The 57,671-nt window shown below is 36.7% G+C and carries 57 protein-coding genes and 1 tRNA gene (1 of these 58 running past the window's edge); 30 read left to right on the top strand and 28 right to left on the bottom strand.

Going from position 1 to position 57,671, the window contains the following annotated elements:
• On the top strand, window positions 1–984 hold the 3' portion of the coding sequence (locus tag IKS50_RS04385; RefSeq protein WP_292845947.1) for an acetylornithine transaminase. It extends 177 nt beyond the left edge of the window; the window shows 984 of its 1,161 coding nt (coding positions 178–1,161); the start codon falls outside the window, past its left edge; its stop codon occupies window positions 982–984.
• Here the strand turns inward: IKS50_RS04385 and IKS50_RS04380 are convergent.
• Entirely contained in the window at window positions 981–1,385 is a 405-nt protein-coding gene (locus tag IKS50_RS04380; RefSeq protein WP_366664923.1) for an NUDIX domain-containing protein, read from the bottom strand. The genes IKS50_RS04385 and IKS50_RS04380 overlap by 4 nt on opposite strands.
• A 118-nt stretch (window positions 1,386–1,503) precedes the next feature.
• Between IKS50_RS04380 and lysA the strand changes: the two genes are divergently transcribed.
• Together lysA and dapF are read left to right on the top strand one after the other, a co-directional pair.
• On the top strand, window positions 1,504–2,787 hold the full coding sequence (gene lysA / locus IKS50_RS04375) for a diaminopimelate decarboxylase (protein WP_292845941.1): 1,284 nt from the start codon (window positions 1,504–1,506) through the stop codon (window positions 2,785–2,787).
• A gap of 9 nt (window positions 2,788–2,796) precedes the next feature.
• A complete protein-coding gene (gene dapF, locus IKS50_RS04370; RefSeq protein WP_292845938.1) occupies window positions 2,797–3,657 on the top strand; it encodes a diaminopimelate epimerase in 861 nt (286 codons plus the stop codon).
• Between the two features lie 5 nt (window positions 3,658–3,662).
• Here dapF and IKS50_RS04365 read toward each other — a convergent pair whose 3' ends face one another.
• The 8 genes from IKS50_RS04365 to polC all read right to left on the bottom strand — a co-directional run bounded on the left by IKS50_RS04365 (window position 3,663) and on the right by polC (window position 12,841).
• Window positions 3,663–3,830, bottom strand: a complete 168-nt coding sequence (locus IKS50_RS04365; protein WP_292845935.1) for a hypothetical protein — start codon at window positions 3,828–3,830, stop codon at window positions 3,663–3,665.
• Between the two features lie 10 nt (window positions 3,831–3,840).
• Window positions 3,841–4,425: a HemK2/MTQ2 family protein methyltransferase gene (locus tag IKS50_RS04360; protein ID WP_292845932.1), complete on the bottom strand. Its 585-nt coding sequence runs from the start codon at window positions 4,423–4,425 to the stop codon at window positions 3,841–3,843.
• 4 nt (window positions 4,426–4,429) lie between these two features.
• Window positions 4,430–5,302, bottom strand: coding sequence for a 16S rRNA (adenine(1518)-N(6)/adenine(1519)-N(6))-dimethyltransferase RsmA (gene rsmA, locus IKS50_RS04355; RefSeq protein ID WP_292845929.1), 873 nt, complete (start codon window positions 5,300–5,302; stop codon window positions 4,430–4,432).
• 8 nt (window positions 5,303–5,310) lie between these two features.
• Window positions 5,311–5,937, bottom strand: coding sequence for a DUF655 domain-containing protein (locus IKS50_RS04350; protein ID WP_292845926.1), 627 nt, complete (start codon window positions 5,935–5,937; stop codon window positions 5,311–5,313).
• A 158-nt stretch (window positions 5,938–6,095) separates the two neighbouring features.
• Complete coding sequence (locus IKS50_RS04345) at window positions 6,096–6,440, bottom strand: RNA polymerase Rpb4 family protein (protein ID WP_292845923.1); 345 nt, start codon at window positions 6,438–6,440, stop codon at window positions 6,096–6,098.
• A gap of 5 nt (window positions 6,441–6,445) precedes the next feature.
• Window positions 6,446–6,736 (bottom strand): 50S ribosomal protein L21e, encoded by a 291-nt coding sequence (locus IKS50_RS04340; RefSeq protein WP_292790924.1) that lies wholly within the window; start codon window positions 6,734–6,736, stop codon window positions 6,446–6,448.
• Window positions 6,737–6,973: 237 nt separating this feature from the next.
• A complete protein-coding gene (gene nrdD, locus IKS50_RS04335) occupies window positions 6,974–9,292 on the bottom strand; it encodes an anaerobic ribonucleoside-triphosphate reductase (RefSeq protein ID WP_292845920.1) in 2,319 nt (772 codons plus the stop codon).
• A gap of 252 nt (window positions 9,293–9,544) precedes the next feature.
• Window positions 9,545–12,841: a DNA polymerase II large subunit gene (polC, locus tag IKS50_RS04330; protein WP_292845917.1), complete on the bottom strand. Its 3,297-nt coding sequence runs from the start codon at window positions 12,839–12,841 to the stop codon at window positions 9,545–9,547.
• Between the two features lie 158 nt (window positions 12,842–12,999).
• On the opposite strand from polC, the gene IKS50_RS04325 reads away from it, so the two are divergent.
• The 4 genes from IKS50_RS04325 (at window position 13,000) to IKS50_RS04310 (ending at window position 15,939) form a co-directional block, all read left to right on the top strand.
• Window positions 13,000–14,100 (top strand): hypothetical protein, encoded by a 1,101-nt coding sequence (locus IKS50_RS04325; RefSeq protein ID WP_292845914.1) that lies wholly within the window; start codon window positions 13,000–13,002, stop codon window positions 14,098–14,100.
• Between the two features lie 31 nt (window positions 14,101–14,131).
• On the top strand, window positions 14,132–14,602 hold the full coding sequence (locus IKS50_RS04320; RefSeq protein ID WP_292845911.1) for a nucleoside deaminase: 471 nt from the start codon (window positions 14,132–14,134) through the stop codon (window positions 14,600–14,602).
• Complete coding sequence (locus IKS50_RS04315) at window positions 14,603–14,980, top strand: hypothetical protein (protein ID WP_292845908.1); 378 nt, start codon at window positions 14,603–14,605, stop codon at window positions 14,978–14,980.
• 344 nt (window positions 14,981–15,324) lie between these two features.
• Window positions 15,325–15,939: a TetR/AcrR family transcriptional regulator gene (locus IKS50_RS04310; protein WP_292845905.1), complete on the top strand. Its 615-nt coding sequence runs from the start codon at window positions 15,325–15,327 to the stop codon at window positions 15,937–15,939.
• Between the two features lie 13 nt (window positions 15,940–15,952).
• Here IKS50_RS04310 and IKS50_RS04305 read toward each other — a convergent pair whose 3' ends face one another.
• Entirely contained in the window at window positions 15,953–16,102 is a 150-nt protein-coding gene (locus IKS50_RS04305) for a hypothetical protein (RefSeq protein WP_292845902.1), read from the bottom strand.
• A 1-nt stretch (window position 16,103) separates the two neighbouring features.
• Here IKS50_RS04305 and IKS50_RS04300 point away from each other — a divergent pair, with 1 nt between their 5' ends.
• Window positions 16,104–16,775, top strand: a complete 672-nt coding sequence (locus IKS50_RS04300; RefSeq protein WP_292845899.1) for a CPBP family intramembrane glutamic endopeptidase — start codon at window positions 16,104–16,106, stop codon at window positions 16,773–16,775.
• A 67-nt stretch (window positions 16,776–16,842) separates the two neighbouring features.
• On the opposite strand, the gene lysS is transcribed toward IKS50_RS04300, so the two are convergent.
• From lysS to IKS50_RS04280, 4 genes are all read right to left on the bottom strand, one after another.
• Window positions 16,843–18,426, bottom strand: a complete 1,584-nt coding sequence (gene lysS / locus IKS50_RS04295; protein ID WP_292845896.1) for a lysine--tRNA ligase — start codon at window positions 18,424–18,426, stop codon at window positions 16,843–16,845.
• A 218-nt stretch (window positions 18,427–18,644) separates the two neighbouring features.
• Complete coding sequence (gene thiC / locus IKS50_RS04290) at window positions 18,645–19,943, bottom strand: phosphomethylpyrimidine synthase (RefSeq protein WP_292845893.1); 1,299 nt, start codon at window positions 19,941–19,943, stop codon at window positions 18,645–18,647.
• Window positions 19,944–20,174: 231 nt separating this feature from the next.
• Window positions 20,175–21,089: a carbohydrate kinase family protein gene (locus IKS50_RS04285; RefSeq protein WP_292845890.1), complete on the bottom strand. Its 915-nt coding sequence runs from the start codon at window positions 21,087–21,089 to the stop codon at window positions 20,175–20,177.
• 171 nt (window positions 21,090–21,260) lie between these two features.
• Entirely contained in the window at window positions 21,261–22,130 is an 870-nt protein-coding gene (locus IKS50_RS04280; protein WP_292845887.1) for a LysR family transcriptional regulator, read from the bottom strand.
• 57 nt (window positions 22,131–22,187) lie between these two features.
• Between IKS50_RS04280 and hxlB the strand changes: the two genes are divergently transcribed.
• Window positions 22,188–22,778, top strand: coding sequence for a 6-phospho-3-hexuloisomerase (gene hxlB, locus IKS50_RS04275; RefSeq protein WP_292845884.1), 591 nt, complete (start codon window positions 22,188–22,190; stop codon window positions 22,776–22,778).
• Here hxlB and fdhD read toward each other — a convergent pair.
• Window positions 22,770–23,516, bottom strand: coding sequence for a formate dehydrogenase accessory sulfurtransferase FdhD (fdhD, locus tag IKS50_RS04270; RefSeq protein WP_292845881.1), 747 nt, complete (start codon window positions 23,514–23,516; stop codon window positions 22,770–22,772). The genes hxlB and fdhD overlap by 9 nt on opposite strands.
• Window positions 23,517–24,154: 638 nt before the next feature.
• Between fdhD and IKS50_RS04265 the strand changes: the two genes are divergently transcribed.
• The 3 genes from IKS50_RS04265 to IKS50_RS04255 all read left to right on the top strand — a co-directional run bounded on the left by IKS50_RS04265 (window position 24,155) and on the right by IKS50_RS04255 (window position 28,431).
• Window positions 24,155–24,961, top strand: coding sequence for a formate/nitrite transporter family protein (locus IKS50_RS04265; RefSeq protein WP_292845878.1), 807 nt, complete (start codon window positions 24,155–24,157; stop codon window positions 24,959–24,961).
• A gap of 81 nt (window positions 24,962–25,042) precedes the next feature.
• Window positions 25,043–27,208 (top strand): formate dehydrogenase subunit alpha, encoded by a 2,166-nt coding sequence (gene fdhF / locus IKS50_RS04260; RefSeq protein ID WP_394357520.1) that lies wholly within the window; start codon window positions 25,043–25,045, stop codon window positions 27,206–27,208.
• A gap of 17 nt (window positions 27,209–27,225) precedes the next feature.
• Window positions 27,226–28,431, top strand: coding sequence for a Coenzyme F420 hydrogenase/dehydrogenase, beta subunit C-terminal domain (locus tag IKS50_RS04255; protein ID WP_292845875.1), 1,206 nt, complete (start codon window positions 27,226–27,228; stop codon window positions 28,429–28,431).
• Between the two features lie 78 nt (window positions 28,432–28,509).
• Here IKS50_RS04255 and moaA read toward each other — a convergent pair whose 3' ends face one another.
• Entirely contained in the window at window positions 28,510–29,442 is a 933-nt protein-coding gene (gene moaA, locus IKS50_RS04250; protein ID WP_292845872.1) for a GTP 3',8-cyclase MoaA, read from the bottom strand.
• A gap of 4 nt (window positions 29,443–29,446) precedes the next feature.
• Entirely contained in the window at window positions 29,447–30,481 is a 1,035-nt protein-coding gene (gene mobB, locus IKS50_RS04245) for a molybdopterin-guanine dinucleotide biosynthesis protein B (RefSeq protein WP_292845869.1), read from the bottom strand.
• 469 nt (window positions 30,482–30,950) lie between these two features.
• On the opposite strand from mobB, the gene IKS50_RS04240 reads away from it, so the two are divergent.
• From IKS50_RS04240 to IKS50_RS04190, 11 genes are all read left to right on the top strand, one after another.
• Entirely contained in the window at window positions 30,951–31,142 is a 192-nt protein-coding gene (locus IKS50_RS04240) for a 4Fe-4S binding protein (RefSeq protein WP_067040033.1), read from the top strand.
• Between the two features lie 15 nt (window positions 31,143–31,157).
• On the top strand, window positions 31,158–32,171 hold the full coding sequence (gene fwdF / locus IKS50_RS04235; RefSeq protein ID WP_292845865.1) for a tungsten-dependent formylmethanofuran dehydrogenase subunit FwdF: 1,014 nt from the start codon (window positions 31,158–31,160) through the stop codon (window positions 32,169–32,171).
• A 432-nt stretch (window positions 32,172–32,603) separates the two neighbouring features.
• Window positions 32,604–33,062, top strand: a complete 459-nt coding sequence (locus IKS50_RS04230; RefSeq protein ID WP_292845862.1) for a 4Fe-4S dicluster-binding protein — start codon at window positions 32,604–32,606, stop codon at window positions 33,060–33,062.
• A complete protein-coding gene (gene fwdF / locus IKS50_RS04225; RefSeq protein WP_292845859.1) occupies window positions 33,055–34,152 on the top strand; it encodes a tungsten-dependent formylmethanofuran dehydrogenase subunit FwdF in 1,098 nt (365 codons plus the stop codon). The genes IKS50_RS04230 and fwdF (IKS50_RS04225) overlap by 8 nt, the downstream gene beginning before the upstream one ends.
• Before the next feature lie 8 nt (window positions 34,153–34,160).
• Window positions 34,161–34,391, top strand: coding sequence for a 4Fe-4S binding protein (locus IKS50_RS04220; RefSeq protein WP_067040044.1), 231 nt, complete (start codon window positions 34,161–34,163; stop codon window positions 34,389–34,391).
• Between the two features lie 12 nt (window positions 34,392–34,403).
• Window positions 34,404–34,973, top strand: coding sequence for a molybdopterin dinucleotide binding domain-containing protein (locus IKS50_RS04215; protein WP_292845856.1), 570 nt, complete (start codon window positions 34,404–34,406; stop codon window positions 34,971–34,973).
• On the top strand, window positions 34,963–36,339 hold the full coding sequence (locus IKS50_RS04210) for a formylmethanofuran dehydrogenase subunit B (protein ID WP_292845853.1): 1,377 nt from the start codon (window positions 34,963–34,965) through the stop codon (window positions 36,337–36,339). Before IKS50_RS04215 ends, IKS50_RS04210 begins: the two co-directional genes overlap by 11 nt.
• Before the next feature lie 7 nt (window positions 36,340–36,346).
• Complete coding sequence (locus tag IKS50_RS04205; protein WP_292846300.1) at window positions 36,347–38,065, top strand: formylmethanofuran dehydrogenase subunit A; 1,719 nt, start codon at window positions 36,347–36,349, stop codon at window positions 38,063–38,065.
• Window positions 38,066–38,067: 2 nt separating this feature from the next.
• Entirely contained in the window at window positions 38,068–38,943 is an 876-nt protein-coding gene (locus tag IKS50_RS04200) for a formylmethanofuran dehydrogenase subunit C (protein WP_292845850.1), read from the top strand.
• A gap of 44 nt (window positions 38,944–38,987) precedes the next feature.
• Window positions 38,988–39,278, top strand: a complete 291-nt coding sequence (locus IKS50_RS04195) for a DUF2097 domain-containing protein (protein ID WP_292845847.1) — start codon at window positions 38,988–38,990, stop codon at window positions 39,276–39,278.
• 92 nt (window positions 39,279–39,370) lie between these two features.
• Window positions 39,371–39,661 carry a DUF2097 domain-containing protein gene (locus tag IKS50_RS04190; protein ID WP_292845844.1) on the top strand — a complete coding sequence of 97 codons (291 nt, stop codon included), beginning with the start codon at window positions 39,371–39,373 and terminating at the stop codon, window positions 39,659–39,661.
• Here the strand turns inward: IKS50_RS04190 and IKS50_RS04185 are convergent, their stop codons facing one another.
• The 6 genes from IKS50_RS04185 to IKS50_RS04160 all read right to left on the bottom strand — a co-directional run bounded on the left by IKS50_RS04185 (window position 39,662) and on the right by IKS50_RS04160 (window position 46,369).
• Window positions 39,662–41,344 carry a DUF128 domain-containing protein gene (locus tag IKS50_RS04185; protein ID WP_292845841.1) on the bottom strand — a complete coding sequence of 561 codons (1,683 nt, stop codon included), beginning with the start codon at window positions 41,342–41,344 and terminating at the stop codon, window positions 39,662–39,664. It lies immediately after the preceding gene.
• Between the two features lie 35 nt (window positions 41,345–41,379).
• Window positions 41,380–42,750 carry a type I glutamate--ammonia ligase gene (glnA, locus tag IKS50_RS04180; RefSeq protein WP_394357519.1) on the bottom strand — a complete coding sequence of 457 codons (1,371 nt, stop codon included), beginning with the start codon at window positions 42,748–42,750 and terminating at the stop codon, window positions 41,380–41,382.
• A gap of 207 nt (window positions 42,751–42,957) precedes the next feature.
• A complete protein-coding gene (locus IKS50_RS04175) occupies window positions 42,958–43,692 on the bottom strand; it encodes a HesA/MoeB/ThiF family protein (RefSeq protein WP_292845836.1) in 735 nt (244 codons plus the stop codon).
• 8 nt (window positions 43,693–43,700) lie between these two features.
• Window positions 43,701–44,867 (bottom strand): aldo/keto reductase, encoded by a 1,167-nt coding sequence (locus tag IKS50_RS04170; RefSeq protein ID WP_292845833.1) that lies wholly within the window; start codon window positions 44,865–44,867, stop codon window positions 43,701–43,703.
• Between the two features lie 107 nt (window positions 44,868–44,974).
• Window positions 44,975–45,084, bottom strand: a tRNA-Met gene (locus tag IKS50_RS04165).
• Between the two features lie 166 nt (window positions 45,085–45,250).
• The gene (locus IKS50_RS04160) at window positions 45,251–46,369 is read right to left on the bottom strand and encodes a hypothetical protein (RefSeq protein ID WP_292845830.1); all 1,119 of its coding nucleotides are present in this window, start codon (window positions 46,367–46,369) and stop codon (window positions 45,251–45,253) included.
• A gap of 252 nt (window positions 46,370–46,621) precedes the next feature.
• Between IKS50_RS04160 and IKS50_RS04155 the strand changes: the two genes are divergently transcribed.
• Entirely contained in the window at window positions 46,622–47,872 is a 1,251-nt protein-coding gene (locus IKS50_RS04155) for an adenosylhomocysteinase (protein WP_292845827.1), read from the top strand.
• A gap of 22 nt (window positions 47,873–47,894) precedes the next feature.
• Window positions 47,895–48,545, top strand: coding sequence for a DUF2119 family protein (locus IKS50_RS04150; RefSeq protein ID WP_292845824.1), 651 nt, complete (start codon window positions 47,895–47,897; stop codon window positions 48,543–48,545).
• Window positions 48,546–48,794: 249 nt separating this feature from the next.
• On the opposite strand, the gene fen is transcribed toward IKS50_RS04150, so the two are convergent.
• From fen to cyaB, 5 genes are read right to left on the bottom strand one after another with little or no spacing between them, the layout of a single operon-like run.
• Window positions 48,795–49,778, bottom strand: a complete 984-nt coding sequence (gene fen / locus IKS50_RS04145) for a flap endonuclease-1 (RefSeq protein ID WP_292845821.1) — start codon at window positions 49,776–49,778, stop codon at window positions 48,795–48,797.
• 5 nt (window positions 49,779–49,783) lie between these two features.
• Window positions 49,784–50,341, bottom strand: coding sequence for a chorismate lyase (locus IKS50_RS04140; RefSeq protein WP_292845818.1), 558 nt, complete (start codon window positions 50,339–50,341; stop codon window positions 49,784–49,786).
• Window positions 50,342–50,350: 9 nt separating this feature from the next.
• Window positions 50,351–51,604 carry a homoaconitase large subunit gene (gene hacA / locus IKS50_RS04135; RefSeq protein ID WP_292845815.1) on the bottom strand — a complete coding sequence of 418 codons (1,254 nt, stop codon included), beginning with the start codon at window positions 51,602–51,604 and terminating at the stop codon, window positions 50,351–50,353.
• A gap of 9 nt (window positions 51,605–51,613) precedes the next feature.
• Window positions 51,614–52,777 carry a homocitrate synthase family protein gene (locus tag IKS50_RS04130; protein WP_292845812.1) on the bottom strand — a complete coding sequence of 388 codons (1,164 nt, stop codon included), beginning with the start codon at window positions 52,775–52,777 and terminating at the stop codon, window positions 51,614–51,616.
• A gap of 38 nt (window positions 52,778–52,815) precedes the next feature.
• Window positions 52,816–53,352 carry a class IV adenylate cyclase gene (gene cyaB / locus IKS50_RS04125; RefSeq protein WP_292845809.1) on the bottom strand — a complete coding sequence of 179 codons (537 nt, stop codon included), beginning with the start codon at window positions 53,350–53,352 and terminating at the stop codon, window positions 52,816–52,818.
• 325 nt (window positions 53,353–53,677) lie between these two features.
• Between cyaB and IKS50_RS04120 the strand changes: the two genes are divergently transcribed.
• From IKS50_RS04120 to IKS50_RS04100, 5 genes are all read left to right on the top strand, one after another.
• Window positions 53,678–54,223, top strand: a complete 546-nt coding sequence (locus tag IKS50_RS04120) for a TATA-box-binding protein (RefSeq protein WP_292845806.1) — start codon at window positions 53,678–53,680, stop codon at window positions 54,221–54,223.
• A 12-nt stretch (window positions 54,224–54,235) separates the two neighbouring features.
• Window positions 54,236–56,032, top strand: coding sequence for a phosphoserine phosphatase SerB (gene serB, locus IKS50_RS04115; RefSeq protein WP_292845803.1), 1,797 nt, complete (start codon window positions 54,236–54,238; stop codon window positions 56,030–56,032).
• Between the two features lie 44 nt (window positions 56,033–56,076).
• On the top strand, window positions 56,077–56,238 hold the full coding sequence (locus IKS50_RS04110) for a hypothetical protein (protein ID WP_292845800.1): 162 nt from the start codon (window positions 56,077–56,079) through the stop codon (window positions 56,236–56,238).
• A gap of 207 nt (window positions 56,239–56,445) precedes the next feature.
• The gene (locus tag IKS50_RS04105; protein ID WP_292845797.1) at window positions 56,446–56,739 is read left to right on the top strand and encodes a hypothetical protein; all 294 of its coding nucleotides are present in this window, start codon (window positions 56,446–56,448) and stop codon (window positions 56,737–56,739) included.
• A 4-nt stretch (window positions 56,740–56,743) separates the two neighbouring features.
• The gene (locus IKS50_RS04100) at window positions 56,744–57,160 is read left to right on the top strand and encodes a HEPN domain-containing protein (protein WP_292845794.1); all 417 of its coding nucleotides are present in this window, start codon (window positions 56,744–56,746) and stop codon (window positions 57,158–57,160) included.
• Window positions 57,161–57,671: the final 511 nt, after the last annotated feature.

The following is a 57,671-nucleotide window of genomic DNA, read 5'->3' as shown; positions in this document are numbered from 1 at the left end:
CTTGTAAAAGCTATTCAAGATCAAGCGGAAAAATTGATACACATTTCAAGCATTTATTACAATGAACCTGCATTAATCTATGCCAAAAGATTAGTTGAAAAAACCAGTTTTGATAGAATATTCTATGCAAACAGCGGTGCTGAGGCAAATGAAGGTGCTATCAAACTAGCCATTAAATACACAGGAAAAAGTGAAGTTATCTCAACTGTCGAATCTTTCCATGGAAGAACAATAATGACTCTTGCAGCAACCGGTCATGAACATTATCATGAACCATTCAAATGTATTTTACCAAAGGGTTTCATTAATGTGCCATACAATGATATTGACGCAATTAAAGAAGCTATCACTGAAAATACTGCAGCCATTATTGTAGAACCTATCCAAGGTGAAGGTGGAGTAAATGTTCCAGATAGCGACTACTTAAAGCAAATCGAAGAAATCTGTCATGAAAAAGACATTGTCTTCATTGTCGATGAAGTACAAACAGGATTTGGAAGATGCGGAACATTGTTTGCGCATGAATTGTTTGATGTAAAGCCTGACATCATGACAATGGCTAAAGGAATCGGTGGAGGAGTGCCTATGGGAGCAATTCTTGCAACCGAAAAAGTGGCCAGCGCATTCGTGCCTGGAGATCATGGAACCACCTTCGGTGGAGGACCATTAGTTGCGGCAGCCGCAAATGCTGTTTTGGACGCTTTTGAAGAGGAAAACATCTTGGATAATGTTAATGAGGTTGGCGATTATTTCATCGCAGAGTTGAAAAAATTGGATAAGGACGTTATCGCTGATGTAAGAGGTAAAGGTTTGATGGTTGGTATAGAGTTGACCAAGCCTGGTGCGGAATATGTCGATAAACTTCGCGAAGCAGGATTTTTAATTAACTGTACTGCTGATAAGGTTTTAAGATTCGTTCCACCATTGATAATTACCAAAGCGGACATTGACGAATTTGTAAAAGCTTTAGATGAAATACTCTAAAGCACCCAATTCTTTTTTTCCAACACTTTTTTAAGGGATGTTGAAATCTCCAACGTTTTGATTTTTTCCAAGGAAGCCCACATCCAATCTGTATGCTCATCACTTATTTTGACTTCACCTTCAACGTCAGTTAGATACATCATTATTTGGACTGTTCTTTTGTGGGAATAATCGTTTTGGATTGCTTCTGCAAAGTCCCCCACATCAACATCCAGATTTGTTTCTTCTTTAATTTCACGTATAAGGGCATCGGCAAAAAATTCACCCTTTTCCACTTTGCCGCCGGGCAATTCCCACATTTCAGGGTCGGTTCTACTTTTAGGATGCCTTTTCACGATTAAAATTTCACCGGAATCGTTTTTAATGATTCCTCTAACAGTAAGTCCATAAGGTTTCATAATATTATTTTCAACCTTCTATTAAATAATCTGAACGGAAAAACGCTTTCCTTCAATACGATTAAATAGTTTGAATAATATAACTAAATACATAATGTAACTTTTTTAAGGAGTTTTAATTATGGATTTAAATATTAAAGTAAACGATAAAAACCACTTGGATATTGGTGGAGCAGATGCAATAGACATTGCTGAAGAATTCGGAACTCCAACCTATGTAATTGATGAAAATAGGATAAGAGAAAATTATAACAGATTTTATTCAGCATTTTCAAAATACTACCCAGATTTCAAAGTATTTTATGCATGTAAAGCTAATACCAACCTTGCAGTAATGAAAATATTGGAAAGCGAAGGTTGTTGTATTGATGCAGTTTCACCTGGAGAAGTACACATTTCAAAAATGGTAGGTTTTTCAGGGGACAGAATATTATTCACAGGTAACAACATTACCAATGACGAATTGAAATATGTCCACGATGAAGGCGTAGTCTTAAACATCGATTCAGTATCCGCACTTAAAAGATTAGCTAAAGTCGTTGATCCTGAAGGATTAAAAATATCATTCAGAGTAAACCCGATGGTTGGTGCAGGACACCATGACCACTGTATTACCGGTGGAGTGATGAGTAAATTCGGTATCATGGACAACGAAGCTAGTGAAGTATATGAAATGGCAAAAGAATTAGGATTCAATCCAATCGGTATGCACTCTCACATTGGATCAGGAATCCTAGACCCTGAACCATTCAAATTAGCCATCGAATCAACAATGGATATTGCAGGTAAAGTCCATCAGGATACTGGAATTGATTTCGAATTCGTTGACTTCGGTGGAGGAGTCGGAATTCCTTACACTCCTGAAGAAAACATCGTAGACTTAGACAAATTTGCAGAAGTCAATGTCGGATTATTCAAAGAGAAAATTGAAGAATACGATATGGGAAATCCTACAATGTATCTTGAACCGGGCAGATACATAGTCGGTGATGCAAGCGTACTCCTGGTAACCGTTAACAGCGTCAAACAAAGTTACAGAAAATTCATAGGAGTGGATGCTGGTTTCCACACCCTTTTAAGACCCGCAATGTATGATTCATACCACCACATTGTCGATGCAGGCAAGATGGATGCTCCAATGACCCAGGAAGTGGACATCGCAGGTAACGTATGTGAATCAGGAGACTTATTCGCACGCGACAGGCCAATGCCTGATGTGGAAGAGGGGGATGTCTTAGGTATCTTGAACGCAGGAGCATATGGATTTACAATGTCATCCAACTACAACTCAAGACCATTGACTTCAGAAGTATTGGTAACCGATGGCAAATGCTCACTCGTAAGAGAAAGAGAAACATTTGAAGACTTATATGCAAAACAAAGCATTCCACCACATTTAAAATAAGTTGATACTATGGTAGATTTAAAAGGATTAAAATTTTCAAAAATGCACGGAATAGGCAATGACTTTCCAATAATCGACGAATCAAAAGGGGAAGTCATTCCGGAAGCTGACAAACCTGAAGCATGCAGGATATTATGCCACAGAAACTTCGGTGTCGGCGGAGACGGAGTATTGTTCGTAGAGCCATCTGAAGTTGCCGACATTGGATACAGAATGTTCAATCCTGATGGAAGCGAAGCTGAAATGTGCGGAAACGGTATCAGATGCTTTGGAGATTTTGTCTACAGAAAAGGTATTTTGAAACAGGAAAAAATGACTGTTGAAACAAGGGCAGGAATCAAAACAATTGAAATCTCCTTGGAAGATGATGAACCGGTATTGTTTAAAGTGGATATGGGTTTGTCAACATTTAAAACTCCTGAAATCCCAATGACATCTGATAAGGAAGAATTTTTGGATGGCGAGTTGGAAGTCTTGGACACCACTTTTAACCTGACCGCCATCAGTGTCGGAAATCCTCACGCAATAATCTTCGTTGATGATGTTGATGAAATCGACATTAACAAATACGGTCCGGCCATTGAAGCCCATGAAGTGTTCCCCGAAAAGATCAATGTACACTTCGTTGAAGTAATCAGTAAAAACGAGGGTAAGATGATTACCTGGGAACGTGGTGCTGGCCTAACACTTGCATGCGGAACAGGTGCAACTTCTACTGCAATTTCAGGCTTTAAACTAGGTCTGTTTGATGAAAACATTTTGCTCCACTTGCCGGGTGGAGACTTAAAATTCCAAGTTTATGAAAAGGATGATGCACTTGGAGCTTTCATGGAAGGCCCTGCGGTGCTAGTTTTTGATGGAGAATTCTAAATTCTCTATTTTTTTTCATTTTTCTTTCTGTATAAACCGAAGATGATATCAACCACACCGAGTATGATTACAAATACCATCAAAATGCTCATTTCATTTCTTGCGGCTGAAAACGCCAGTGCAAGAATTATAAGAAATACGCCTACAAGTATTGATTGTTTCCATTGTTCCATTTTTTCACCATTATATCTTATATGCATTAATTAATGTTATGTCTTCAAAAAAGAAATGTTCTGAGGCTTTTATTTCTGCAATAAAACCTAACTCATCAAGTCTTGTCAATGTTTCATCATTGCCTGAAAGTGAAGACTGAATTAGTTGGACAGTTCCGCCATCATTTAAATGATTTCCCACTTCATTTAAGAACATGTCAATAACTTTCCTTCCATTTATTCCACCATCGAATGCATAATTTATAGTGTCTTCTAAAACTTCACCTTCTTCAGTCGGCAGATATGGAGTATTGAATAGAATTACATCAAACTTTCTATTTTTGACAGGTTCAAATAAGTTTCCAAATAAAATTTCAATGTTTTCAATGTTGTTTTCTTCAAAGTTTTTTCGCGCAAGTCCACATGCATCAAAATTAATGTCGGTAACGGTAATCCTGTCAGTCAATCTTGAAGCATACATTGCAACAACGCCTGATCCAGTTCCAATTTCTAAAACGCTTTGGCCTTTTTCAATTTCTAAATTATCGGCTAGAAGGTAGCTGTCTTCAGCAGGAATATAAACATTGTCATCAGTATTGATTATAAAATCAGCCATAAAATCACTCTTTAAAAATAGGGTTTAACTTTTGTGATACAAATAAAATTTCTTCAGGAGTAAGCACAACAACTCTTTTTTTAAGATATTCCTCTATTTTTTCATCATCAATTTCATTCAATCTCTTTTTAAGGACTTTCTTATCAATATTGCTGATAATGTGCCTGGAATCAATCAGTGCATTCCTGATTTTTTTGTTTCTGTGCTGGAATAGTGCCTTTGTAAACTTTGAGTATACTTTAAAGTCTTCATGAGAGATGATGTTCTCTTTTGGCGTTAACTTAATGACAGTTGAGTCAATTTGCGGTTTGGGAATAAAGCTTTCGTTGCTAACTTCAGTTAATCTTTCCACATCACATTTAAAATAAAGCATTGCTGAAAGTCTGGAATAATCTTTTGTTCCCACTTCACCGTTCATTCGGTTGGCAAACTCTTTTTGATACATTAAAATAGCTAGGTCAAAATCATAGTTTAAAAATTTGAAGGTTATTGGTGATGAGATTTGATAAGGTAGATTGGAGATGATTTTGTTGAATTTTGGAAATTCAACCTTCAAAGCATCTTCATTAATCAGTTCTACATTATCTATTTTTTCGTCTTTAAGTCGTTTGGCCAATATTTTACAGATCTTTTCATCCTGTTCGATTGCTATTACTTTTTTAGCTTTTTTGGCTAGTTCAATTGTTAATGTTCCAATTCCAGTTCCAATTTCTAAAACAACATCTTTTTTTGTGATATTTCCAAAGTTAATGATTTGGTCTCTTTTATTTTTATCAATTAAATAATTCTGACCTAGATTTTTATTTAACTTTATTCCGTTTTCATTTAAAATATCTTTAGTTATTTTAGATAAGGAGGGGGAATTTTCACTAGTCAATTTATCACTTATCTTCTTCTTGAGCCTCTAGGAGTTTGAGTAAATAGATAATATTTATTTTTACCCTTTCTTGGTGTTGTAGTGTCAAGCTCTTGTTTAACTCTGTTAACAATCATACCAGCAGGATCCGCTAATGTTGGCAATCTTTTGGAAATGTCTTCAAAGCTTTCAAATGGTTTTTCTTCCCTAGCTTTGATAATCTCTCCCATGTATTTTTTACCAATTCCTGGAATTAATTCAAGTGAATGAAGCCTTAAACTTAATGCTTCAGTTTCATTGAAAAATTTTACATATTTTTCTTCATTTGCTTCAACAATATCACGAATAGCGTAATCTAGTTCTATTCTACTAGTTGCGGTTAAATTTTCATAATCCAATTTTCCAAGAACCCTGTATATTTTATCTCTTTTTCCTTTTCCAATATATACAGTGTCTTGAATTTCTAAATCAACACCATTTTTAGGAGCTAATTCAAGTAAAGTGAATTGTTCTGTACCAATAGCTTGAGCAATAGGTTTACCACCGAATTTGGACATATCAGATTTGACATAGCCACGACTTAGATAATCAAGTACAACAGCGTATTCTTCTTTTTTTACTGTTGGTTTTTTTCCATTTCTCTTTTTATTATCCATGTTATCACTCACTATTGTTTTTTTATTATAACATAGTTGCCATAATATTAAACTTATTTATAGGTTTGACTGTTAAGTATAATAAATATATCTAAAAAAAGTAGGATTTGTAAAAATTAATTTTAAAAATAAATAAAAAAAGGGGAATAGTAAAAATACTATTCGATAAAATCATATTGTTCTAACATTTCGAGGATTTTTTCCATGTCCTCTTTGGTTGTTTTTGTTGGTTCTTTAGCAAAAATTAATCTCATGTCTGCTAAGTCTACTGGAACAAAATCAACAATATGCACTGCGACTTTATCTCTTAAACCAAATTCTTCTTTGAGTTTTTGATAAATTTCTTCTGCATCTTCTGGTGAGTATCTTTTAAATCTTGCAAGATGATTTACTGTAAGATTTTGTTGATAATTTAATTCATTGTCTTCAGAGAAATTTTCAATAATTTCTTTTACTTCAGAACTTGGTATTGGTTCGCTTTTAATAACTTCTTTTCCAATCATAGAAATCATTGTTGTAATTTTAAGTGATCAGGTCTTACTATTAACTCTTTTGGTTTGTTACCATCTTTTAAAGAGACAATGTATGCTTTTCCTTTTTGACCGGTGACTTTACCGGTTTTTCCGTGGAATCTAGGAGCAGGTTGTCCTTTTTGGATGGATGGATTAATAGTAATGTGAACTAAGTCTCCTTCTTCAAATCTTTGGAGCCTGTTAGTAATTGGGTTAGTTCTACCCGGTCTTTGTACTTTAGTCATTTTTTTTCTTGATCTACTTTTTAATCCTCTTGATCTTTGCATTATATAACCTCTAATCAGTTCAGTCTGGGTATAAATCTATGTTATCAGCGACCTAGTATTAAAAAAGCCCATAAATACTAGTAACATAGAATGTGAAAATAACTATTACCATCAGTGATATGATAATATTATAATTTTAGTTCAATGGTATTAATATACTTTTAGTTTTTGGGTGATTTTTGAAAATTAGTTTAAAAAAATTTAAAAATAAAAAATGGTGTGAAAGAAGATAACTGTTTAGTTATCTTCGAATCTTCTTCTGTCAATTAATTCTTGACGTTTTCCTGGGTTCCAACCACCGGATGCAGATTTTGCACGTCCAACTTGTTGTACGTAACCGGTAATCCTATCATACCATTCTACATCTTCTTTTTCACCACAGGTAGGACAAACATTGTTTAGTCCTTTCATTAAAGTTTTACATTTTAAACAGAAGCTTAATGCTGAGCTGTAAGCCCAGAATCCGATATCGGATTTTCTTGCAATTTTGTTAGTTAAACTCATTAATGAGTCTGGATCTGAGTATGATTCTCCCATGAATGCATGGAAGATGTGTCCACCAGGAGTTAAACTGTGATATTGTTCTTCAATTTTGATTTTTTCGATTAAGGATAATCCGGTGTCTACTGGCACATGTGAGGAGTTGGTGTAGTAGTTAGCGTTTCCGTCACCTTGTACAATAGCTTGGTCTCCGAATTGTTTTTTATCGAGAGTTGCGAATCTGTAAGCAGTAGATTCTGCAGGAGTTTGTAAAACAGACCATCTAAGTCCAGTTTCTTCCTGTAATTTTTTGGCTCTGTCATTTACATATTCGAGACATTTGAGACCGAATTTGTTAGCATCAGCGTTTTCAATTCCTTCACCGAATAATGATAATAACATTTCATTAAGTCCAACAAAACCGAAGGATAAAGTTGAGTTTTGGATTCTGTAGTATGAATCTTCAGCTACTTGCTGTTTTAAGAATGGTAAAATGCGGAATTCATTTAAACATTTTAATCCTTGTTCTCTTCTAAGCATTAAAGTTTCAACTGCTAAATCCATGTATTCATCTAAATATTCGAATACTTGAGATTCATCTTTGGATTGGTATCCGATTCTTGGGAAGTTTAAGGTTACGTAAGCGAGGTTACCTGTTCTTAAACAGTCTTGGTCCCAGTCACCAGTCCAGGTATCTTGTAAACAGGTTCTGCATCCCATGTAGTTTGCCATTTTTCCTCTGTATTTAGGGAACATGTTTACAAAGTATGATGAACCATATTTTGCAGATAATTCATGTACTAATCTGATATCATCTTCGTATTCACTTGTCATTGTTTCTTTACGGAGTGTGTAAATAGTATTTGGGAATAAATGTGGTTTTCCTTCATTATCTCCTTCGAGTAATGTTTCAGTGAATGCTCTTTGGATTAATCTAGTTTCTTCTTCAAAGTCAGCGTAAGTTCCGACTACTGCACCTTTTGGTCCGTATGCGGTTTCATCTTTTAAGAAATCAGGAACACCAAATTCCAATGCCATACTTGTGAATGGCACTTGGGATCCTCTTGCTGCGTATGCCATGTTTAGGTTGTAAATAAGCATCTGTACAGATTGTTTGATTTCATCGTAAGTTCTGCCTCTTGCAAATGGTGCAACAAATACGTTCCAGAGGGACATTCCTTGTCCTCCAGACATGTTTTGTTGTGCTGCAAGCATAATTTCACCAGTGTGGTTCATTAAAGTTTCCATGTGGTTTGGTGCGCCCGCAATAGAGGTGTGATCACCAGTACCGTCCACTTTAAGTCCGTATTTGATGAAAGTTCTTATATCATGTTGCATACAGTTTAAAGGCCTTCCAGCGAAGAATTCTAAATCGTGAATGTGAATGTCCCCGGACATGTGTGCATCTGCTAAGTGTGCAGGCAACATTTTTAAGAGCGCATATTGTTTTAACGCTTCGTCTGCTACATGTTTGTGAATACTTTCCGGGTTGTGGATCATGTTTGCGTTATCTCTGTTACCGTTTTCAATTAAGGAAGTAATGTTGTAAACAGGGATACCTAAACGAGTGTAACGGCTTCTTAAATCTTCTAAACCGTATTCAATCAATTTTGTGTTGACCATTTCCCTAATCATTGGAGCAGTTAAGTATTCTACATTTAACTTTTTGAGTTCTTTCCAGGTTTCAGTAGCGATTTCAAAAGCAGTTTCTTGGCTAGCACCGGTCTCTTCAATTAAAGTGTTAGCAATTTTTGATAAATCAAATGCTTCGATGGTATCTCTTGAAGTACGTACTCTTAATTGGGTACTTGCTAAGTATTTGTTTGCGATTTCAGGGTCAATATCTTCTAAACATTCGTAAACAATCTTTTTAATCTCTTTGGTTTTTATTCCATCGTATAATTGAGATACTACGGTTGCAATGATTTTATCTGACTCAAAAAATGGGGTCTCAACCATTATCAATGATTTCATTAATTTTTCATAACTGAATCTTTCTTTTATTCCGTTATTTTTTTCCACGTTGATTTTAACGGATTCTTGTAAATTATTTCCTAATTCTGATATTCTTTCCATTTATTTCACACCATTTTCCTAGTTTTTAAAAAAGTTTATTATCCGATTGGAGAGAGTATGCTCTCACATGCTATTACTATTTGTAAACACATGTATAATTATTGTTCGTATTGATACGAACATCTATTTAATACATAGTTTCTCATGGTATATAAATTGTTCGTCTCTAATCGAACAGAGTTGGTCTACTCTGATATTTCCTATATTTTAAATATTAAAAATTAATAGTCCAAGAGAGCATTTGATGAGTATTTAGAAAAATACGTCCAATGAACTCTGCTTGGATTTATCACTTTCAAACAACGAATTGATACCGAATTCCTGAATCTCCAAACGTTGCTCAAGGTAATGTGATACGGGGTATCTGTTAACCAAATCTCTTGAAATTTCAAGATACTTAGTAACTGATCCCTTTGAAACAGATAAAATTAAATTACCGCCACATGCACATTTTCCGGTAAGGGGCATTCTTCTATATTTTGCACCGCACTTGGTACATCTAACCTTCTGCTTTGAAAATGCTCTGGAATTGCCCATAATGTCCGGCAGGAAGTGAGATGACAGTACTTTTTCCACAACTCCACGTTGATCAACAGCCCTAATACTTTCTGCAAGAGCGATTTGAGCTTCTACCTTTTCTCTCATGGAAGGCAATCTTTTGTAAAGACAAACTGTTGGTCCTGCATGGATATTTGAAGTGTTGTGGGAAAACATCAAGCCTTCATACTGCTCAGGAGTACCCAAATGCTTTTCAACATTGTCAATGTATTCGAGCACATCAGCAGGCTTGTGAGGAGTATATGTCTCTTCATAAAACTCAACAGGGAATCTTTCAAAGATATCTAAGTTGTGAGATTCGTCATCTATCTCTTCAGGGTCAATTCTTGAAGATAAAACTAAAGGAGCATCCATACTTCCTCCTCTAGTGTTAGGCAAGTATGATTTTGAAAAGTTAATTAAAGCATCTAAAAGCAACATTATCGCATCTTCATCACTGTCACAGTTTCTACGCTTTGCAGAATGGAAATAAGGATGAGCATAACAACCTAAAGCTTTAGTAAATCCAATAATTCTACCTAAAACTCCGGCTGAAGTGTGGGGTGCAAGGCCAGCTACCAAATGACCAATCAAATCACTTTTCTCTTTCACATTATAGAACGGTTCCATATCATAGAATCTTGTAAGCTCATCATCAATAAATTGTGCAGTTCTAAGCAAGTAATCTCCGCAATTATCTGAAATTACAATGTCTTGAACTTTAAGTTCAATTATCTGGTCAATATTTTCAATTGGATTTCCATAGCAGTCTTTTTCATAACCCATTTCTTTAAGCTTTTCGACGCTAACTCCGATTTCCCTTGGGATAAAATGGGTTAATGGCAAATCAGTAGAGTCGTGACGTATTGTTCCGTCCTTGAAAGTAAATACTTCATGCTTTGCTCTAAGTATTCCTTTTTCTATAGGTTCAGGTAGTTTGGATTCGGAAATCATACCGATAACACCTTTAACCTCATCAACACGCCTTACTTTAACGTTATCAGATGCTTTTTTAAGCATGCTGGCAAGAGGGATGTTTTTCTGTGAAGGTTTTCCCATTACAGTCGGATGGCCGCATTTCGGACAAAGAGAACCGAAAGAACTGATGCCGCATTCAGGATTTGTACATTTTCGTCTTGAAATCTCCACTTTAATATTGCCTTTTTTAGCAGCGGTTGCAACTAGCCTTCTAGCTCCACCGTTATTGCCTATCGGAATTAATCCATGTGGAGCAGGCCTCATTAATCTTTCTTTTGATTTTTCAGGTCTGCCTACACGGGTACCGATGTAAGCGGGAGCTTTGTTTTTGATTTCAACAGGAGAAACCGCATTCACAGCTTCAATGGTTGTTGTCATTTCAGGCAATTTTTCAGATAAGGTTACTAAAAGAGCATAGGAATGATCCTTATCGAGGATTATTTTACCATCCCTTACGGTATGGGGAACCCCCATAATTTCTAAAACTCTTTTTGGGTAAGATAAATCAAGTTTAATTCCTTCTTCTTTTGTGTAAGTTGGCTTGGATTTTTCAAGCAAATCAATTAATCCATTCAGGTCATTAATTGTCACGTCATTGTAACAGTATGTGTATTTTGGATGAAGAGGAATATTATAATCTTTAGATAATTGGAAAGCTTCAACAGCGGTCAAATAATCGAATTCTAATTTATGCAAGTCCAAATCATTATTGTCCTTATCAAAGTTTTCACTTTTCATTAACAACTGAATCCACCATTCTTCAACCCATCCTGATGGATATAAGTTCTGGTTGTTTCTTAAAAACTCACCAAATGCAACAAGCATGTCCCCTAAAAATAGGATTTCCACAACATCTTTTTTGACATCACGTGCTTTCTTTACGCTATCGAGTTTTAAAACATCGCCATTTTTAAGCTTGACAATTGGCCCTTCAATAGAATCCACCGGAACAACACAATTACCCTTGCCGGGATATTCGATTTTAAGTTGTGTCCCAACTGCTAAAAATTCAAGCAAGGCCATGGTCGCCGGGTGAACTCCCATAGTGGCAAGACCGGTGTTTCTAGACCTGCCGTATCTTAGTCTGAAACCTCCTTTTTCTGAAGGATAGCCAAGAATAGGCCTTCCGCCAATGATATCCTGGATATATTTTGGCTCGCTTACAACATCTGAATCTCCATTGTCGTCTGATGAATCACTTGTTTTAGGCTTTGAGTATTCTTCAAGCCAATCCCAGTCAAGACCTAATTTTTTAGCAATCTTTTTAATCTTTTTAGATTTTTGGATAACTCCTTCAACCATAGCTAGAAGCGCTCCGCCACGAATATTGTTAGTTTCGACACGTTCTAAATCTCTGTGGGATACTTCTACTTGATCGGTTTGCTCTCCTGATACTTCTACTGGAATGTGATTTGCTGCAAATCTCACTTCTTCTGGTGTTGGTGAGTATTGCAAATTTGTAACTTCGGATTCGTAAAGTTCAACTTCTTCTACATATCTTTCAATTTCTTCATCTATTGGTTTAAATGCATCAATACCAATTGCTTGTCGGATTTTATCTCCTAAAAGTACGGCTAATGCTGCAGCTGTTCCTCCCGCACTTCTGATTGGGCCTGCAAAATAAACTCCAATATATTTTGTTCCATCAAAGTTTTTCTTGATTTTAACATCAGAGATTCCCTCTAATGGAGCTGCTACTACTCCTTCTGTTAAAATCGCAAGAGCTGTTCTAAGGGCTTGGTCACATCTTTGCTCGTCATCCCAGTTTTCCTTTTCACCAGTCAATTTGAATTTGCCTGTTGCAATTTCGGCGGCAATTTCAAAAGCAACTGATTCTCTGTCCATATCTTTCTCTAATTCTTTAATTCTTTGTGCCACGCCTTCAGGGCCAACTAACCCCTCTACTCTTTCAGCTAAATCCTTTGCAAGTGGCACTTCGGTTTCGGTTTCAACATCTAAACCTTTAGACCTTGCCTCATTAGCTATCTCGTATAGGTGATTGGTTTCTTTTTCTAATCTATCAAAATAATCCATGGTATCGCCACAAGTTACAAAATTAATTTAGTATATAATACTTGGTTTTCATGATTTATTAATGTTTTTTAATAATAGTTAAATAGGTTAAAAACTTAACTTATTACTGTATCTCGTAGTTGAACTTTAATATTAATATTGCTATTATGGTGATTTTAATGTCTGATGATAAACCAATGAACGCTATGTATGGTCAAAAAGTAAAATTAGACTTAGATAAGCTCAAAAACAAATCAAATAACAAGACTGACGAAATAATTGAAGAAAAGGTTGTTGAAGAACCTGTAGTTGAAGAAATTCCTGAACCTGTAGTTGAAGAAGCTATTGAAGACGAACCTGTTGAGGAAGAGGTTTCTGAGATAGTTGTTGAAGTTGAATCTGAAGAGGTTGAGGATGAATCTGTTGAGGAAGAGGTTTCTGAGATAGTTGTTGAAGTTGAATCTGAAGAGGTTGAGGAGGAACAAATTCACAATGAACCTGAAATTGAGGTTATTGGCGAACCTGTTGAGGAAGAAGCTGTTGAAGAACAACCTGAAGAAGACGATTCTAAAATGGATGATTTTAAAGTTAAATTGGCTGAAAAAGATAAAAAATTATCAAATCAATCCAATGAACTTAATTATTTAACTAATAAAATAATTCCTAAACTCAAAAAAGAAAATGCGGAATTAAACAAAGTTAAGAATGAACTAACCTCCGCACTCGAAAAAACCACAAGAAAATACTTTGACCAATTAGATATTAATGCAGATTTAAGCAATAATATCGGTAAATTAGGTGCAGAAGGCGCAGTTCAAAAAGTAAGAGCTGATAAATTAGAAAATGAAGTTAATTCCATTAAAGGGGAATATGAATCTAAAATATCAGAGCTTAAAGAAAAGCTTAGCAGCGTTGATGTTGATACTATTAAGTTAGAAAATAGCAACTTGACTAAAGAGCTAACTGCTGTTAAAGATAAATTATCAGATGCCAGAAAAGAAAACATATCACTTTCTGAAGAAGTTGACAAGTTAAGAGCAGAAATTATCGAATTAGGAAATTATAAAGAAGAAGTCGAAGCACAAATCAAAAAAGAAATCGACGACTATAAATCAGAAATTTCTGAACTTAGAACCAAACTCAAAGTTAAAGAAAGCAGTTATGATAAACTTTCTAATGAAAATAGTAGAACAATATCTGATTTAAGAAAACAAGTTACTAAACTTGAAGAAAAATTAGAAAAAGAATCCAATAAAGGATTGTTTAATAGATTTAAATAGATGATTAAATCATCTATTAACTTATTTTTTTATGTACTCTGATGCTTATTTTATGAATGAAGCTATTAAGGAAGCTGAAAAATCTTTAACTGAAGGAGGAATCCCAATAGGAGCAGTATTGGTTAAAGATGGAGAAATCATATCTAGAGGACATAATAGACTAATCCAAAACGATTCTGTAGTTTTGCATGCAGAAATGGATGCAATTGAAAATGCAGGGCGCCTGGATTATGAAGATTATATTAAATGTACATTATATACAACATTATCCCCTTGTCCGATGTGTTCAGGAGCCATAATATTGTATAATATTCCAAGAGTTGTCGTTGGTGAGAATACAACTTTAATGGGTGCTGAAAATCTGCTCAAATGCAATGATGTGGAAGTGACTGTTTTAAATGATGGAAAATGCCGGGATTTGTTTTTAAAATTCACATGCGATAATTGTGAAATTTGGGACAGGGAACTTGCAAAAGTCGGCAACACTACCGAGGTGAAATAAATGGAAATAATAGTAACTGATGAGAGAGATGAGAGATTTATAGAAATGTGTTCTTCATTTGGATGTGAAGTAAGCGATCCTCAGGTAGTTCTACTTTTAAATAACTTTGGCAAAACCATTGGCTGTGCCAGTTTTAAGGCATATGACAGCAAAACCGCCGAAATCACTACACTATTTTTAAATTCCTATGACAATCGTGAAAAGATATCCTATAAATTGATTAGGCAGCTTGAAAAAATAGCCATCGACTATGAGTTTAAAGGCATTGTAGTCAGCTTTGATAGTCGTGAAGATATTCTAATCGACATTTTTGAAAAATTAGATTACAAGTTTGTGGATGAACTTTTAATGAAAAAGGAATTCAAGAGTTTAATTTAACTCATTGAAATTTTTATTTAATAATAGCATCTTTACCTTCATCTGGAGTTTTACGCATTAAAACTAATCAATTTGTTTTTCAATAGATGCTTCATAACTTTTTCGGATAATAAATATTCAATGTTTTCACATTTTATCCATTACTACTTTTATGATAACATTATTTTTTGCCGGCATATTTAGTCAACATGAGATATTCTAAATCATAGTGGAAATGTTTATATAGTATAATTTTCATATTAGGATTAAAAACAAAAAACCGACCGATAGTCGAAAAATTATTGGCAAGAATATGAAGTTAATTGTAATATAAAAAGGACTGATGGTCTAGTTGGTGGCATATTATGAGAAAAGGTGAAAAAAGGAAAAAAGAGCTGTTAAATATAGCTTATGATATGTTTCTCACACGAGGATATGAGAATACAAGTGTTGACGAAATTATAGAGAAAGCACAAATCGCTAAAGGCACATACTACTATTATTTCCAAAGTAAAGAGCAGATGCTCGAAGAAGTCATAGACATGATGATTGATAATGAGGCCGAAATGGCAAAGCAGATTATCGGAATGGATATTTCAGTACCGCAAAAAATAGTCGGGATAATTGCATCGATAAAACCTACCGAAGCAGAACAACCAGTAAAGGATGCTCTTTTCCACCCAGAAAACGTGTTAATGCATCATAAAGTCAGACAAAAATTGATTAATGTTCTTACTCCACTTTTATCCGAAGTTATAGAAGAGGGAGTAGAGGAGGGTATCTTTGAATGCGAAAATATCCCTGAACGTGTTAAGATGCTCCTTATAATCAGCGATGGTACGTTTAATGAAGGTACATTCAGTGAAAAGGATATTTCTGTCTTTATAGACATGACAGAAAAACTTCTCGGGGCGGAGAACGGAACAATGAGTTTCATTTATGATCTTATTGATAAGAGTGATATGGAGGTGGGCGAGTGAACAATACGGAAAACTACAAATATAAGCCAGTTCTCTTTTTTGCTCTGGCGTATGTTTTTACTTGGATATTTTGGATTCCGGCAATCTTTTTGCCAGAAAGCATAAGTCCATTACTCATGCTAATAGGCCTTATGGCTCCGGCTATTGTGTCTACAGTTTTCATCATGTTGTCAGGGTCAGATTTGCTTAAGCAAGACTTTAAGAATAAGATTATCGGATTTTACAAAGTAAAATGGCTGAATGTAGTTTGGGCTATAATAGTATTTGCGATTGTAATAGTCTGCTCTATTTTGTTGTCTCTGCTATTTGGACAGTCAATTGACCAGTTTTCCTTTACTGAAAGCTTTTCTTTTACCGGTGTTGGAATAGCAGGAGCATTTATTACCATTACGATTGCTTCGATAATTGAGGAAGTGGGATGGAAAGGATACTGTGAGGACTCTATCGGTAACTATATGAACTGGTTTTGGGAATCCATGATTTTTGGAGTTCTATGGTCTTTATGGCATTTGCCTTTAATCTTCATTCAGGGAACATATCAGGCAGGACTTATGGTGAATCCTCTTTATGTGGTTAACTTTTTTGTGAGCGGAATCCCTATGGGTTTTGTCATTACATGGGTCTATCTTGAAAGTGACCGTTCGATATTGGCTTGCATGATATTCCATTTCTTTGTCAATTTCATGCAGGAGAAAATAGCGTTGACTCCGGAGACTAAGTGTCTGGAGACAATAGTAATAACAGTACTTACAATTATTATAATCATGGCTAAAAAAGACATGTTCTTTGAAACTCGCCATGTCGGAAGACTACTTGAATACAGCAACAAGCAGTAGTAAAAAAGTCCGCACGTATATATTAATTTAATATTTAAAATTTTAAAAAAAAGAAAAAGTTAAAAGATTAAGCTTCTTTTCTTAATCTTTTTACTACAAAGTCTTTATCCAAACTTAATAAGAATGATGCTGCTCTTGGGCCTTGTTTTTGGCCGAGAATCATTTTATAGATAGCTTGGAAACCTTTTTGCGGTTTTAATCCTTGAGCTTCTAGGATCTCATACATTGCATCGTGCAAAGCTGTCGCATCGCTAAATTCAGTAGTTTCCATCAAATCAGCTAGGTCAGCTAAGAATTGATCTTGTTCTGGTGTTAATGGCAAGTTAGGCACGCTTTTTTCTTGCACTTTGAATTTTACAAAGTTAGGTGCGTAAGTGTCTAACCAGTAGATTACATTGTCAACTCTTTCTCTGTATTGAGCCAATTCGGTTTCAGTCAAATCACCAAATTCTTTGTCTTTAAAGCTTTTGGTCAATTGTGAGTTCTTTTTAAGAATTTCAAAGATTTTCTCCAGGTCGTCACCTGCAATTTGATAAGCGTTGACCAGGAATCTGAATGGCGGTCTGAAAGGTAAAGGACTGCCTGCATTGATTTGGACTATTTCATAGATTTCTTTGAATTTTCTGCCTTCTTTTTCAGATGGAGCTTCTACTTCATCATAGAATACTTTTTCAACTGTATCGAATTGGTCGATAAAGTCTAAGAAAGGCATTTTTGGTGAGAAATCTTTTGCTTTCATTGGTTTTGATCTGAATAAGTAGTAGTGAAGACTTTCTGCAGGGCCTATTTTTAACCATTCGTTAGGTGCGAAGAATACCCCATGGGATTTACTCATTGCTTCACCGTCAAGGGTAATCCATTCGTATGGTACAGGATACGGTGCAGGATAATCGAAGATTTTTTCAGATATTACGCTACTTACATCGTAGGATCCTCCACTTGCAGCATGGTCTTTACCGAATGGTTCGCATGTGGTTCCGAATATTTTCCATCTTGCCGCCCATTCAACTCTCCATGTGAGTTTACCGTTTCCAGATTTGATGTCCATTTCGCCTTCGTGGCCACATTCACATCTGTATTTGATAATGTCTCCGTCGTAATCGTAAGCGTATGTGGTATTTACACGTCCACATTCATCACAGATTGGGTTGTAAGGTAACCAGTCGTCAGCTAGCGGCTCTCTTCTGTATTGGTTAAATATCTCTTTGATTTCTTCAACTTTTTCTAAGGAAGTTCTGATGTAATCGTTATAGTCTCCGTTTTTATACATTTCAAAACCGGATTTTGCTTCCATTTCGATTCCATAATCGTCCATCACACTTAATAATGGTTTTTCAAAGTGTTCTACGAAGTTTGCACAACAGCCATCCGGACATGGAATCACTGAATATGGCATTCCTAAGTATTTATCATAATCTTCAGGTAAAGGATATGGAACTTTTCTCAATGGATCATGGTCATCTGCAATCCATATTGTTTTAGCTTTTTTCCCTTTTTCTCTTAATTTCTTTCCAATTCCATTAGCTACAAATATGTCGCAAGAGTTTCCAATGTGTATTGAACCTGAAATGGAGGTACCGCTTGCAATGACATGTTCTTCTACATCCATTTTACTTAATTCATTAGCTATATTTTCAATCCAATGTGTCATTTATATTCACCATTACAATGATAAGAATAAGTTTTATAATGTGTTATTATTTGTTGTTATTTATATAAAAATATTAAGTACAAGATGCGAATTTGGTAATTTTTAGAAATGAAGTGTTATGATTTGCAATCATTTCAAGCATTTTTTCATCATTTGAAATGAAAAGATTATAGTGATAATATAATAATTAAAAAAAGAAAAAGAAATAGGTTAAAAACCTATTTGATCAAGTCGGAATCTGATTGGTCCAACCATTCGTTAACGATTTTCACTGCACAGAAGTTACCGCACATTGTACATGTGTCCTCTTCTTCAGGAGGTCTTTGGTCTCTTTTTGCACGTGCAGCTTGTGGGAACATTGCACATTCATATTGTGCTTCCCAATCAAGTCTTTTACGAGCTTCTGCCATTGCAAGATCTTGTGAACCGTCGATTTGGCCGGTTGCAAGGTCGCCTGCATAAGCTCCGATTTTGGTTGCAATGACTCCTTCCCTTACGTCATCCGGATTTGGAAGAGCCAAGTGTTCTGCCGGAGTCACATAACAGATGAAGTCAGCACCAGCCTTTGCAGAGGATGCCGCACCGATTGCAGATACGATGTGGTCGTAACCTGGCGCTACATCGCACACAATAGGTCCGAGCATATAGAATGGTGCGTTTGAACACATTTTCTTCTGAATCATGACATTTGTTGGGATTTCATTGATTGGGATGTGTCCAGGTCCTTCAATCATACATTGTACTCCTGCTTCACGGGATCTGTCGATTAATTCTCCTAAAATGATCAATTCTTGTATTTGTGCCCTGTCGGTTGAATCGGCAATGGACCCTGCCCTCATACCGTTTGCAAGGGACAATACAACATCATGCTCTTTGGCAATTTCCAAAACGTAATCGAAGTTTTCGTACAATGGGTTTTCTTTTTCGTTTTCCACAATCCAACCGGACATGAAGGAACCTCCTCTTGAAACAAGTCCGGTTACGCGGCCTTGCCTTTTGAGTCTGGTTAATGTTTCAATGTTGATGCTGCTGTGGATTGCCATAAAGTCAATACCATCTTTTGCTTGTTTTTCGATGGTTTTGAATAAGTCATCTTCATCCATGTAAATTACGGAGCCCTCTCTTCTGATGGCTTCAATTGCTGCCTGATAAACCGGTACGGAACCAACTGGCAATGGAGACATGTCGAGCACTCTTCTTCTTATTACATCCAAATCTCCGCCAATACTCAATTCCATTAGACAGTCTGCGCCGTTGTCGATAGCAATCTGTGCTTTTAGGACCTCTTCATCAAAGTTGACGATGTCTGTTGAGGTTCCAACAGTTGCGTTGACTTTTGTTCTGAGTCCTGCTCCAATACCTGCAGCTTCAATGTCTCTGTGCACGTTTCCAGGTATTACGATGGTACCTTGTGCAACTGATTTCAATATAAAGTCTTCTGAAACACCTTCGATTTTTGCGACGTGCTTCATTTCATCGGTCAATATTCCCTTTTTTGCATCACTAATTTGTGTCATGATTATTCCTCAAGTAATATTTAAAACAGTCAAATTAAATTTAAAAATTTCTCATATTTATTTGATAATTTCTTATTTTAATTTAATAGTATTTAAATTAGTAGGTTAATCTTTATTCCATTGTTATTGATATAAATCAAGTTTTTTTAAAAAAATAGCAAATTTTATAAAAATATATTAAAAATAAAGCAATATTGATAAAAATAAGGTAAAATTGAAAAAATGTAAGAATTAGTAAAATTCATTCATTCTTTCAAATGCATCATCAAAGCTAGGCATATTGGTTTGGCAACCTTGATGCTCAATAATGAATGATGAAACTGATGATGCGAATTTAGCAGAAGCTTCCAATGATTCTCCATTTAGGAATCTTGATAAAAATCCTGCTCTGTAGGAATCCCCAGCTCCTGTCGGGTCAACAACACTGGTAGCGATTGCGTCAATCTTAATTTTATCTTCATTGGAATAGATTTCACTACCATTTGCACCACAGGTTTTAACAATGATTTTTGGACCCATATTTCTTAAGCCAGTCAAATCAACTTCAAGGGCATCTAAAATCCTTTCAATTTCATGATGATTACCGAATAATATTGTTGTGTTTTCAATAACATCAATCAATTTTTTAGTGTCATACATTCCAAGGTCTTGACCAGGGTCAAATGAAATGAGCAAATCTTCATTTTTCGCTTCTTCTGAACATTTCCAGTTGAAATCCGGATCTCCAGTAGCCAAGTGAATTGATTCCGCATTTTTTATTGCGGATGTTGGCACTTTGCTTTCAGCGAATTCTCGGGCCGCACCCCAGTAGAAATAGCTGATTTGGTCATCATTATCATCAGTTAAAACAAATGCGGTAGGAGTAGCTTCACCGGGAACAATGATTAAAGATTCTGTGTCGATATCAAGATTTTGCATATGTTCGTAGTATTCAGTCTTTTTGAAATCCCCACCAACGGCGGAAACTAATGAAGTTTTTAATCCTAGGTTTGCTCCAACACAAGCCACATTTGCAGCTGCTCCACCATTAAAGGTTTTCATATTAGTTATTGGTGCTGAAAAATTTGCTTTTGGAAATTCCGGCACTCTTATAATGTAATCATGAGCAGAATGACCAACTGCTAGTAAATCTCTCTTTTTTGCCATAATATCGCCTTTTTATTATTCAATATAATATTGTGTTTCATCATTATTTAATGTTTTGAAAGTGCACAATTTCATAGATATGCAACTTTTGAAAACACAGTTTCATGAGTGTAGTGATAGTTATATGAGTATTATAAATATTCTTTTTTGCCGAGAGCATTTGAAAAGTATTCAACCCATTGGAGTGAATCCTTGATTTCCTATGTCTTTTTGAGCATCATTAATTAAATATCTAATATATTCATCAACTTCAGCTTTATCTTCATTTACTTTAACAACACTAATTACATGTTGGGTATCATACTTTAAAAGCTCGTTTCCTTTAAAATAACTGGCATTTAAAAAAGTGTATAAATTTTCGGAATTCTTGACTATTTTAAAAGCATCAAATTGGGAATTAACACTTTCTTTTAAATTATATTCTATGTCATAGTGTCTTAAACTGTTCCATGCAAGTCTTTGGGCGGAACCTTTGACGTTTACAAAATCAAGACCTTCCAAATCAGAAATGCTCTCAACATTTCTGGATTCGGGGCTTGAAACCAAAACAAGATAATCATAAGCTATCGGCATAAAGTTAATGTCTCGCTCATAAGCGATTAAAGGATCATCTAAAGTTAGGATGTCAACCGCACCTCTTTTAGCAAGTTCAAATGCATCTTCATCAGAGCTGCTGTAAATGTTTACATCAAAAGGAGTGTTTATGCTTTCTAAAAGCCCAGTACTAATATGGCCTCCCACAATGTTAATTTTAGGAGTCTTTTCAATTTGAATTAAATATTTCCTAAATTCCTCAAGCAATTCCAATCCCTCTTGGGTGAGGTGAGTCCCGTTTCCAATTTTTTTGGTAATTTTCACACCTAATTTGTCTTCTGCTTTAAGCAATCTTCTGTTAAATACGGTGTGTGAGATGTTTAATTCTTTTGCAGATTTTCTCTGGGATTTAGTTCGTAATAGAGAATCTAGGCTTTGGTATAATTTATAATCATAAATTTCACCATTTATCTCCAAACTTATTAATCCTTCACTTTCAAATTTCATTAATTATATATAAAATTGTAATCATAATTAATAATATTGATTTAAAGGTAGATAAAAATGGAAATAATGAAAACCTCTATAAAAGCCATATTGGATAATATTGAAAGTGCACAGGAATTTTTAGATGAACAAGCTATTGAAGAGTTTGAAGAAATAATTATTAACTCCAAAAACATTTTTGTTACAGGAGCTGGAAGATCCGGGCTTGCTGCAAAGGCATTTGCCATGAGATTAATGCATTTAGGCTTGAGTGCATATGTTGTCGGCGAAACCATATCTCCTGCTATTTATGAAGATGATTGTATTGTAGCCATCTCAGGTTCCGGTGAAACAAACACTATCGTATCCGCTGCTAAAATTGCTAAAAAAAGAGGTTCAAAAGTTTTAGCACTAACATCCTATCCAGAATCTACCTTAGGCCAACTCGCAGACAGCTATATCCTTGTTAAAGGAAGAACAAAAAAAGAAGTGGATGACGAAAACTATATGAAACGTCAAATTTACGGAAACTATACTTCCCTAACACCTTTAGGGACCGCCTTTGAGTTGACTACATTAGTATTTTTAGATGCAATCGTTTCCGAATTGATGGAAAAAATGCATCAGACTGAAAGTGACCTGAAGGCAAGACACACAGTCTTAGAATAGAATTCTGTTCTGATTATTATAGATATTACAGCGTTGGCCTCTTAAAAATCCAACCAATGTAATATTTCCTTTTTTTGCAATATTGTATCCTGAATTAGCGGGAGCTGCGTTTGATGCTAAAATTGGAACGCCTGCCCTTGTCATTTTGATAACCATGTCTGCCGGCATTCTGCCGCTGTAGATTACATAAGAATTATTCAAATCAAAGCCATGCAGTATTCCATAACCGATTACTTTGTCTACTGCAACATGGCGACTCACATCCTCTTTTACAATAAATTGATCTTTGTAAACAATTCCAGCAACGTGTGTTCCGCCGGTGGCCTGCCATATTTCAGCATTGTCTTTGAGCTCTTCTATTCTGTCAATCAACTCATGAACATTAACTTGAAAATCGGATTCGACAGGATTAACTTCTTTAATTTTGCTTCTCCATCCTCCTGCGGAATCAGAACATAATACGGTTTCGTTTGTTTTTAATAATGTATCATCAATTTCAACGTTAATTTGTGGGCCGTTAATTTCTATTTTTTTAATATCATCTAGAGACTTCACCATATTTTCATTAACTAAATATCCGACTGCAAATTCTTCAAGTGAGTCTTCAATTGCAGATAAGCTACGTGAAATCTCTCCATTTATGGTTAAAGTTATTGTTTCGTCTTTCACGACATGTTCCTTGGCATTTATAATCTCGTCATTTTTGAAATGTATCGCATCAATTTCTTCAATTTTCATCTTTCCACCTTAAATATAACATTTATTATTATAACTATTTAATTATTATATTTAGGAGATTTCTTGATTATAATAAAAGGTTAACATCGAAATAATCTGCTAATTTTTAATTCATTTTAAATAATTTTTTTCCATTTTTTAGGTTTAATTATTTTTGAATTTTTTTTTAAAAAAGTAATATTTCCATTTTAAAAATTTTTTCTTCAATCGATTTAGATTTTTAATTTTAGTTATTTTTGAAATGATATGAATTTTTACTAGTTTTTTGATAAAAAAAGACGATATTAAGTTATTTTCATATTGGCACTTTTTTTAAAATTATAGTTAGATAAGATTTTTGAATCATGTTTTTTCAAAACCAACGATTTTGCTAATGTAAAAAAAGTAAATTAGAATTATTTAAATGTTATAATCTAAAAGAAGAATTTTAACACGATGTGTATGGTGTCCATCATGATTTATCATTATGTTTAAATTTGTATCGTTGTAGTATTTAAATATTTCTTTTAGCCTCTAATCGCAAAGCCTTTTTATATATAATAGTCTAATATAATATCATAATACTCTTTGAACTATTTGTAAGATTCATTAAGTATTATAAAAAATTATAAAAAAAGGGAATAAAAGAGGTTGATAAAATGAGTTCATCTTTCAAAAGTCCAGTAGATACTGCGAAAGCAATTTCCGGAACTGCTGGAGCAAAAGACTCTGCAAAAATAGATAATGTAATTATTCTCTCCTTCTTAGCAGGAGCATATATTGCATTTGGTGGTTTATTAGCTGTAGTTGCAAGCGCAGGTATGTTAGATGCAGGCGCTCCTCTCGGTTTAGAAAAATTCGTATTCGGTGCAGTGTTCCCTGTAGGTTTGATTATTGTTGTACTTGCAGGATCTGAATTATTCACTGGAAATGTAATGTTCATGACTCTTGGTGTTTTAGACGGTTCCGCTTCTATCGGCGGTCTTGCTAAAAACTGGGTAATCAGTTGGATTTTCAACTTTGTCGGTGCTTTATTCGTAGCTTACGTTTTAGCTTTCATGGGAGGTATTGCTCCTACTGATTCCGCAGCACCAGCTTACGCAATTTCAGCAAAAGCTATGGCAGTAGCAGCTGGAAAAGTTACCATGCCTTTCGAAGTTGCATTAATTAAAGGTATCGGTTGTAACTGGCTTGTATGTTTAGCTGTATGGTTAGCTAACGCATCAGACGATATCATTGGTAAAATCTTTGGTATTTGGTTCCCAATCATGGCATTTGTATGTATCGGATTTGAGCACAGTGTTGCAAACATGTTCTTCATACCATTAGGTATGTTCTTAGGTGCTGAAGGTGTAACCTGGGGTACTATCCTCATTAACAACTTGCTCCCTGTAACCATCGGTAACATCATCGGTGGTGGACTCTTTGTAGCATGTCTATACTGGTACACTTACTTAAAAGGATAAGCTAGTAAACTTAAAGAAGCTTTTTAAAAAGCTTCTTTTTAAATTATTTTATATATAATAAGATATTTTGGAGATTATAAAATGGTTGAGATTAAATATGTACCAACAATTTGTCCATACTGTGGTACAGGTTGTGGACTTAACTTCGTCGTAAAAGACGAAAAAATTGTTGGTGTAGAACCTTTAAAAAGACACCCTGTAAATGAGGGTAAAGTATGTCCAAAAGGAAACTTTGGATACCAATTTATTAATAGGGAAGACAGATTAACTACTCCTTTAATAAAAGAAAATGGTGAATTCAGAGAAGCTTCCTGGGATGAAGCATTAGATATGGTTGCTAAAAAGCTCAAAGAAGTGTCTGACGAAGATCCAAACAAAGTTGGATTCTACGCATGTGCTCGTTCACCAAACGAAAACATTTACATTACTCAAAAATTAGCAAGAGTAGCTTGTGGTACTCAAAACGTAGACCACTGTGCACGTATTTGTCACGGTCCTACTGTAGCAGGTTTAGCTAACACTTTCGGATCAGGTGCTATGACCAACGGATTCGACAGTATTAAAGAAGCTGACTACATTTTCTGTATTGGATCAAACAACATGGAAGCACACCCATTGTTTGGACGTAAAATGATTCAAGCTAAACAAAACGGTGCTAAATTAGTTGTATTAGACCCAAGATTCACTCCTACTGCTAAAATTGCAGATGAATATGTTCAATTTGAAACCGGTACTGACGTAGCTTTAATGAACGCTATGATTAAAGTCATCATCGACAGAGGATTACAAGATGAAGAGTTCATCCACTACAGAACCAAAGGTTTCGAAGAAATGAAGGAAACCGTTCAAAAATACACTTTAGAAATGGCTTCCGAAATTACCGGTATCAAACCGGAAGTAATTGAACACTTAGCTATTGATTATGCATCTGCTGATAAAGCCGCTATCGTATACTCATTAGGTATTACTGAACACTCTCACGGTGCAGACAACGTTATGTCCACCGCAAACCTTGCAATGTTAACTGGTAACATTGGTAGACAAGGTACCGGTGTAAACCCATTAAGAGGACAAAACAACGTACAAGGTGCTTGTGATATGGGTGCATTACCTTCCGATTACGTAGGATACAGAAAAGTTAAAGACCCAGAAACTACCGCATGGTTCAACGACTACTACAGTGGATACGGTTACGAAGTAAACTTACCAACCACTCCTGGTTTAACCTTAGTAGAAATGATGAACGCTGCTCACGCTGGTGACTTAAAAGTATTATACATCCACGGGGAAGACCCAGTTCTCTCTGATGCTGATGTACAACACACTAAAGAAGCACTTGCTAACTTAGAAATGTTAGTTGTACAAGAATGTTTCTTAACCGATACCGCACAATGTGCTGACGTTGTACTTCCTGCAGCAGGTTGGGGTGAACAAGAAGGTACCTTCACCAGTGGTGAAAGAAGAGTACAATGCTTACACAAAGCACAAGAACCTCCTGAAGGCGCATGGGTAGATTGGAAAATCATGGAAGAAATCGCTGTTAGAATGGGCGTTCCTAGAGAATTATTCCACTACGAATCTGCTGAAGAAATCTTTGAAGAAATCAGAGAATGTGCCCCAATCATGGCAGGTATGGACCGTAAAAGATTAGACACTCCTGAAGCACTTCACTGGCCTTGTCCTTCCGAAGACGATCCATGTCAACCATTAATGCACAAAGTAAAATTCGCTCACCCTGATGGATTAGGAATTTTCCAAGCATTAGAACACAAAGGGCCTGTTGAAACTGTAGATGATGAATACCCATTATTATTAACCACTACAAGGATTTTGTTCCACTATCACGCTGCAATGACCAGAAGATGTGAAACCTTGTCCAATGAGGTAAAAACAGGATTCATCGAAATCAACACCAAAGATGCTGAAGCAAGAGGAATTATTGACGGTGAAGTAGTAAGAGCTTTCTCAAGAAGAGGAGAAATCGCAATTCCTGCACGTGTAACTGACAACATTAGAGAAGGAATTGTAAACATTCCAATGCACTTCGTAGAATGTGCAGCTAATGTATTAACCAACTCCGATTCTTTCGACCCTAAATCTAAAATGGTTGAATTAAAAGCTTGTGCTATCCAAGTAGAAAAACTCCCTGAAGTATTAGAAATGAAAGGAGAAGTCTACAAAGATGGTACTGACACTGAAATTAAAGCTGAAAACATGGCAACTACCACCGTAAAAGTAGGTAAATAAATAGGGAGTAGATTTAAATGAGTTCAAAAATTAACGATATGTACTACGCATACTCTGCTATTGAAGATATCAAAGAAAAAGGGGAATATGGTGGAGTAGTAACCACTATCATGAAATACTTATTAGAAGAAGGTATCGTTGACGGTGTTGTAGGCGTAACCAAAGGTCATGATATTTATGATGGTGTACCAACCCTTATAACCGACCCTGCTGATGTTATTAAAACTGCAGGTTCCATTCACTGTGGTACATTAAACATTGCTAAATTCGTATCCAAATACTTGGACGGTGCAAGATACATGAAACTCGCAGTTGCATGTAAACCTTGTGATGCAATGACCATCAGAGAATTAATGAAAAAAGGAAAAATCATCGAGAAAAACGTCATTATGATTGGAGTTAACTGTGGTGGAACAATGTCACCTGTTCCAACCATGAGAATGATTAGAGATGTATACGATTTAGATCCTAAAGATGTTATCAAAGAAGAAATCGCTAAAGGTAAACTCATCATGGAAACTGCTGACGGCGAAAAAGCTTTCAAAATCGATGAATTAGAAGAACAAGGTATGGGTAGAAGAGAAAACTGTCAAAGATGTAATCTCAAAATCCCTTCCAACGCTGACTTAGCTTTAGGTAACTGGGGAGTTATCGGTCCTTTAGCAGGAAAAGCTACTTTTGTTGAAGTATTCTCAGATAAAGGTGCAGAAATTTTAGACAAAGTTATTGAAGCTGGTTTAATTGCTACCGAAGAACCTATCGCAAAAGGTATCAAAATCAGAGAAAACGTTAACAACTTCATGCTTAAAGAATCTCAAGCTAAAAAGGACATCGATTATGCAGGCACTACCGGAGACATCATCGACGTATTCTATCAATACGAAGACGAATTCTCCAAATGTATGAAATGTTACGGCTGTCGTGAAGCATGCCCATTATGTTTCTGTGAAGACTGCTGTCTCGAAGCTGAAGGTCCTGAATGGGTACCTGGTGGATACACTCCTGCTGCTCCATTCTTCCACTTAACACGTTTAGTACACATGGTTGACGCATGTACCAACTGTGGACAATGTTCCGAAGTATGTCCATGTGAAATCCCTGTAGCTAAAGTATGGAGTACCGTAAACAACAAAGTAAGAGAAATCTACGGATACATCCCTGGTATGGGCAGTGACGACCCACTTCCATTCACTGATCACGTATCCAAAGCTAAATGGTTATAGGGTTCATCCCTATTTCCTTTTTATTTTTTTTCAATACAGAAATAACGCCGTTATATATTCAACTTAAAAAAATAATAATCAATCCGTGTTGAATGGTTCACGGTTATTGATTCCGGCAATGAAAATTTCCTTTAGACTTTCTTCACTTTCACCATTTCTGACATGTGAAATCAGTTCAACCAAATTATCATTTCTAAGCAAACATGGTTTGATTTTGCCGTCCGGAGTAATCCTTAATCTGGAGCAATTTGCGCAAAAGGTAGAGTTATCAACAGGCCTGACTACCTCGATTTCTCCACCGTCTATGTAATATTTCTTACGCCCCTGCATAAATTTACGTTCATGCACATCATCAGCTATATCAGCCAACTCCTTTTCAATGTCATCTAGCTTGTAATGATAATCTGCACTAAACTTGTCATCGTCACAATTTTCACTTTCAATCAATTCAATGAGTTGGAGCACAATGTCATGTTCCTTGCAGAATTCAAACATCTCTTCAATTTCGTTTTCATTGATGCCTTTCATTATGACCATATTGATCTTCACCGGATAAAGCCCCACTTCAACGGCCTTCAGGATTCCCTTTTTGGCATCTTCGAGATAATCCTTTTTTGTGATGAATTCAAATGTTTTCCTATTAAGTGTATCGAGGCTCACGTTGACACGATTAAGCCCTGCATCTTTAAGGTCCTGTGCATATTTTTCCAACAGAATTCCATTGGTGGTCATTGAAATGTCCTTAAAGTCAAGGCTATTGATTTTGCTGACGGTCTCAATGATGTCTTTTTTAAGCAATGGTTCCCCGCCAGAAAGCCTGATTTTTTTAACGCCAATATTCTTAGCCACTTTACAGATTGTGTACAGCTCATCGGCGGTCATTTCATCTTTGGACTTTACCATTCCATCATGGTGGCAATACAAACAGTTCACATTGCACCTGTTTGTCAATGTAATCCTTAGTGAAAGAATAGGCCTTTCATATTTATCCCTAACAACATTTTCCAACATGATATCATTCTTCCACTTTAACGTTTATTTTTTTAATTTCAGAGTCGATTTCCAGGGAATTGACAACTGCATAGATTGTTTCTTTTAATATCCCTTGGGTAAAATCATTTATTTCAACATCATGACCATTGGTTTTAAGCGTGATGTCGGCATCAGCCAATTCATCTGCAATGTTTGATATTTCGACATCTATTGTCTTGACGCCATCCTCGGTTTTGATTGAGTTGACCATTCCTTTTATGGAGTTTGAAACGATTGCTGTGGCAAATTCGTTGATTTCAAGGTTTTCATCATTGATTAGAATAGTGCATTTTGCATCAATTGGGGTTTGCGGAGTTTTCTCTTTAGGAATCATCAGCTCTATTTTGCCGATATCCTCCACATCATAGTCCTCAAGGTTTAAAGTATTGATAACTCCAATCACGCTTTGCTTTAAATAATCACTTACAAACCTGTTAAGGCCCACCACCTTGCCGTCAATTGACAAATAGCTATGAACTTCATCTAAATCATCTATAGTAAGATTTCCCTGACGGATTTCAGCCGCAATTGCTTCGCCATTGTTGAATCCGCAGTTGTTTGCAAATAATGTGTCTACAATGTCATGGCCTCTTTGTTCTATGAGGTCGGCCAATTCGCTGACCCCTTCCTCGTCAATTGTAAACGAATCGACTTCTTTAATGGTGTATTGGTCTCTTACGTTAGGGGAAGTAATGATTTTGGGATAGTTGTAGCTTTTATATCCTTCGATAATTACAAAATCATATTCATCAAAGTGTTTTATTAAATATAATATCCTGTTCAGATCCATTTCCTGGCGGGCATTGAAAAATGTGGTTGATCCGACACCCACAACTAGGTTTGCACCGGCCTGCTTATGCTTCCATGTGTCTGTATTTTCCTTGTCCATTTCGATGGAATGGTGGGAGTGCTTGATGGAAGCTACATTATAACCCCTTTTTGTTAACTCGCTAATGACTTTCACGGTCAGTGAAGTCTTTCCAGTATTTTTTTTACCAACTATGGATACTATCTTCATTTCATAATCCCCTATATTAATATTAGATTTAAGTAATAATTATATTTTTTTAAATTGGACGTGTAGTTACTACACGCTTTTTTTGAACATCGAATGTCATTTTCATTCATGTGTAGTTACTACACATAAAATTCAATTTTTTTAGTGGCTAACGATGCATTTTTTCTTGAAATTCTAATTATTATTATGCAATTTCGTTATTGACAAAGATTGCTTGTGGCATTGATAAAATTCGATTAAAATTGTTTTTTAATAATTTTTAAACATTTTAAATAAAGTTTATTTAATTAATAAATCCTTTAAAATTATCTATTTTTAATATTGTTGGATAAAAATTTGAATTAGGCAATCCAAAATTAAAAATTTAGGCAATTTTTGAAAATCACAAGAAAATAACCGATATGTTTATATGTACAATTCGAGAAAAATTTTAATTGACAATAATGTCTAACTTTTTGGAGGAAATAATATGGCAGTAAAAATAGATTCAGAAGCCTGTGGACACATTGAAAATTGTCCAGTACAAGGTTTATGTGTTAAAATTTGTGAACAAGGCGCATTAATCGAGGAAAATGGTGATGTAACCATTGTCCCTGAAAAATGTGACGATTGCGATTTATGCATTCAAAATTGCCCAAATCAAGCAATTTCAAAAGCATAAAAGAGGAGAGGTAGCATGTTTAATATAGAAAGAGACGGTAGTGAACATCGTGTATTATCCTACAAAGATAAAAATTGTGTAGGGTGTGGGATTTGTACCGAAGTTTGCCCAACTGATTCATTAAGATTAGGGCCTACAGTCCCTATCGCACGTGGATTAATTGAAATGGATTTAGTCTCTGTGAAAGAAGATTCATGTGCATTTTGCGGGTTATGTTCAGTAGCATGTCCATTTAATGCTTTAGATTTAACTATTGATGACGTTAGTGTTAAAGAATTGGATATTTATCCTCAATGGGATAAAGGATCAGAAATTAGTGATGATTGTATCTACTGTGGCAGGTGTTACGAAGTCTGTCCTCAAGATTCAATTATTTTCAAAAGGGAACTTCCTGATCGTTCCGAATTAGTGAGAGGAGAAATAGACATAGATGATGAAAAATGTATCTACTGTTCATTCTGTGCTGATTTATGCCCAGCAGGAGCAATAACTGTTAAAAACGTTCCTACTGCAAGCAATGATGTTGTGAACAACACAATTGAAGTGGATGTATCCAAATGTATTTTCTGCGGAGTCTGTAAAAGGATCTGTCCAGAAAAAGCAATTAGAGAAATCTGTGCTACATGTATGTACAATGAGGAAATTGAAGTTCCGGAAGTTACTGGAGAAGTATTCATTGTTGATGATACATGTGTAAGTTGTTCATGGTGTGCTGAAATATGTCCTAAAGATGCAATTACAATTGCAAAACCATTCGAAGGCACATTAGAATTGAATGAAATTGAAGCAGATGAAAAAATCTGTAAAGGCGATTCTTGTCACGCATGTCAAGACGTATGTCCATGTAACGCTGTTGAAATCGTTGATGGCAAAGCAGTTACTAATTTAGACTTCTGTAACTTATGTGGAGCTTGTGTAACCGCATGTCCACAAAATATCAGAGAAGTATCAAGAACAGCTATGAAACTAGATAATATTAAATCCAAATCCTGGAGTGAAATCTTAGATTCATTGCTTGTTGGAAAATAAAATTTTTAATTTCACCTACTGACTGTCACCATATAACCACTTTTTTATTTTTTTTGATTTTGATTTTAATTGTAATGTGTAGTTACTACACACTTTAGGCAAATCAAAAAATTTTTTTATAATTTTTAGGATTTTGTAATACTTTGTTACTAAAATTGTATTACTTATTTTTAGTATGTTATTTCTATTTTTTCATAATACAAGGATATATTTGAGGTTACAATTCATAATATATATTTTTATAAAATATTTTGTATAATAAAATTATTTTATAGAGTTATTTTTTAATTAAGGCTGTTTTATTCAATATTGAAAAATAAAAATGTGTACTATTCCCACAGTAATATATAAAACTTTTGATTTAATTCTAGTAGACAACTATATTTATATAAGTAAATATATATTCATATCATTACACATTGGTGGTTCAAAATGCCGAAACATATTGCATCTGGTCTTAAATATTTGGCTGCGGTCAAGTTGAAAGATGCTGGTAAAAGTCATCAAGCAATTGCTGACGAGCTAAGTGTCGATAGATCTACCATATCTCATTATTTGAATGGTAGAAACTTATCTTGGAACTCTATTGATGTTGCAAGAACAATCGTAGACTTATCTCCCAGGGATTTTTTGAAAATGACCGAGGCAATATTTGACGAACCAGAACAGAGTCGAAAAATTGTGAACATTTGCCGAGAAAGAAATTTCGAAGTAATTATAGCGGACTCTTGTATTGGTTGCGGCTTATGTGTAAATGCATGTACAATGAAAGCTATTAAGTTAGAATCATTACAAGCGCATGCAGACTCCATACAATGTTGTGGCTGTGAGCTATGTAGCGAAGACTGCCCAACTAAGTCTATAAAAATTTTGGAGATTGAAAATGATTAGAAATTTAAAAGAGGTTCAAGACAACAACTTTGACATCACAAGAGATGCTGAAGAAGTTAGAAAATTGTCTTTCAATGACTCTACTTGTTTAGGTTGTGGAATCTGTGAATCTACTTGTCCTGTAGAAGCAATTACCTTAAATCCAATTGCTGTGGACGCACGTCACAGAATCTCAAACGACATTTATTTCAGTGGTCATGAAAAGATTGCTCAAAACTTCAAAGACGAATTTGATGTTCAAAGAGTAAGCATTGACGAAAGTAAATGTGTATTATGTGGTATGTGCAGCGGTTTATGTCCTGTTGATGCATTAGTATTAACTATTGACGGCGTACCAATCAAAGAAATTGAAGCATATCCTCACTACAACGCTTTCTCAGAAATTAATGATGATGAATGTATTTACTGTAAAAGATGTGAAATCGCATGTCCTCGTGATGCAATTGTCATTGAAAGAGTTTTACCAGCTCGTGCTGATTTAGTAACTGGTGAAATCGAAGTAAATGAAGAAGAATGTATTTACTGTGGCGTATGTGGCGAATTATGTCCTGCAGAAGCAATCGTCGTAGATAAAGAAACTGGAAAAGAATCTATTGTCATTGACAAAGAAAAATGTGTATACTGTTTAGTATGTAAAAAATCTTGTCCTACCAATGCTATCAAAGCACTTTGTAGAGCATGCAGCTATGGTGAGTATGATTTAGACCCTGCAAAAGCTGTAGTTACCGGAAACTCCGTAATTGACTCTGATTTATGTGTATTCTGTGGATGGTGTGAAGGAGTATGTCCAACTGATGCTGCTAAACACAAAAAACCATTTGAAGGTTCTATTGAAATCGACGATGAAAAATGTCAAGCTTGTGGAGCTTGTGTAGATATTTGTGGATGTAACGCTTTAGCATTCCCTATATCCTCAGGTCCTGGTTCTAGAATGGAACATGTTATTGCATACAATGAATACTGTGTAAAATGTAAAGCATGTGCAAAAGCATGTCCTAACGGCGCAATTACCGTAAAAAGAACTGAAATTGACCACACACCTATTAGCTCAACCACTTGGAAAGAAGCTTTAGACGCAATTAAAGATTAGGTGATTAGATGGAACTTAAAGTTAATCAAGATAATTGTTTAGGATGCGGGATTTGTGTTATTGCTTGTCCTGTAAATGCTGCTATCAGTCCAGAAAATGCTGGTGGTAATGGTGCGAAGACTGAAGAAGTTATTATGATGGTAGAAAATGGATTTATCAAACTTTTCAGTCCGGAAAAATGTGAAAAGTGTGGAACATGTCAAATGTTTTGCCCAGTAAATGCTATATGGTTAGAATAGGGGGAAGATTATATGCATTATGCTAATACTTATTTAGAAAAACCTGTAGTACCTGATGTAAAAATCACTGGTGAAGGAACAACTGATGTTTTAAAATGTATGTTAAACACCGGTTCTGATATCTACCAAGGTGCTTGTAAGAAAAGGGGATCCACATTAAAACAAGAGTACAAAAATGCTTCCGGTACTTGTTACATGGATCCAAGAGATATGGCAAAGTTAGGTGTAAACAACTGGGATACTGTACTTGTAAAAACCGATTTCGGTGAAGTAGTAGTAAACTGCGCAGTATCAAGAGATGCACCTCACGAAGGAACTGTATTCATTTGTAAAGGACCATGGGCTAACACTATTGTAAGTCACGATACTTACTGCTGTTCTGACCCTACTTACAAAGGAATTAGATGCACTGTCGAAAAAACCGACAGAAAAGTATTACTCATGGCTGACTTAATGAGATGGGTATACAAAAAATACGTTGATGAAGAAGATGACGATGTTGTTGAAAACATGGAATCTTTAGGTGAATTACCTGTTTATCACGGACGTAAATGGGAGGAGTTGATTGATCATGACTTATGAGCCACCTATAACTGATTACGATTACATTGTTGAAAATTGTACCTGCGCATTTTGTGGTTGTAACTGTGACGATTTAGATTACTTGGTTAAAAACGGTCACGTTGTTGCTGTAAGACACGCATGCAGATTAGGTGCAAGTAAAATTATGGAAGATATGGATCAAAGATTAATTGTTCCAATGATTAGGGATGAAAACGGAGAACTCAAAGAAGTTGATTGGGATACCGCTTTAGACAAAGCTGCTGAATACATTGCTAATTCCATCAGACCTGTATTCTACGGTTGGTCTGAAACTTCTACCGAATGTATGAAAGAAGGTGTAGCATTAGGTGAATACATCGGTGCTGTATTAGATAACCAAGCTACCATCTGTCACGGTCCTTCTCTCCAAGCTGTGCAAAACGCAGGTTACCCTATTCAAACCTTAGGAGAAGTTCAAAACAGAGCTGACATGATTGCTTACTCCGGAAGTAACGCTATGAACTCTCACCCAAGACACATGGCAAGATATGCTGTGTTCTGTAGAGGATACTTCAGACAAAGAGGAAGATTCGACAGAACTGTTGTTACAATGGATCCAAAATTCTCAGATACCGCAAAATGTTCTGACAAATGGATCGGATTTGAACAAAACGGAGACTACGGTTTCTACAACGCTATTAGAGCAGTTCTCAGAGGAAAAGAATTATACCAAGACGTAATTTCTGGAATTCCTAAAGAAGACATCTACGAATTAGCAGAAGAAATGAAAAACGCAGAATTCGGTGTTCTCTTCTTCGGTTTAGGTTTAACCCACACTTTATCAAAACAAAGAAACATTGATATTGCAATTAAAATGGTACAAGACTTAAACAAATACAGTAAATGGGGTCTTACTCCAATGAGAGGTCACTTTAACGTAAACGGATTCAACATTTTCATGGCATTCGAATGTGGATTTGCTTTCGGTGTTGACTACTGTAGAGGTTACCCAAGATATATGATGGGTGAAACCAACACTATCGATTTGTTAGTAAGAAAAGAACCTGACTGTTTCATGGTTATTGCAGCTGACCCCGGTGCTCACTTCCCTAACGGAGCTAACCAACACTTGGCTAACATTCCTGTTATTCAAATCGATATCCACTGGGGTCCATCAACTGAACTTGCTGATGTTGTATTACCAGGTTCATTCATTGGTGTAGAATGTGCAGGTACCAGTTATCGTATGGATGGAGTTCCTATCTACATGAAAAAAGCAATCGACAAACCAGAAACCTGTCGTGACGACGAATGGATTGTCCGTGAATTGAAAGAAAGAGTAATGAAACTCAGAGAAGAGCCAAACACAGCTCCAAAATATGTGCCAAATCCAAACGCACTCTAAAGGTGATATAATGGAATATATTCTTAAAAACGGTATTGTCTACGACCCTGCTAATGAAGTCAACGGGGAAAAGATGGACGTCATGTTCAAAGACGGCCTTATAGTAGATAATGTATCCGCTGATGCTAAAGTCTTAGACGTTACCGATAAAATAGTCATGCCGGCAGGTATTGACCCTCACGCACACGTTGCAGGTCCTAAATTAGTAGTAGGAAGATTATACAGACCTGAAGATTCCAGAAGAGGTGTTACTCAAAAAACTAAAGTATTAAGATCAGAATCTGGATTCTCCATTCCAAGTTGTCCTGCAACCGGTTACAGATACTCAAGATTAGGTTACGGTACTGTTGTAGAAGCAGCTATGCCTCCTCTTGAAGCAAAACACACTCACGAAGAAATTGCAACTATTCCACAATTAGACATTCCAGCTTTACCATTATTTGGTAACAACTGGTTCGTAATGGAATATGCAAAAGATAACAATATTGAAGACATCGCAGCATTCGTCGCTGCTTGGTTAAAAATCTCCAAAGGTTACGGAATCAAAATCGTAAACCCATGTGGAAGTGAAGCATGGGGATGGGGTATGAACGTACATGGTTACAATGACAAAGCACCATACTTTGACGTAACTTCCAAAGAAGTCGTTATAGCTTTAGCAAAAGCAAACGAAATGTTAAACTTACCTCACTCTATCCACATTCACCCTAACGATTTAGGACACCCAGGTAACTACACTACAACTTTAGAAACCATGGATTCCGTTAAAAACATTAAAAAAGGTTCAAAAGCAGCTGAAGTCAGAGACCAAGTTATGCACGTTACTCACTTGCAGTTCCACTCATACACTGGTAACAGTTGGAAAGATGCAGGATCTGCTGCACCTGAACTCGCTGACTACATTAACAAACATGACCACATTACCTGTGACGTAGGTCAAGTTACTTTGGATGAAACCACTACAATGACTGCAGACGCTCCTATGGAATACGACTTGTTCAAATTATCCGGTCTTAAATGGACCAACAAGGACATTGAATGTGAAACCGCAGCAGGTATTATTCCATGTATTTACTCTGGTAAAAACCCTGTTAATACATTACAATGGGCTATTGGTTTAGAATTGTTCTTAGGAATTGAAAACCCATGGCAAGTATGTTTAACTACTGACCACCCTAACGCAGGACCATTCACTAGATATCCTAGAATTATCTCCTGGTTGATGAGTAACCAAAGAAGAATGGAAATGATGGAAAACGGAGAAGTTCACAAATGGGCTCAAAGAAGAACCACTCTTCCAACTCTTGACAGAGAATACGATTTCTACGAAATTGCAACTATTACAAGAGCTGCTCCTGCTAGAATCTACGGATTCACCGATAGAGGTGCTCTTACTCCTGGATACAGAGCAGACATTGCAGTATACGACATAAATCCTAATGAAATTGATCCATCCAGACAAGCTGCTGACATTGAAAAAGGTTTCAATGTTGCTGAATACACTATTAAAGATGGTCAAATCTTAGTAAAAGACAAAGAAATTGTAAAAGTTAAAGAAAGTCAAAACATTTGGGTTAACGTAAAAGGATGGGAACAAAACGAACAAAAAGTTATCGACAACATTATGCCATTCTTTACACAATACTACTCAGTTAAATGGGAAAACTACCCAGTACACGACCACTACGTATCTAACCCAATTAGAATAGATGTTGATGGTAAATAGGGGTGTTTAATTTGAAAACAATAACATTTGATCAAATCAAAACTTCTTCAATCGCTTTAGAATTTGATGAGTTAATTCCTGATGAAATTTACTCATGGACCGAAGATGATTTCGCAAAGTATCAAGTTCCTATCGGAAACTCAAGGTTCCCATTAACTGACTTCTTCAAAGTAACCGTTGAAGGAGAAGCTAACGGACCTAATGATGTTGAAATGATTTTAAACGGTGACTTAAACAGAGTAAAATACATCGGTTGTAAAATGAGCGGTGGAAACATCGTATGTAACAGCAGTGTAGATTTACACGTTGGTGCAGAAATGTCCGGTGGATCCATTCTCGTTAAAGGTAACGCAGCAGCTCACGCTGGTAGAGAAATGTCTGGCGGATACCTTGAAATCGAAGGAAATACCAAAGAATTCACTGGTGCTTCATACATCGGTGAATGGAGAGGTATGACCGGTGGACAAATTGTTGTCGGCGGTAACGCTGGTAAACAATGTGGTGAATGTTTAACTGGTGGAAAAATCCACGTTAAAGGTAACTGTGACATCTTAGCAGGTATTCACATGACCAAAGGTGTCATTGAAATCGACGGTGACGTAAACCGTTGGCCTGGTGGACAAATGAAAAACGGTAACATTATCATCCACGGATTCCTTGGAAGATTACTCGAAGGATTTGTCCTCAACGGTATTGTTGTAGATCCTGAAGTAGAAGGCGTTGTTTACGAAGGTAAATATATCCACTATACTGGAGATATTGGTCTTAACGGTAAAGGTAACCTTTACTTAGGTGCTGAAACCAACAAAGAAAAATTAGCTACCTACGGAGAATTAGACGACGAATATACTTCAATCAGAGAATACAGGAATTTATAATTCCTTTCTCTTTTTTCTTTTTTTTAATTGAGATAAGTGATATTATGGTAGAAGAAATTCAAATGACCCTAGAAGACGCAATCGAATATGTCAGAAATGAAGTTAAAGTTAGAGATCTTTTGGAAATTTCTTACAATCGTATTTTTGCTCCAGGTGAAGTTTTGGGAATCACTGAAGAGGATGAGGAAACTGGAGAAGGTCTAAGGGTTGCAATGCAGTTAACTGGTGAAATCTTAAATCAATCCATTGAAGTCGATTTCAATGAAATCGGTGAAGATTTAATTGAAATGCGCCACATTACTGATGAAAAAGAGCTGATTATAGAGCTTCTTTAAATCATCTTTTTTTTATTAAAAATTTTTTTTGTTCGTATGAATACAAACATTTATATATGTTAAAATATATTTTAATATAGGAAGTGATTGTCATGAAAGAATTGAAATTAACAACTGAAGATGCAGTGAAATACTTAAAAGAAAATGTAAAGATTCATGATAATATTGAAATTTCATACAATAGGATTTTTGCCGAAGGTGAAGTATTAAACGTTGATTTCTCCGAATATTTCGGAGAACCGGGATTCAAAATGTTAGTATCTCTCGATGAAAGTGATTTGGGAGCCACTATAGAAATAGATGTCTATGAAGTTGAAGAAGACATAATAGAATTCATTCACTATCCAAAAGATGGTGAAGAAGTGGAAGTTACTGTAATCTGATTACAGTCTATCCATTTTTTCAAACGGAAGCAGCTTTTCAACAGCTTTAACTTCTATGTCAACGCCCTTTTCTTTTACAGCACCGATAGAGTTAAGTCCACCACCAGTGATAACTCCAAAATTATAATTGTCCACTTTTGAATTGTAGACAAGTTCCCTTGGCTTTCCAATCTTATAGATGGAAAATCCGATATTATTCAAAACATCCAGAATCTGCACTGCATAATCCCTTGAGATATATGGAATTTCCTTTACACTTGCCAATATCTTGTTCGGTCCATTCTCTCCGGATATTGATGTCATGTTTTTTGATAGGAATATCTTGTGCGGATCCAAGGTTGTTCCGTTATATGAAATCAAATCGATGAATAGCGGAGGTTCGGACAGCTCAAGCAGTCCGCTGTATTTCGGATTGCTCATTATTCCATTGTTTATCAGTATTCCGTCGATGCTTAAGCTACATATTGTGGCTATGCCCACTTTGTCTTTGTCGTCAGGATGGTCCACTAATTTGTAATATGGATTGATGTATTTCGGATTGTTGTTGAAGGTTTCTTCCATGATGCCCAATGCATCGTCCAGGTCTTTCTTATTGACATAGGATACGTTTGCAACAATCTCTCCCTTCTGCTTTTCAACGTCAAAGTTAACCTGCTGGATTAGGTTCCATGATTTTGAAAGCACAAACGGTATTTTCGGTTGCTTTTCAATGGATGGGGCTGTAAATATCTGATTGATTTTTGTTGTTATCGGTGATAAATTCTCAAAATTTGTTATTTCTTCAGCTATTTTAATGTCAATGTCCTGACCCAATTCTTTGAGTGCACAGAATGGAGTTATTCCTCCAATGATGGCTATTCCAACCATTCCGTCAGGAACTGGTAGTCCGAGCAGATCTTTTCCATTCTCGGAAATGCCGATTACTCCACCGATTCCAATTTTGTCTAATTGACTTATTATTTCAACGGTTTTTTCTTTTGCAATTTCAGGAACTAACCTGAAGTTTGCAGGAATTATTCCGTTGCCGTCGTTAATCACATCCAATACAGTTGTTAGATTGGCATTTGAAAAGGCGTCAAGCGGGGTCAATGATGTCTTTTTGTAGGATATGATGTCTGTGAATTTGATCGGCTGGTTATTTTCAATTTGAAGCAGTCCTCCGTATTGGGGTTGTGAAGGTATCCCATTGCTTAGCAGCACCCCATCGATTGTTGTTCCGCAAATTGTTGTGACTTCAATTTCTCCGGAAACTTTATCTTCATTTATATTAACGTAAGGACTAACAGAAAGTCCACTTTCAAAAATCTTTTTCATTATATTAATTGATTCTTCATTATAAAGAGTTGATGTATTGACAACCACATTTCCCTTTTGTGTCATATATGTAAAGTCAGTCAAATAAATCATTTCTTCAATTTTTGAATAAATGAAATCAACTTGATCATAAATTAATCCCTTTTCAAGTTTTTCAAGGCCCAAATCTGTGATGACTCTTCCGGAGTACCCTACCTTTTCAGTAAAGCCCTTTTCATCTAAAATCTGCATATGGTACCTGACGGCACGTTCGCCTAAGTTAAAACCCTTTTCTTTTAACTCGTCAGCTATTACTTTTGAACCGGTAGGTTTTTCTTGTTTAGCTAGTACCCTTAAAATTTCTATCATTCTGTATTCAGATTCTGACATGAAAACCCTCTAAAAAATAAAAATAGATATTTAGATTAGATATCTAAATATTTTCTTTGTTCGTATCCAAATACTTGAACACGGTATTCGTCCCATTCTTGATATTTGAGCTCTAGGAACTTTTCGCTGATGTGAGGTCCTAATGCGTTTAATATAAGCGGGTCCTCTTCAAGGGAATGGTAGGCTTCCCATAAACTGGTAGGCAATACTTCAATTCCTCTTGCTTCTCTTTCTTCTTCGGTCATTTTGTAAATGTCATCTTCCACAGGGTCGCCAGGGTCGATTTTATTTGTGATACCGTCAATACCCGCTTCAAGCATTACTGTAAATGCGAGGTATGGGTTACATGCAGGGTCCGGAGACCTGTATTCGATACGGGTTGCTTTTCCACGAGCTGCAGGAACTCTAATCAATGCGGATCTGTTCCTATAACCGTATGCCATGTATACTGGAGCTTCATAACCTGGCACTAAACGTTTGTATGAGTTAACGATTGGATTTGTAATTGCTGTAACTGCACGAGCATGTTTGAGCAACCCTCCCATGAAGTAAAGAGCATCTTTTGAAAGGCCTTTTTCTGAATCAGGGTCTGAGAAAAGGTTTTCATTTCCTTTGAATATGGATTGGTGACAGTGCATTCCACTGCCGCTCACGCCGAAGAAAGGTTTTGGCATGAATGTTACCCTGTAGTCCAGTTGGTCAAAGGTAGCCATATTGTCTACGATAGCTTTGATAGCCTGCTTGAATGTAATGACCGCATCAGCGGTTTTAAGCGCATCTTTAAATTTAAATGCGATTTCATTTTGACCTGGAGCTACTTCGTGGTGGGATGCTTCAACTTCAAAGTCGAGGTCCTCAAGGTTTAAGGTGAGTTCCCTTCTGAAATCAGGGCCCTTGTCGAGAGGTTCCACGTCAAAGTATCCCGCTTCATCGTAAGGCATAGGATATCCGTTTTCATCGATGTCCACAATGAAGAATTCCGGTTCCGGACCGATATTGTATTTGAGTCCTTTTTCTGCAATTTTTGCCAAGGATTTTTTAAGCAGACCTCTTGGGTCTCCAATAAACGGTTCGTTATCGGCAGTCCATACGTCACAGATGAATCTGCAGGTTGCGGATTCCTCCGGTCTCCATGAAAGTCTGGAATAAGTGTTAATGTCAGGTTTTAAAACTAAATCACTTTCATTGATTCCAACAAATCCTGCGATTGATGACCCATCAAACAACATTCCTTCGTTGAATAGTTCGCTCATGTCTTCGTTGTTAAATGGAATAACAATGTTTTTTACAGTACCGTTGATATCAACAAATTGTAGGCGGATAAACTTGATGTTATCCTCTCTCATTTTTTCTGCTATGTTTTCTATTTTTTCTTCTGGAATATCACTCATTAAATCAAGCTCCATTATCTAATAGTCGGAAAACATCTTCCAATTGAAGATATATTTCCATTTCGTAGTATATAAACTTTTATATATAATGGTATTATGTAACTTTTAATATATTAATGTATAAGTTTTATTTTTTTTAGTAGATATTGTTTATACTATTTAAAATTTGATAGTATTTTGTTCAATGACTTTCAAAAAAGGGAAACAAAATTGATTTTATGTTTAGATTTCATCCAGATTAAATGAATTAAAATCCAATAAATCAAATGTCAATAGTTTTGGGCTGACTGTTACTTTTCCAATGCCAGTTATTATTTTATAGGCCTCCATGGCTTCAAGACATGAAACCAAATTTGGCACAGGGCCAATCACCGGCGGAGGGCCTGCTGTAACATTTTTCAGACTTTCTATAACCTCGTCCGTCAGGGCCTTGTTAAGTGATGGAAGGTTGAACATTTCCTCGTAGCTTACGGTATTCGGCAGGAAAGTCGTAATCTGGCCTAATGTCCCATGAACTGCACCATGAATGAATGGAATCTTATATTCTCTGGCTTTTCTTGAAACGATTACTCTTGTAAGGACATTGTCAAGCGCATCAATCACGATTCTTGAGTCTTTGATGAGATTGTCTATATTGCTTTCATCGACATGCTCATTGCATGAAATGACATTGACGTAGGGGTTTATTTCCCCGACCTTTTTTTTGGCAATTTCGCTTTTAAGCTGGCCGATATTGGCATGTGTTGACAATGTCTGTCTGTTTAGATTGGTCAAATCAAAAACGTCTTCGTCAACCAAAACAAGTTCTCCGACTCCCATCCTTGCAAGCATTTCAATTGTCAGGCCGCCGATTCCTCCGCAGCCAATCACTGTGATTCTTGCATTCCTGAACTTTTTCTGTTCGTCTTCACTTACAAGCGGCATCTGTCTTGTCAGCATTTCCCAATATTCGTTCATCCAATCACCTAAAAGTGGTCAAATTCATCTCCGAAGTATTCATATACCTTTTCAAGCTCTTCCGGTATGTTTAGCATCTGTGTACAAAACGGCAGGCATTCGTTGCAGCCGACGCAGTTGTCCGCTCTTGAATCCTCATCAATCAGTGAAAAGTACTGCATCGCACTGGCCTTCGGGTCTCCCATCATGTGGGCGATGTTATATTCGGTCAGGCAGTTAATGATGTCCACGCCATGAGGACAGGGCATGCAATAGCCGCATCGGGTGCACCTGTTTCCAAGAAAAGTCCTGTAGGTCCTTGCAACTTCACGGATCAGTTCCTGATCGTTTTGTGATATTTCATCAATCCTTGAAGCTATTTCGATATTCTGTCTGACCTGCTCAAGGCTTGTCATGCCGCTCAGGACACAATCGACATCGTCACGGTTCCATAAGTATTGAAGGGCCCATTCGACAGGGGTCCTTTTGGTTTCCGCCATGTCCCAAAGGTTCTGGATTTCACTTGGAATGTTGTTTACCAGTCTTCCTCCACGGAGAGGTTCCATAATCATGCTTCCGACATTCATTTCCTTAAGATAGTTGAGCCCCATGACTCCTGACTGATAATACTCGTCCAGATAGTTCATTTGGGTCAGGGCAACCTCCCATTTAGGATATTCGTCAAGTATTTCAACCATATAATCTATTTCGATATGTGATGAAAAGCCGACGTGCTTCACTTTTCCGGAGCTTAAGCAATCATCCAAAAAGTCCAGAACGTCCAGATTCTTTACCTTAGTCCAATCGGGCACTGTCAGGGAATGCAGCAGGTAAACGTCAATGTAGTCGGTTTGAAGCTTTTCAAGCTGAATTTCTAAAAACCTGTCAAAATCGGATTTCTCCTCAACCGCCCAAACAGGTGATTTGGTTTGAAGGATTATCTCGTCCCTTAGGGAATTTTCCTTCAGGAATTCGCCGACGAACTTTTCGCTCTCGCCGCTGCCGCTCAAACCTTCAGCATGGTAAGGATAGGCGGTATCGATTATATTGATTCCGTTTTCAATTCCATATTCAAGCATCTTTGACGCTTCTTGTTTATCGATATCGGCATTGTTGGCTTTTGTTGGAAGCCTCATTGTTCCAAAACCGAGTCTTGACACCTCAAGACCGCTCTTTCCAAGTGTGTTATATATCATTTCAAATCCTCAATTGTATTTAAGTCAAAATAAGTATAAAATTGTTATCATTTGAAAAAAAGTCTATAAAAAAAGTAGTTAGATGGATATATTCCTGGGATTAAGGATGCCGGGGGCGGGATTCGAACCCGCGATCTCACGGTATCCCAGGAATAAGCTAGAGCACTGCTTTATTACCCTATGAGCCGTGCGCTCTAACCAGCTGAGCCACCCCGGCATCTAACATATATATTTATTCTAATCATTACATTTAAAGTTTTTGCTTTTTAGGGATTTTTTGCATAATTTTTAAATTTCACTAAAAGAAAAAAACTGTCCACTCATTATGATTTATTAAAGAAAAAATAGCCTACAGGAGTTCACCTGTAGGATTGAGATTGCTTTTATTTAATTTTGATTTTGAAAGTCGCAGTTTTAAAGGCAGATGCTTTGTAGTTTGCATTTCCTTTTGCTTTGATTTTGACTTTTATTTTGTAGGTTCCTTTAAGGCCTTTTTTAATGGTAATTTTACCTGTTTTTTTGTTTACTTTGATTTTATTTATGCCTTTTACTTTTTTGTAGGTTAATGTTCCTTGGCCTAGCTTAGGGAATTTGATTACTTTGGAAGCTGCAATTTTTTTGGCTTTCTTTTTCAACTTTTTAAATTTGATTTTAATGTTTTTTCCTTTGACTTCTAATGGATTTTCCGCTTTGTTGATTTTATAGGTTGCCTTTACAGTTCCGGTGTGCATTCCGGTTCCGACAATGGTTATTGTGTAAGTTCCAGCGTTTTTAGGTGAAGGACTGGACCATTGAATTGTATAATCCCTGCCTCTTTTTAGAGTCAGAATATTTTTTACAGTAACTGTCGGCCTTTGAATTTTACCATTGTAAGTGAAAGCATTTTTAGACAATGTCACTTTTGCATTATCTATATTTACCACTCCACTTGTGAATTCTACTTCTATTGTTACATTGCACTGCCATATTGTCCCATACTCTCCTGTAACTTCCAGATATTTGTCAGATGAGTCCATAAATTGTTTCCAAGCGTAATTTCTGTTATCAAAATGTCCTCCTGATGCTGTAGAAACATTCTGACTTTTCATTGTGACAACATAATCGCCAGCATGGGTCTGGGCAAGATTTAAAAGCTGATTTATTGTTTCGGCAACACTATTTGTATATTCAGTAGTGTTATATCTTGTATATGTGGCTTTGACTTTGTCAACTGTGATGTTTTTTGTGAATACCTTGCCGGTGCTTACATCAGTCAATACCAATCTGCCGTTGATAGTTGTTGTACTATTGTCTGTCGAAAGATCTATTGCTACATTATCAGATAATTCTTCATCATTGCCATCATCATGTGCTAACGTATCGCCGTTATCGATTGAGACGGCTTCGTCTTGCGCGATGCTTTCAGATACGGTATCATTTGTCGCCAAATCTTCAGCGTTCACTGCCGATAGGGAAACGGCAACCAATAAAACAAGCAACAACGATGCTGTTATTTTCTTCATATTTAACCTCCTCAATTAATCTTTGACTTTTCCCAAAGATTAAAACATGAATAATGTTCTGTTAAAATATACATATATTTATTTCGTTTACATTATCTTGTATTATCTGCATGTTTTATAGGGTTTTTTGATTTTCATTATAGTATGTTTAATCCGATTTTTTAAAAATTCACTTTTTTCTCCCAAAAAAGTTACATTTAATAACTGCTAAGTTAAAAATCTATTATTGAATAATTTTAATTAGATGATATTATGAGCAAAGTAAGAGACATGTCACTTGCACCTGAAGGTGTAAGAAAAATCGAATGGGTTCAAAAACACATGCCTGTTTTGGAACACATCAAGCAAGAATATTTGGAAACCCAACCGTTCAAAGGAATAACAATCGGGTCATGCTTGCACTTGGAACCTAAAACCATTAACTTAGGATTAACCTTAATGGCAGGAGGGGCTGAAGTGGCAATGACCGGATGCAACCCGTTATCCACTCACGACGATGCAGTTGCAGGAGCGGCTGATTTAGGCCTTAACGTTTATGGTTGGAGAGAACAGGACGATGAGGAATATTATCAGACTATCAACATGGTGCTTGACCACAAACCGGACATAATCATCGATGACGGAGCAGACATGATTATGGTTCTTCACAATGAAAGGAAAGAATTGTTAAGCCACATTAAGGGAGCATGTGAAGAAACCACCACCGGGGTCCACAGGCTTCAGGCAATGCATGCCGACGGCGCATTGAAATTCCCTGTAATTGCGGTAAACGACGCATACACCAAATACCTTTTCGACAACCGTTACGGAACCGGCCAGTCAAGCTTCGATGCAATCATGGGTACAACAAACATGGTGATTGCAGGCAAAACCGTAGTCGTATGCGGATACGGCTGGTGCGGAAGAGGATTGGCTTTAAGGGCAGCAGGTCTCGGAGCGGACGTTATCGTAACCGAAGTCGATCCGATCAGGGCATTGGAAGCAAGAATGGACGGGTACCGTGTGATGACCATTCGCGAAGCAGTCAAACAGGCCGACCTGATTATCACAGTAACAGGCAATGCCGACATTATCTGCGGCGACGATTTCAAATACATGAAGGACGGATGCATGCTTGCAAACTCCGGACACTTCAATGTTGAAATTAACCGTCCTGATTTGGAGGCCATTTCCACCAGCGTCAGTGAAGTTCGTGAAAGTATTGAGGAATTCATTACAAAAGACGGCCGTAAGATTTACCTTTTGGCTGACGGCAGACTCGTAAACCTTTCTGCAGCACGCGGTCAGGGACACCCTGCCGAAATCATGGACATGAGTTTCGCAGTACAGGCATTATCCGCCAAACACATCCTGGAAAATGATTTGCCTGTAGGTGTTACAAAAGCGCCTGACGAAATCGATTACAATGTGGCAACAATGAAACTGAAAGCTATGGGAATTGAAATCGATTCATTGACCGATAAACAAAAAGCTTACATGGCCAATTGGCAGGAAGGAACATAAATTCCTTCATCTTATTTTTTTTATGTCTTATTTCAGATACATCGACAACGGCAGGGGACCGACCAAACTGTTCATCGGCGGTGTCCATGGAAATGAGGGGATAACCTCTTTAAAGTTTTTAAAGCGCATCAATTTTGAAGATTTATCGCCCGGCCAATTCTATTTTTATAATTTCGATAAGACTGACTATATTTCCACAATCAAAAAGGAGTATTATGAATCCGAAATAGGAAGCAGGATCCTGGATTTGATTAGATACTTCGAACCCGATTTTTACACAGAACTGCACTGTTATGATCTTAAGAATTACGGCAAGCTGACTTCAATGGAGAGGTACAGGAAGACAGGAATCCCGCCATTGATAAAACTTGGAAACCATGTTCTCGTGTCATCGGTATCTCCTTTGATTCGCATGACTTATTTTTCAACGGATACCGTTTGCAAGACTTTGGAATTTCCTTGTTTTGAAAAATTGACTCCGGAAATTGCTGAGAAATATGGCTTTAATGAGGATTCAGCTATCAAAACATACGAAAACTTGCTTAAATTAATTTTAAAATCACCTTCACGCGAATATTTTGAAAGCGAAATGATGAAACACCATAAGGAGCAGGTAATGCTTGCCATGAAATATGCAGAAAAAGTATTTGGGAAAGACTTCCCACCATATTAGCATTGATGGTTTCTGGGTTTTGGGTGGTGAGAAACCATCAATACTATTGGATTCCATAAAATATATTGAATATGCAAAATAGCTTTCACCATCCCCTTGACAGCTGCTATTTTTAAGTGTTTAATACAATCGTTGGGAGTGTGGTGGTTGATTGTATTTATATCCAATATTTTGAATCCTATTATAAAGTATATTTTAAGTAGTATTTAATTTTTATGTAAATTAACACTTAACTTTTTCAAATAAGATTTAAAACCAGGCATCAAGGCTTCCCTGTGACGAATTTAGATTTGTAAGCCTGTCTGTGGCCTTACTTACACGTTCTTCGGAAAAGCCATGTTCATAACATAAGAATTCGATAATCTTGTCCTTTTTCGGCTTTTCCCATTTGATCTTATAGTCGGTGTTCACATTATGGTTGAGGAAGATGTCGCGGACTTCGTCCAGATCATGGGTTGATTCCTGCTGAAGCTCTGCAATTTTTTCCTTAAGCTGGCCTTTTTTAGCTAATTTCAGGGCGGTCTTTGCCCCAACACCTTTAAGGCCTTCGCAGAAATCGGTTCCAATAAGTATTCCCATATCAATCAATTCTTCCCTTGTAATGCCCAGCTGTCTTAGGACCTTATCCAATTCGTAATATTCCAGGTTTCCAAGGTTTGAATTAACTGCAAGGTTTCTAACGACTCTTTTTGCTCCGAATAGCAGGCAGTCATAATCCTGTGAAGCAACAGCGTATGCATCGCCATTGGCCACCAAGTATGCGGCCTGGGCCTCCCCTTCACCTTTTGCCTCGACATACGGTATTCCCATCAGTGTCAACAGTTTTTTTGATGATTCGATTATCTCCGGTGAGAGCTTGCTTGACCTCATTGCGAATTTGCGTGCCTTTTCTGTGTCTCCGGCTTTAAGTGCATCCTTGTAAATCTGCTCTGCCTCATTCCTTATTTCTCTTCTTTTGGCTTGAGTTTCGCTTTTAAGTTCCGGTGCTTGACCGTCAAAGATATAAATCGGTTTGATGTCCTTTTCAATCATTGAAGAATTTCTGTATAGGATTCCGCTCAAGTGGGATGTGATGTTTCCGTTTTCATCGCTCAGCGGCCTTCCGTCACGCTGCCTGATGGTTGACAGGAATTGGTAGAGGGTATTGAATGCATCGATTGACACTACCCTTCCCTCAAGGTCTTTAAAGGTAATCTGTTCCGGTTCAATTATATCCTTTAGCTTCACACCCATTTGTCTCACCTGAAATAGGATATCGGAAACACTTCCTTAATCCACATAAGTATCTTGTCATTGTTGATAATCACATAGTCTCTTGCAAGCATATCCTCGTCCGTTTTAAAGATTTCCTTTAAGGTATCGTTCGGCTTTTCGATGAAGATATTGTTGATTTCTCTTCTGGATTCAATGTGATAGTTTTTCAATATTCTGCCGATCGGTATGTCGGCGCTTAAAAGGTCTGTGCAAACCTCTTTTGTGCATCTTTTCAATGGAATGTGGGAAATTGCATATATCAGCGGCTTTCCCTGCCTGTGCATTATGACTTCCCTGAAGTTGATTTCCTCACCGGCACCCACATTGACCAGTTTGGCATGCTCCTCGTCAGCGGGTTCAACATGCTGGTCAAGTGTTGTCAAAGTGATTTTACCAAATAGAACATCCAAAATGGCGGTGATTGATCCGTCGGTTGTCAGAAGTATTTTTTGAGTGTTTGAGAACTCTTCGTTGTGTTTTGTTTCCAATTCGTTTACTTTTTCGATAAGGCTTCTGTTTGCTTCGTTTTTATCAAGTGTCATTTTTAGCACCTACAAATCTTTTGGACTGGTAATAACTCCGGTAAGTGCAGAGGCTGCAACTACTTTTGAGTTTGATAAGTATACTGAGGAAGCAGGGTCTCCCATCCTTCCCTTGAAGTTCCTGTTTGTTGTTGAAATGCATGATTCGCCTTCGGACAATACTCCCATATGTCCTCCAAGGCAAGGGCCGCATCCTGGATTGCAGATGATTGCTCCCGCATTGATGAATGTGTCGATGTAGCCCAAGTGAATGGCCTCCTGGTAGATTTCCCTTGAGGCCGGAAGAATCAATAGTCTGATGCTGTCGTCGATTATGTTTCCTTCAAGGATTTCAGCGGCATCCTTCAGGTCTGACAGTCTTCCGTTTGTGCATGATCCAATCAGGCACTGGTCAATTGATGTGCCTTCAATCTCTGAGATTGCCTTGACATTGTCAACGTCGTTCGGGCAAGCTATTTGAGGCTCCAAATCTGTGATGTCAAAGTGCATTTCCTTTTCGTAATCAGCATCGGGGTCTGACTTGACGATGTTCAGTTCGGACTCCCTTTTTCCTGTCCTTTGGCAGATGTAGTCGATGACCTCCCTGTTAGGTTCCATTATTCCGTTTTTCGCACCCATTTCAATGGCCATGTTACACATGGTGGCCCTTCCTTCGACTCCCATGCTTTCAATGGTCTGGCCGCAGAACTCGGCGGTCTTGTAGGTTGCCCCGGCGATTCCTATGTCTCCGATGATATTCAGTATGATGTCTTTTGGTGCAATGTATTCGTTGAGCTCACCGGTCACTTCCATTCTGATGGCTTCTGGAACCATAAACCAGGTTTTGCCGGTTGCCCAAACCATTGCAAGGTCAGTTGCACCCATACCGGTTGAAAATGCGCCGAATGCACCATAGGTACATGTGTGTGAATCTGCACCGACAATCACCTTTCCGGGCTCCACCAATCCCATTTCGGGAACGACCTGATGGCAGATTCCTTCTCCGTGAATGTAATTTTTTGTGATATTCTGCTCTTTGATGAAGTTTCTGCAGACCTTTTGAAATTCTGCAGAACCGATGGTATTTGCGGGAACGTTGTGGTCAAAGATGATTGCTATCTTTTCAGGGTCCCATACCCTGTCGGTAATCTTTTCGAATGTCTTTATTGCAGGCGGGGAGGTTCCGTCGTGTGACATTGCAAGGTCAACAGGAATCTCTATTATTTCTCCTGGGGTCACTTCATGGCCCGCTTTTGCTGAGAGAATCTTTTCAGTGATATTCATAAGCATAACCTATTTTTTAGTGTTTTTAACGATTTCCCTAAAGACGGAATCGTTGATGTATTTGCCCTCTTCCCTTTGCTTTTTGACTTGCCTTACGATTTCGATTAGCTCCTCGTCGGTAACGTCAAGTTCGCATTCGTTCAGTTTTGCCCTGACAGCCCTGCAGCCTGAATGCTTACCGAGCACCAGCTGGCGTTTCTGGCCGACAAGTTCGGGAAGGTACGGTTCATAACACAGCGGCTCTTCTATAACCGCATCGACGTGGATTCCTGATTCGTGCCTGAACACGTTGTTTCCAACGACCGGCTTGTTGTACGGAATCGGAAGTCCGCTGGCTTTTGATACGATATCTGACAATTCCTTTATGTATTTTGTTTTAAATCCGTAATCCTTTCCATACAGGATTTTCATCGCCATGATGAGCTCTTCAAGTGAAGCGTTACCTGCCCTTTCACCGATGCCGTTGACGGTTGTTGAAACGGCCTTTGCACCGGACAGCACTCCGACTATTGAGTTAATCACTGCCAGTCCGAAGTCATTGTGCAGGTGGACTGCAAGGTCAAGCTTCAAGTCCTTGACGAGTTCCTTTACAAGGTATTCGATACCCTGCGGGGTGATTGCACCTGTGGTGTCTGCAATGTGCACCCTGTCGGCTCCGCATTCTTCAGCCTTGCCGTAGATGCGTTTTAAAAATTCGATGTCTGTCCTTGTGGCGTCTTCGGCTGAAAAAGCAACGAACAGTCCATGGTCTTTTGCGTAGTCGACTGCGGTTTCACATAGGTTGATTGCATCCTGCCTTGTAATGTGCATCTTGTGGTCCAAGTGGATGTCTGATGTTCCGACAAATGTGATGATTCCGTCCACATCACAGTCAAGCGCGGCGTCAATGTCTTCAGTTTTTGTCCTTGTCAAACCCAGGATTGTCGCATCCAGTCCTTCGTTGGCAATTGCCTTTACGGATTCCTTTTCCTTTTCGGACACTATCGGAAAACCGGCTTCAATCTGGTGTATCTTGAACTGATCCAGCTTTCTTGCGATTTCCAATTTGTCATCAAAGCTAAAACAAACTCCCGGAGTTTGCTCACCGTCTCTAAGGGTGGTGTCGTAAATTGTAATGTCCTCGGGAAATGTCAATTCACATTCTTTGTTATAATGACTTATAAAGTATTGCAAAAATATCACATCTTAAATTTAATATATTATATTAGTAGTTATTCAGTATTTAAAGTTTCTAAAAGTTCCAGATATGATGTTCTTTCGAAGCCGTCTGTGATGCCCAATTTTTCGAACAGTTCGAATATTTTCTCCTGTGCCTGCGAATAGTCTTCACTATCCTCAAGGGCGATTTCTATTTCCATGTATGGGTCCAGACCTTCGACGTCATCAAGAGAGATTTCAAAATTTTCATAGGTGTAGTACTGGCGGTTCTTCCTGACGGTCCTCACTTGCCTGAAGCCGATTTCCTTAAAAATGTCCTTTGCCTTTTCGGCGTTTTCGATGGTCATCTCGACTTCCTTTCTGGTCTTTGCCCTGTCGTTGAGTTTGGGGCCCTTGTAGGTTATGAACGTGTCGTTGTTTGTGGTCCTGATTCTTAGGGCCTCATCGGTTTTGGCGAAGTCAACGATTGGACTTGCGAAGTAGATGTCTTCCTGAAATTCCCTTTTGCTTTTTTCGGCACCTAGATTTTCCAGTTTGTTTTCCATGTCTTCAAAGCTGTCTATTCTAGCTTTCACTTCAACTTCTATCATAGTATCCTCGTGAATAATCAGTTAATATTTATAGTTTGGTTATATATTCTATTAAAATTTGATGTTTTTAAATATGTTATATTAAAAATTAGTAACCTTTATAAAGGGGTATTTTCAATACATGATTTTGGTTTTTATTTATAAATAACAGTTTATTTCAAAATTTTAAAATTTTCAATTTTTTAAAAAATATGTAATATATTTTCAAATAAACATACCTTTATATACTATATAAAGTAAATATTTTATTAGTAAAAATTTAACTAATTTTTTGTTTTCTTAAATTTTACTATACTACTTTTAAAAATGAATTGGAGGTTTTAAATTGACCGATGTTGATATAAAAATTGAAAACATTGTTGCTTCTGCAAGCATTGGAAAGGACATCGTCTTAACCGAAGTGTCCAAAGCTTTAGAAGGGGTTAATTTTAATCGTGAACAGTTTCCGGGATTAGTTTTTAAACTTAAAGATCCTAAAACAGCAGCATTAATATTTAGCTCTGGTAAGCTTGTTTGTACTGGAGCAAAATCTATAGATGATTCCAAATTGGCAATCAAGAAGACTGTAGATTTGATGAGGACTATCGATACAGAAATTCCTCACGAATTTGACATTAAAATTCAAAACATTGTGGCTTCCGCAAACTTAGAATCCACATTAAACTTAGAAGCCGTAGCTTTAGAATTGGAAGACACTGAATATGAACCTGAACAATTCCCAGGTTTAGTATACAGATTATCTGACCCTAAAGTGGTTTTATTATTATTTGGTTCTGGTAAGGTCGTTTGTACCGGTGCTAAAACCAAAGACGACGCTAAATTAGGTGTCGAAAGAGCTTACGACAGATTAAGTGAGCTAGATTTAATATAATTGGTGGTATTATTGATTAAACTTGTAGTATTTGACTTAGATAACGTTATTATTGATGGTGAAGCAATAGATGAGATAGGTAAATTAGCAAATGTTGAAGAAGACATAGCTGCAATCACTGAAAAAGCTATGCAAGGTGAAATTGACTTTGAAACTTCTATAAAAGACAGAGTACAACTCCTCGAAGGAACTTCTATTGAAGATATCGAAAAAGTTGCCGAAGATCTTCCATTAATGCCTGGTGCTTGCAAAACCGTCAATTGCCTTAAAGATAAAGGCTTGGATGTAGCTATCATTAGTGGTAGTTTTGATGTAGTGGCTGAGAAAGTAAAAGATAAACTTGGAGTTGAAACAGTTTATACCAATAGTTTCACAGTCGAAGATGGTAAATTGACTGGCGAAGTGACTGGTCCATTAGTATCCGGTTCCAAATTGGATGTCCTAAAAGACCACGTCGAAGAAGCAGGAATTACTTTGGATGAAGTAGTTGCTGTTGGAGATGGCGCTAACGACATTTCCATGATTGAATCAGCTGGATGCGGAATTGCATTCAATGCAAAGGATTCCGTAAAAGAAATTGCTGATATAGTAGTAGAAGAAAAAGACTTGTGCAAAGTCTTATGTGAAATCCTTAATCAAATAACCACTGATGCTGAAGAAGAAACTGTAGAAGAAGAAGTAGAAGCTCAAGAAGCTGAAAGCGATGCTGAAACCGAAGTTCAAGAAGTAGAAGCTGAAGCTGAAGAAGAAGCAGTTGAAGAAGCTGCTGAGGAAGAGGCTGAAGCTGAAGAAGTTGCTGAACCTGAAGAGGAAGCAGTTGAAGAAGAGGCTGCTGAAGAAGCTGAAGAAGATGCTGAAGCTGAGGAAGAACCAGCTGAAGATGAAGCTGCTGAACCTGAAGAGGAAGCAGTTGAAGATGAAGCTGCTGAAGAATCCGAAGAAGAAGCTAAAGAAGAAAGACCTGAATTTGTTCTCGCTGACACCATGGAAGGTGTAAGAAAACAAAAAGATGAAAAAGAAGCTGAAATCGCTAAAGTTGCTGAAGAAAGAGAAGAATTCAATAAAACAGCTAGGGAACAACGTAAAATTAGAGATGAATTGAATTCATCTTTAAAAGAAAACTTAAACAAAGCTATTGAATACAGAAACGAGCGTAATGAAATCAACAAAGAAGTTGAAGCTGCTAAAAAAGCTCGTAATGAAGCAAATAATAAAATCAAAAGTCTTGAATGGAATTCAGGTAAACGCGACAAAGTTAAAATAGAAAATGAAATCAAAAAGATTGATAAAATCATTGAAACTCGCGTTCTTGATATCAAAAAAGAAAATCAGCTCGTTAAAAATGCTAACGACTTAAGAAAACAATTAATGGAAATTCACGAAGATGAATCCGTTAAGGCTGAAGCTGATGAGTACAGAAAAAAATCTGAAGAAGAACATGAAAAAGTCATTGAACTTTCAGAAAAAGCTCAAGCAGCTCACGAAGAAATGCTTAAATACTTCAGAGCAACCGATGACATTAGAACTGCAGCAGACGAAGCACACAAAAAATTCGTCGAAGCACGTAAAAATGCATCCGAAAAACACGAAGAATTTAAGGTCATCTTAAGCGAAATCCACATTATCAACAAGAAGTTAGGTTCCAACAAACCTAAACGCAGAAAATCTGATAAGAAAGGATCATCTTCCGGCGGAAACAAAAACCGTGAAGAAAAACAAAGAGCTCAAGAAATCTTCGAAAAATTCAAACAAGGTGGAAAAGTCTCTACCGAAGAGATTTTACTCTTGCAAAAATATAATATAGGTTAAATATAATTTAACCTTTCTATTTTCTTTTTTTTTAAGGTTTTACCATGTCAGAAGAAAAAATCGAAACTTGTTTTATCTGCGGCAAAAAGTTTGACATGAATAAGGCAGACCTCGGATACTATCGCTACGGCAAGTTTCCAATCTGTGATTTCTGCGCTGATTTTTACCGTTTTTATGGTGAAGATTTGGCTCCCAAAAAAGAATAAACCATTTCTCTTTTTTTAAAATTTTCATATTCTTAAATAATTATTAAATTGTTTTCACTTTGTAAAATTGATTTATTCGTGAAAAATTGACTTTATTTTATAATTTAAAGAGATAAAATCAGTAAAATTTAAATTCAATCAAGTTCCGTATAGTTAATGTGGAAAAATACAATTTCTACAAAACAATTTTCAAAGAGGTGAAAAAATATGGTATCAAGACTGGAGAGATTCAAACGAGAAATGGAACCTGCAAAGGAGGCTTACTATAATGAGCTTAAAGATTTTGCCAGAAATTACAAATTTCTGGGTGAAATGACATTAGAGGAAATGCCCGACATCGATACCCAAGATTATATATTCTGCTTCGAAAAACTGAATGGAACTAGTGAAGACGTTTTGGACAAAACCCTTACGGAACTGTATGACCATATGGATGAGTTTTCAAAGGCAATGGGCATTGACAGATTTTCAAGAAATGCCGTCATATCTTACAAATGGTGATTTCATGGATATTAGTAGATGCCCTCAATTTCAACTGTATCTTTTAACATTACAAATGTTAATGTTGAAAAATCAGTTAATTCCTGAAAACTGCGATGAATGGTGTGTTAATGCAAGTATAATTAACAGAGCATATTACAGCGCATATTTGTTCTGTGAATTGTGGTTGGATTATGTGAAAAAATTCAAAGTCAAACATCCTTGGGATTTTAAGGATGATGAAGAAAGAATAGGTGAGCATAAACAAGTAAGGGAGGCATTAAAAGATTTTGGAGAAAAAAATATGAAAACTGAACTCAATTATTTGTTTAGACTTAGAAGAAAAGCCGATTATGATCCATTCATTGACATTACATCTGAAGAGGTCACCAATGCAGTTCACCACATGGAAAAGATTTTCAACCATCTTAAGTTCGAATGAATCTATTTTTTTTTAAATGCATCAAATTTCATATTCACAAATCAAAATTGCTTATTTTAGGATATCGCATGCTAAAGCGTATGTTTTTTAAATGGTGATTGTGGTTTGGCGAATAACCCAACTATTTTAGGCTTTTGACAAGCTTTAATGCTTCATCAATGACATGCCACATGTCAAGTACTGATACATTTCAAGCCTTTCGCTAAAAATGACATTGCCCTCTTTTTCAATCAGTTCCTTATATTTCTTAAATTAGTTTAGAATTTTTATTTTTTTTAAGATATTCACTCCTCTCGCCAGATTCAAAACGGATATATACAGATTTAAACATAATATATATCAGTTAAAATTAACTTGGGAGGAATATTTCATGAAGTTTAAAAAGAGTTCACTTATTATTTGTCTTGTCATTTGCCTGTTTTTCATGGCAAGCGTAAGCGCAAGTGATGCGACAATAACTGCAACGGAAGACAGCTTAGAGATTGATCAACCGACAGATGATGTAATCGGT

It is taken from the genome of Methanobrevibacter sp., assembly GCF_017539065.1.
GTDB lineage: Archaea > Methanobacteriota > Methanobacteria > Methanobacteriales > Methanobacteriaceae > Methanocatella.
This window is presented reverse-complemented; position numbering and strand designations above follow the sequence as displayed.

Excerpts from the sequence above, each read along its gene's own strand:
- lysA (WP_292845941.1), top strand. The coding sequence starts at position 1,504 with ATGGATTTAAATATTAAAGTAAACGATAAAAACCACTTGGATATTGGT.
- dapF (WP_292845938.1), top strand. The coding sequence starts at position 2,797 with ATGGTAGATTTAAAAGGATTAAAATTTTCAAAAATGCACGGAATAGGC.
- IKS50_RS04365 (WP_292845935.1), bottom strand. The coding sequence starts at position 3,830 with ATGGAACAATGGAAACAATCAATACTTGTAGGCGTATTTCTTATAATT.
- IKS50_RS04360 (WP_292845932.1), bottom strand. The coding sequence starts at position 4,425 with ATGGCTGATTTTATAATCAATACTGATGACAATGTTTATATTCCTGCT.
- IKS50_RS04350 (WP_292845926.1), bottom strand. The coding sequence starts at position 5,937 with ATGGATAATAAAAAGAGAAATGGAAAAAAACCAACAGTAAAAAAAGAA.
- IKS50_RS04345 (WP_292845923.1), bottom strand. The coding sequence starts at position 6,440 with ATGATTGGAAAAGAAGTTATTAAAAGCGAACCAATACCAAGTTCTGAA.
- IKS50_RS04340 (WP_292790924.1), bottom strand. The coding sequence starts at position 6,736 with ATGCAAAGATCAAGAGGATTAAAAAGTAGATCAAGAAAAAAAATGACT.
- nrdD (WP_292845920.1), bottom strand. The coding sequence starts at position 9,292 with ATGGAAAGAATATCAGAATTAGGAAATAATTTACAAGAATCCGTTAAA.
- polC (WP_292845917.1), bottom strand. The coding sequence starts at position 12,841 with ATGGATTATTTTGATAGATTAGAAAAAGAAACCAATCACCTATACGAG.
- IKS50_RS04325 (WP_292845914.1), top strand. The coding sequence starts at position 13,000 with ATGTCTGATGATAAACCAATGAACGCTATGTATGGTCAAAAAGTAAAA.
- IKS50_RS04320 (WP_292845911.1), top strand. The coding sequence starts at position 14,132 with ATGTACTCTGATGCTTATTTTATGAATGAAGCTATTAAGGAAGCTGAA.
- IKS50_RS04315 (WP_292845908.1), top strand. The coding sequence starts at position 14,603 with ATGGAAATAATAGTAACTGATGAGAGAGATGAGAGATTTATAGAAATG.
- IKS50_RS04310 (WP_292845905.1), top strand. The coding sequence starts at position 15,325 with ATGAGAAAAGGTGAAAAAAGGAAAAAAGAGCTGTTAAATATAGCTTAT.
- IKS50_RS04305 (WP_292845902.1), bottom strand. The coding sequence starts at position 16,102 with ATGAAAACTGTAGACACAATAGCCGGAGCCATAAGGCCTATTAGCATG.
- IKS50_RS04300 (WP_292845899.1), top strand. The coding sequence starts at position 16,104 with ATGTTGTCAGGGTCAGATTTGCTTAAGCAAGACTTTAAGAATAAGATT.
- lysS (WP_292845896.1), bottom strand. The coding sequence starts at position 18,426 with ATGACACATTGGATTGAAAATATAGCTAATGAATTAAGTAAAATGGAT.
- thiC (WP_292845893.1), bottom strand. The coding sequence starts at position 19,943 with ATGACACAAATTAGTGATGCAAAAAAGGGAATATTGACCGATGAAATG.
- IKS50_RS04285 (WP_292845890.1), bottom strand. The coding sequence starts at position 21,089 with ATGGCAAAAAAGAGAGATTTACTAGCAGTTGGTCATTCTGCTCATGAT.
- IKS50_RS04280 (WP_292845887.1), bottom strand. The coding sequence starts at position 22,130 with ATGAAATTTGAAAGTGAAGGATTAATAAGTTTGGAGATAAATGGTGAA.
- hxlB (WP_292845884.1), top strand. The coding sequence starts at position 22,188 with ATGGAAATAATGAAAACCTCTATAAAAGCCATATTGGATAATATTGAA.
- fdhD (WP_292845881.1), bottom strand. The coding sequence starts at position 23,516 with ATGAAAATTGAAGAAATTGATGCGATACATTTCAAAAATGACGAGATT.
- IKS50_RS04265 (WP_292845878.1), top strand. The coding sequence starts at position 24,155 with ATGAGTTCATCTTTCAAAAGTCCAGTAGATACTGCGAAAGCAATTTCC.
- fdhF (WP_394357520.1), top strand. The coding sequence starts at position 25,043 with ATGGTTGAGATTAAATATGTACCAACAATTTGTCCATACTGTGGTACA.
- IKS50_RS04255 (WP_292845875.1), top strand. The coding sequence starts at position 27,226 with ATGAGTTCAAAAATTAACGATATGTACTACGCATACTCTGCTATTGAA.
- moaA (WP_292845872.1), bottom strand. The coding sequence starts at position 29,442 with ATGTTGGAAAATGTTGTTAGGGATAAATATGAAAGGCCTATTCTTTCA.
- mobB (WP_292845869.1), bottom strand. The coding sequence starts at position 30,481 with ATGAAGATAGTATCCATAGTTGGTAAAAAAAATACTGGAAAGACTTCA.
- IKS50_RS04240 (WP_067040033.1), top strand. The coding sequence starts at position 30,951 with ATGGCAGTAAAAATAGATTCAGAAGCCTGTGGACACATTGAAAATTGT.
- fwdF (WP_292845865.1), top strand. The coding sequence starts at position 31,158 with ATGTTTAATATAGAAAGAGACGGTAGTGAACATCGTGTATTATCCTAC.
- IKS50_RS04230 (WP_292845862.1), top strand. The coding sequence starts at position 32,604 with ATGCCGAAACATATTGCATCTGGTCTTAAATATTTGGCTGCGGTCAAG.
- fwdF (WP_292845859.1), top strand. The coding sequence starts at position 33,055 with ATGATTAGAAATTTAAAAGAGGTTCAAGACAACAACTTTGACATCACA.
- IKS50_RS04220 (WP_067040044.1), top strand. The coding sequence starts at position 34,161 with ATGGAACTTAAAGTTAATCAAGATAATTGTTTAGGATGCGGGATTTGT.
- IKS50_RS04215 (WP_292845856.1), top strand. The coding sequence starts at position 34,404 with ATGCATTATGCTAATACTTATTTAGAAAAACCTGTAGTACCTGATGTA.
- IKS50_RS04210 (WP_292845853.1), top strand. The coding sequence starts at position 34,963 with ATGACTTATGAGCCACCTATAACTGATTACGATTACATTGTTGAAAAT.
- IKS50_RS04195 (WP_292845847.1), top strand. The coding sequence starts at position 38,988 with ATGGTAGAAGAAATTCAAATGACCCTAGAAGACGCAATCGAATATGTC.
- IKS50_RS04190 (WP_292845844.1), top strand. The coding sequence starts at position 39,371 with ATGAAAGAATTGAAATTAACAACTGAAGATGCAGTGAAATACTTAAAA.
- IKS50_RS04185 (WP_292845841.1), bottom strand. The coding sequence starts at position 41,344 with ATGTCAGAATCTGAATACAGAATGATAGAAATTTTAAGGGTACTAGCT.
- glnA (WP_394357519.1), bottom strand. The coding sequence starts at position 42,750 with ATGGAGCTTGATTTAATGAGTGATATTCCAGAAGAAAAAATAGAAAAC.
- IKS50_RS04175 (WP_292845836.1), bottom strand. The coding sequence starts at position 43,692 with ATGAACGAATATTGGGAAATGCTGACAAGACAGATGCCGCTTGTAAGT.
- IKS50_RS04170 (WP_292845833.1), bottom strand. The coding sequence starts at position 44,867 with ATGATATATAACACACTTGGAAAGAGCGGTCTTGAGGTGTCAAGACTC.
- IKS50_RS04160 (WP_292845830.1), bottom strand. The coding sequence starts at position 46,369 with ATGAAGAAAATAACAGCATCGTTGTTGCTTGTTTTATTGGTTGCCGTT.
- IKS50_RS04155 (WP_292845827.1), top strand. The coding sequence starts at position 46,622 with ATGAGCAAAGTAAGAGACATGTCACTTGCACCTGAAGGTGTAAGAAAA.
- IKS50_RS04150 (WP_292845824.1), top strand. The coding sequence starts at position 47,895 with ATGTCTTATTTCAGATACATCGACAACGGCAGGGGACCGACCAAACTG.
- fen (WP_292845821.1), bottom strand. The coding sequence starts at position 49,778 with ATGGGTGTGAAGCTAAAGGATATAATTGAACCGGAACAGATTACCTTT.
- IKS50_RS04140 (WP_292845818.1), bottom strand. The coding sequence starts at position 50,341 with ATGACACTTGATAAAAACGAAGCAAACAGAAGCCTTATCGAAAAAGTA.
- hacA (WP_292845815.1), bottom strand. The coding sequence starts at position 51,604 with ATGAATATCACTGAAAAGATTCTCTCAGCAAAAGCGGGCCATGAAGTG.
- cyaB (WP_292845809.1), bottom strand. The coding sequence starts at position 53,352 with ATGATAGAAGTTGAAGTGAAAGCTAGAATAGACAGCTTTGAAGACATG.
- IKS50_RS04110 (WP_292845800.1), top strand. The coding sequence starts at position 56,077 with ATGTCAGAAGAAAAAATCGAAACTTGTTTTATCTGCGGCAAAAAGTTT.
- IKS50_RS04105 (WP_292845797.1), top strand. The coding sequence starts at position 56,446 with ATGGTATCAAGACTGGAGAGATTCAAACGAGAAATGGAACCTGCAAAG.
- IKS50_RS04100 (WP_292845794.1), top strand. The coding sequence starts at position 56,744 with ATGGATATTAGTAGATGCCCTCAATTTCAACTGTATCTTTTAACATTA.